The following is a 57,671-nucleotide window of genomic DNA, read 5'->3' as shown; positions in this document are numbered from 1 at the left end:
CCGGAAGGCACCAAGGGCATCTCGCTCTTCATCGTGCCGAAGTTCCTGCCCGACGGCGACGGCAACCCGGGTGCGCGCAACCCGGTCTCCTGCGGTTCGCTGGAGGAGAAGATGGGCATTCACGGCAACGCCACCTGCGTCATGAACTACGATGAGGCGACCGGCTGGCTGATCGGCGAGGAAAACCGCGGCCTCAACGCCATGTTCGTGATGATGAACGAGGCGCGGCTCGCCGTCGGCATCCAGGGCCTCGGCCAGTCCGAGGTCGCCTACCAGAACGCCCTGGCCTATGCGCGCGACCGGCTGCAGGGACGCTCCCTCACCGGCCCGAAAAACCCGGACGGCAAGGCCGACCCGATCATCGTCCATCCGGACGTGCGCCGCACGCTGCTGTCGATCCGCGCCTTCAACGAGGCGGCCCGCGCGCTGGTGCTGTGGACCGCGCTCCAGTCCGACATCTCGCACCGTTCCGACGACAAGGCCGCGGCCCAGGCGGCGGACGACCACATGGGCCTGATGACGCCGGTGATCAAGGGCGTGCTCACCGACAAGGGCTTCGACAACGCGGTCGCGGCCCAGCAGATGCTCGGCGGCCATGGCTATATCGAGGAATGGGGCATGTCGCAGTTCGTGCGCGATGCCCGCATCACCATGATCTACGAGGGCGCCAACGGCATCCAGGCGCTGGATCTCGTCGGCCGCAAACTGCCGCGCGACGGCGGCCGCGCGGTGATGGCCTTCTTCAACGAGGTCGGCGCCTTCCTCAAGGACAACGCCTCCGAGGAGGCCGTCGCTCCCCTGCTCGCGCCGCTGAAAGCCGGTCTCGACGACCTGCAGAAGGCAACCATGTGGTTCATGAACAACGCCATGGCCGAGCCCGACAATGCGGGCGCCGGCTCGACCGACTACATGCATCTCTTCGGCACGGTGGCGCTCGGCTACATGTGGGCGCGGATGGCGAAGGCCTCGGCGGCCGCACTCGCCTCCGGCTCAAGCGGCGATGACCGCTTCCACGAGACCAAGCTGACGCTCGCCCGCTACTTCATGGAACGGCACATGCCGGAGACCGGCCTGCGCCTTGCCCGCATCTCGGCCGGCGCCGAAACGATGATGGGCCTCGACGCGGACGCGTTCTGACCCCACGATCGACCGGCGGCCGGCAACCGGCCGCCGCCACGGCTGCCTGGACCGGCCACGAGCGAAGATCGAGGAGCCGCAACCGAACAGCGACACGCCGTTGAAGAGAGGTCGCCGCCCGGCGATCCCCGGCGCCACGGGAGGGAAACCGGATTGACTGCAAGCATCGCCGCCACACCGTCATGGATGTCCGAGGAACTGGGACTGCTCGACGACGCCTTCGCGCGTTTCCTGGAGCGCGAGATCGCCCCGGACTACGAGGACTGGGTGGAAGCCGGCCGTGTCACCCGCGAGGCCTGGAAAAAGACCGGAGCCGGCGGTTTCCTGTGCGCCGGCATGCCGGAGGAATACGGCGCGGCAGGCGGAAGCTTCGCCCATGAGGCCGTGATCATCCGAAGGCTCGGCGTCGCCGGCTTCGACCATTTCGGCATCGCCCTGCATTCGGCGATCGTCGCGCCCTACATTCTCCACTACGGGTCGCAGGAACAGCGGCAGCGCTGGCTGCCGGGTCTCACGTCGGGCGAGCTGATCGGCGCCATCGCCATGACCGAGCCGGGCGCCGGCTCGGACCTGCAGGCGATCCGCACGACGGCGGTGCGCGACGGCAACCACTACCGGATTTCCGGCGCCAAGACCTTCATCACCAACGGCCAGCTGGCCAACCTGATCATCGTCGTCGCCAAGACCGATCCCTCGGCCGGCTCGAAGGGTACCTCGCTGTTCGTCGTGGAGACGGACAAGGTCGAGGGCTTCCGGCGCGGCCGCAATCTCGACAAGCTCGGCTTCAAGGGCAACGACACGTCGGAGCTGTTCTTCGACGATGTCCGGGTGCCCGCCGACGCGCTGATCGGCGCCGAGGAAGGCCGCGGCTTCTACCAGCTGATGGAACAACTGCCGCAGGAGCGCCTGCTCGTCGCCGTGCAGGCGATGGCCGCGATCGAGCGGGGCCTTGCCCTGACGCTCGACTATGTCAAGGAACGCAAGGCCTTCGGCAAGTCGGTCATCGATTTCCAGAACACCCAGTTCAAGCTGGCCGAGCTGAAGACCGAGGCAACCATCGGCCAGGTCTTCGTCAACGAATGCATCGCCCGCCACGTTGCCGGCGAACTCGACAGCACCACCGCCTCGATGGCGAAATACTGGACCACCGACCTGCAGTCCAAGGTGATGGACGAGTGCCTGCAGTTCTTCGGCGGCTACGGCTACATGAACGAGTATCCGATCTCCCGTCTTTACGCGGACGCCCGCGTGCAGCGGATCTATGCCGGTACGAACGAAATCATGAAGGTCCTGATCGCCCGCAGCCTGTGAGGCGCGCCATGCGGCGTGTCTGGCGGCCTGCCGCCGGCGAACGGCAACGAGACGACAAGCCAAGGAGGCTCCAATGGCCGACGCATTGATATTCGACCATGTGCGCACCCCGCGCGGACGCGGCAAGAAGGACGGCGCGCTCTACGAGGTGCCGGCGGTGCGGCTGGCGGCAGAACCGCTGAAGGCGCTGAAGGAGCGCAACGACCTCGACACCAGCCAGGTCGACGACGTGCTGCTCGGCTGTGTCGACCCGGTCGGCGAGGCGGGCGGCGACATCGCCCGCGCCGCCGTCTTCGCCGCAGGCTACGACAATTCGGTGCCGGGCGTGCAGCTCAACCGGTTCTGTGCCTCGGGCCTCGACGCCGTGAACTTCGCCGCCGCCCAGGTGATGAGCGGCCAGCATGGCCTGGTGATTGCCGGTGGTGCGGAATCCATGAGCCGCATCGGCATCGGCGCCTCGGGCGGAGCCTGGCCGGTCGACCCGCAGGTGGCCCTGCCCTCCTATTTCATGCCGCAGGGCGTCTCCGCCGACCTGATCGCCAGCAAGTACGGCTTCAGCCGCGACGATGTCGACGCCTATGCGGTGGAGAGCCAGAAACGCGCCGCCAACGCCTGGAAGAAGGGCTATTTCGGCAAGTCCGTGGTGCCGGTGCGCGATGTCAACGGGCTGACCATTCTCGATCGCGACGAGCACATGCGGCCCGAGACGGACATGCAGTCGCTCGCCGCGCTCAACGCCTCCTTCGAGATGATGGGGCAGATGGGCGGCTTCGACGCGGTGGCGATCCAGGCGCATCCGGAGCTGGAGACGATCCGCCACGTGCATCATGCCGGCAATTCGTCCGGCATCGTCGACGGCGCGGCGGCCGTGTTGATCGGCAGCCGCAAGGCCGGACGCAGCGCCGGGCTGACGCCGCGCGCCAAGATCCGCGCCTTCGCCAATATCGGCTCCGAGCCGGCCCTGATGCTGACCGGACCGGTCGACGTCACCGAGAAGCTGCTGGCCAGCGCGAAGATGTCGCTGAAGGACATCGACCTGTTCGAGATCAACGAGGCTTTCGCCTCGGTGGTGTTGCGCTACCGGCAGGCCTTCGACCTCGACCCGGACGTGGTCAATGTCAATGGCGGGGCGATCGCCATGGGCCATCCGCTGGGCGCGACCGGCGCGATGATCCTGGGCACCGTGCTCGACGAACTGGAACGGCGCGACCTGAACATCGCGCTCGTGACGCTGTGCATCGGCGCCGGCATGGGCACCGCGACCATCATCGAGCGCGTCTAGGCGCGGACCCGGAACCGGAAGGACACGGGATGCCGAAGATCGACATTGCCGCCATCGCGCCGCGCACAAGCAGCATCTACCCGGACGCCTTTGCGGATCTCGTGCGGGGCCGCTCCAAGCAGGCGCTCGGGAACGCTGCCGGACTGACCCAGTTCGGCGTCAACCTGACGCGGCTGGCGCCGGGCGCCATCTCGGCGCTGAAGCACTGGCACGAGAACGAGGACGAGTTCGTCTTCATCCTGGAAGGCGAAGCGACGCTCGTCGAGGACCAGACCGAAACGCGGCTTTGCGCCGGCGAGGCGGCCGGCTTCAAGGCGGGCGAGCGCATCGCCCACCAGCTCGCCAACCGCACGGACGCGGACGTCGTCTATCTGGAGATCGGGACGCGGGCGCCGCGCGAGCAGGCGCATTATCCCGACGACGATCTCAGCTACCGGCGGGACGAGGCCGGCAACCACTTCCACCGCAAGGACGGCACGCCCTACTGACCTCAGGAGGCCGACATGGCTTACACGAATTTCTCCCTGACCATCGATGCCGGTATTGCCCACATCGTCTGGGACATGCCGGGCAAGAGCATGAATGTCATCGACATTTCGGTGATGGACGAACTCGACGAGCTGATCGACAAGGTTGCCGGCGACGCAACGCTGAAGGGCGCGGTGATCACCTCCGGCAAGCCGGCGTTTTCCGGCGGCGCGGACCTCACCATGCTGGAGGGCCTGCTGCGCGACTTCCACGCCAAGCGCGCGAAGGACCCGGAAGGCGCGGCGCAGCTGCTGTTCGACGGATCGAGGCGGCTGTCGCAGATCTTCCGCAAGCTGGAAACCTGCGGCAAGCCTTTCGTCGCCGCGCTGAACGGCACTTGCATGGGCGGGGCGACCGAACTGGCGCTGGCCTGCCACGCCCGCATCGCGGCGGAGGAGGACGTCTTCAAGATGGCGCTTCCCGAGGTCAAGGTCGGCCTCTTCCCGGGCGCCGGCGGCACCCAGCGGGTGATGCGCATGGCCGACGGACAGCAGGGCATGCAGTTCCTGCTGCAAGGCAAGACGCTAAACGCCAAGCAGGCGCTGGCGATGAAGCTCGTCGACGAGACCGCTCCGGCGAAAAAGCTGGTGGCGGCGGCCGTCAAGCTGCTCAAGGCCGGCGTCGATCCGGTCAAGCCCTGGGACAAGAAGGGCTTCAAGCTTCCCAACGGCCCGGTCTATTCGCCCGCCGGCTTCCAGTTCTGGCCGGCGGCCAACGCCATCTACCGGCGCGAGACGCATGACAACTATCCGGGCGCGCGCGGCATCATGCAGTCGGTCTACGAGGGCCTCTTGATGCCGATGGACCAGGCGCTGACGGTGGAAAGCCGGCACTTCGCCCATGTGCTGCAGACGCCGGAGGCGGCGAGCATGATCCGCTCGCTCTTCGTCTCCATGCAGGAGCTCAACAAGGGTGCGCGGCGGCCGGCGGACGTGAAGGCGAACCGCATCCGCAAGGTCGGCATTCTCGGCGCCGGCTTCATGGGCGCCGGCATTGCCTATGTCACGGCCAGGGCCGGCATCGACGTGGTGCTGATCGACCGCGACCAGGAAGCGGCCGACAAGGGCAAGGCGCATTCCGACGCGCTGGTCTCCAAGGCGATGAAGCGCGGCAGGGCCACCGAGGCCGACCGCGAGGCGCTGCTTTCGCGGATCACCGCGACGCCGGATTACGAGGCGCTCGCCGATTGCGACCTGGTCATCGAAGCCGTGTTCGAGGACCGCGAGATCAAGCGCGCCGTCACCGAGAAGGCGGAGGCGGTGCTGAAATCGCGGGCGATCTACGCCTCCAACACCTCGACCCTGCCGATCACCTCGCTGGCCGAAGCCTCGAAGCGGCCGAAGAACTTCATCGGCATCCACTTCTTCTCGCCCGTCGACAAGATGATGCTGGTCGAGGTGATCCTGGGCAAGAAGACCGGCGACAAGGCGCTCGCCATGGCGCTCGACTACATCAAGGCGATCAAGAAGACGCCGATCGTGGTCAACGATTCACGCGGCTTCTACACCTCGCGCGTGGTCATGACCTATATCCGCGAGGGGCTGATGATGCTCGCCGACGGGGTGCCGGCGGCGATGATCGAGAATTGCGGGCGCATGGCCGGCATGCCGGTCGGGCCGCTGTCGCTGGGCGACGAGGTGGCGCTCGACCTTGCCTGGAAAATCGTCTCGGCGACGCGCAAGGACCTCGGCGTGAAATATGTCGAGGGACCGCTCGACAACATCCTCGAGGAGATGGTGGTCAAGCGCGAGCGCTTCGGGCGCAAGAACGGCAAGGGCTTCTACGACTACGAGGGGCGCGAGAAGAAGCTGTGGCCGGGCATTCCGGACGTCGTCGGCAAGCCGAAGCCGGCGGAGGCCTTCAATGTCGAGGAGCTGAAGCAGCGTTTCCTTGTCATGCAGGCGCTGGAAACGGCCCGGATCTTCGAGGAGAAATGCCTGACGGATGTGCGCGAGGCGGATGTCGGCTCGATCCTCGGCTTCGGCTTCGCGCCGTTCACCGGCGGCACGATTTCCTATATCGACGGCATGGGAACGGCGGCCTTCGCGGACCTGTGCCGCAAGTTCACCAGGAAATGGGGACCGCGCTTCAAGGCCAACCGGCTGCTGAAGGAGATGGCCAAGACCGACCAGCGCTTCTACGAACGCTTCGCGCCGGACAAGGGCGAGGAGCGGGAAGCGGCCTGAGGCGCGAGGGCAGCGAAGTCCGAACACGAAGGGCGGCCGGTGGCCGCCCTTTTCATCCGCGCAGGTCCGGGCCGCAAGCGGCGTCCGGCTCGCCTACTTGCCGACGAGCAGCACCACGGCGGCGCCGGAGCGATCGCGCAGCAGGACGCGGTCGGGCATGCCGTCGACCCTGACGGCGGCCGGGAAGAAATGCATGAAGCGGCGTTCCAGGTCGCCGGCCGGCCCCTGGCAGGCCATCTTGGTCGCCATCACCTCTTCGGAGACGGCGAGATCCTGGCCGTCCTGCTCCAGCGTGCCGCGCAGGCGGTTGCAGCCGGCCGAGGCGAGCCACAATCCGTGCCGGTCGACGGTCACCTCCGTGCGGCCGGCAAGCGTGCCGTCGAGATCGACCAGCGCACCGCCCGGGGCCGCCAGCGCCGCGATGCGCCAGGTACCGGTGATCGAGGGCTCCTGCTGCGCGCCGGCGCTGCCGGTCGCGGCGGACAACGCGAGGGCAATGGCGGCGGCCAGGCATGCGAGGGGTTTGCGGGCAATCGTGGTCATGGCTGAACTGTCCTTGGCTTTGGCCCGCAGCAACCGTCTGTCGCGGTCGTTGGCGGGCCGGCTCGGTTCCGGCTTTCCTGCGCAAGGTGGTCACCTGGCAGGCGCTTGCGCGACACGATCCGCCGCCTCCCGGACCGCTGCCCGTCGCCAGGCAGGAACGCCCCCCTGCCGTCATCCGGACGCAGGCGAGGTTTCCCGTTCCATTGTGGCATCATCTTGACGTTTTTCCCAAGGATCCATGTCAATGCACCGAAACCGGGACGACGCCGGCCCGCGCCTGCATTTTCGGTTTGATCGCAAGGGGCCGCCCGCCTACATCTTCCGGATGACCGACCGGGCGGACAGCCGGGAACCGAGCCCGGGATTAGGGCCCAAGGACATTTCAGGAACCGCCAATGACCAACCGACCGCTCAGCCGCTTTCTCGGGGATTCGCCTGGCCGCGTGATCCTCAAGCTCGTGGTGCTCTCCTTCGTCGTCGGCGTGCTTCTTTCGGCGCTCGACCTGCATCCGCTCGACGTCTTTGACGGCGTCGTCAGCTTCATCCGCAGGCTTTGGAACCTGGGCTTCGAGGCTCTCGGCCAGCTCGGCGGCTATTTCGTGCTCGGCGCCCTCGTCGTGGTGCCGGTGTGGATCGTCATCCGCCTGATGAACCTGGGGCGCGGGGGCTGAGACCGTTGCTGCCTCGTCCCTTGCAGCCTCAGGCGAATTCCGCCGCCACCCGATGCAGGATCGCGTGGCGGCGCGCCAGCCGGTCGATATCCTCCAGATAGCCGCCGCCGATTACGCCCGCGAGCGGAATGCCTGCGCCTCGCACCGCCGCGATGACGAAGCGCTCGCGCGCCTCCAGTCCTTCGTCCGAAAGCGCGAGACGACCGAGCCGGTCCTCCTCGTGCGGGTCGACGCCGGCATTGTAGAAGACGATATCCGGTCGGAAGGATTGCAGGGCCTGCGGCAGGGCCCGGCGCAGTTCGTCCAGATAGGGAGCATCGCCAAGCCCGTCCTCCAGCGCGATGTCGAGGGTCGAGGCCACCTTGCGCACCGGATAGTTGCGCCTGGCATGCATGGAGAGCGTGAAGACCGAGGGTGCGTCGGCGAGGATCTCCGCCGTGCCGTCGCCCTGGTGCACGTCGAGATCGACCACCATCGCCCGGCGGATCGCGCCGTCGGCCATCAGGACGCGGATCGCAACGGCGACATCGTTGAAGACACAGAAACCCGCGCCATGGGCGCGGCGCGCATGGTGGCTGCCGCCCGCCGTGTTGCAGGCAATGCCGTGTTCCAGCGCCAGCGTCGCCGTCAACACCGTGCCGGCCGTGGCGCAGCGGGCCCTGAAGCCGACCGCCTCGCTCATCGGCAGGCCGATCTCGCGGGTGATCTTCGGCGGCACCGCGGCGGCGAAGACCTGGTCGACATAGGCGCGTTCATGAGCAAGCGCCACCCATTCGGCGGGCGCGGGAACCGGCTGGCGATACCCGCCCGGCGCAACAATCCCCTCCTCGGCCAGCACCTCGGCGAGGCGGCGGAACTTGTTCATCGGAAAGCGGTGACCCGCCGGGATCTCTGCGCAATAGGCGGGATGGTGAACGACGGCAAGGGGCATGAAGGATCCGGTGGGCGAACTGGTGGCAGGTGTCCTGGCAAGATTTATACGCGGGCAGCAGGGACAAGGACCAGCCCGGCTTGACCCGGCAGGGTCGGCCCGTTTTGATGACGCGAAGACAGTGACCCTCCTCGCATTCATTGCCGAAAGATCCCGATGCCAGAGTTTCGCGCACGACGCCGGTTCGCACGAGCCACGTTCCTCCCCTGTTTTTCGTTGCTATCCACTCTCGTGCTGCTTGCCGGCCTTGCCACCCCCTCCACTGCCGCGAGCGGATGGACGACGTTCAACCACAACGGCGCATTCGCCGGCGCTTCAGGTTGCGGGGCGGGCGACTGCCTGGCCCTTGCCTGCGTGCCAACGGCAGGCGGGACGACCTCCTGGCAACTGACCGTCGCCGACCCGGGCTATTCGGCGGAAACCGCCTCTGTCCGGTTCGAGATCAACGGCCGTGGCTACGGGCTCGAGATGCAAAAGGCCGGGCCGTCGGAAAACGGCCAGCAGACCTATGAGGCGAAATTCGATGCGCAGGCGCACGCCCCGTTCCTGGCGTTGCTGAAGGCTGGAAACCGGGTGAGTTTCCGTGCCGCCGAGTTCGGCGGCGGCAGGATTTCGCTGGCCGGCTCGTCTGCTGCACTGGACGCTGCCCTTCGCCTGTGCGCCGGCGCCTTGCCGGGAACGGAGAACGCGGACACGCCCGTGCGGGAGGAAACCGCCTTCAACGGACCGGCAGCCTCCGCCATCGCCCTGCTTCGCCGTCAGAACTGCGTGGCGAGCGAAAGCGAGATCTTTCAGGCGATCACCGGTGACGGGCATGGCGTATGGGACGCCAATCAGTTGATCGTCAGTTGGGCGGACAGCGGTTTTCTGACAGTCATCAGCCGTTCGCCCCATACCTATCGCCTCGACGATCCGTCCGCCTGCAAGCCGACGGCGACGCAGGACAGCAGCGGCAACGGATAGCCCCCGCGCTTTTTCCAAGGAAGCGCGGGGGATCGATCCAGGCTCGGCCCCTAGGATTGCGCCACGGCAAAGGGCCGTGCGCGGCTTGCCGGCGGACCGGCAAGGCCGCGATGGAGCTCGGCCAGCTGGCTCTCGCTGATCGTGGTGGCCGGCAGGCCCGCGACCACGTCGGCGACGATGGCATCGGCATCGGACACCAGGATCTCGCCGGCCCCGGTCAGGCAGGCCAGGCTCTGACGGGCATCGCGCTCACCCTTCTCGGTGGTGACATAGCCGATCTTCTCCAGCGGCTTCAGTGCGCGGGTCACGGCCGAGGGCGTCAGGCCGACAGCCTGGGCAAGCTCCACCCGCATTGCGCGCCCTTGCGGAAACTCCGAAAGGCTCTTCAGCAGGCGATACTCGCGGAAGCTGACGCCGCGCGCGCCGGCCAGCGGCCGGTCGAGACGCTTCTCGATCAGTGCGGCGATATCGAGCAGCGAGAACACGAGGGCATTCATGGTCGCATCCTTTCCTGATACGTGACTGTTGCAGTCTATATACGTGACTACTCACGTAATTCAAGAAGTGGAGTGCAAGGCCTCATCCGACAGGAAAATGCGGACGACCCGGGGGAGCGGCTCCCACCCCACCCGCAAGGTCGTCACCCCCGCCGGAGCGAAGCGAAGAGCGGGGGCCTATTCGTTCCCGGAGCGGCGGCGAGGGGGGCAAGGCGGTGGCGTGCCGGTCCGGCGCGCAAGCGACAGCCGCGTCCCCCACTGATCGCGCGGCTCTCCGCGCCTGCCGCCACAGGCGGTGCCGGCAACATCCGCCGGGGTTGCCAATGGGTCCCCGGTCAAGCCGGGGATGACGGCCGAGAGGGAGGAAAGGCCGGCGAGACATCGGCGGCGGGGATGGCGGTCGGGCGGATAGCAAGGGTGGCACCAGCACCATCTGACGGAGGGATTGGCCAGTGCAGCCCCCCCTCTGTCCTCTGTCGGGGACATCTCCCCCTCAAGGGGGAGAGGGGTGCGTGAGGCGATGCCCGCATTCCCGCATCACGCGGTGCAGTCGGCACTCTGCCGCCGCCCCGCCCTCAAGCCGTCACCCCCGCCGGAGCGAAGCGAAGAGCGGGGGCCCATTCGTTCCCAGAGCGGGCGTGGAGGAGGTCGCGGCGGCGTGCCGGTCCGGCGCGCAAGCGACAGCCGCTTCCCCCACTGATCGCGCGGCTCTCCACGCCTGCCGCAACCGGCGGTGCCGGCAACATCCGCCGGGGTTGCCAATGGATCCCCGGTCAAGCCGGGGATGACGGCCGAGAGGGAGGAAAGGCCGACGTGACATCGGCGGCACGGAGGGATGACGGCGGAGGGAAAGGCAAGAGTGGCGCCAGCACCATGCGACGACGGAATTGGTCGGTGCTGCCCCCCCTCTGTCCCCTGTCGGGAACATCTCCCCCTCAAGGGGGGAGAGGGGTGCAAGTGGCGATGCCCGCATTTCTGTCGTTCCGGACGGGTTGCGGCGCGACCGAGACTCGATCACCGCCCTGTCCTCGGAGCGCCAGTTCGCTCCTACCGACGGCACTCAACCGCCACCCCATCCCCGGCCGTCACCCCCGCCGGAGCGCAGCGCAGAGCGGGGGCCCATTCGTTCCCAGAGCGATAGCGACGGGGGCAAGGCGGTGCCGTTCCGGTCCGGTGCGCAAGCGACAGCCGCGTCCCCCACTGATCGCGCGGCTCTCCGCGCCTGCCGCCACAGGCGGTGCCGGCAACATCCGCCGGGGTTGCCAATGGGTCCCCGGTCAAGCCGGGGATGACAGCCGAGAGTTGGGCAAGGAAAGAGCAGCGCACCTTGCGCGCGCCGGTCAGCCCTCTTCCGTGACGACCGGACAACGGACGAGGTGCCAGTCCCTCGACAGGCATCGCTGATCGAGGGCGCGCTTCAACCGGTCGCTGATGAAGAAGTGGATGTAGATCGACTTGTCCCACCAGATGTCGGGCCCCTCGAGGACGCTTTCCGAGAAGAGCAGCCGCGGCGCCCGGGCGCGGACGACACGCACAAGCCATCGCCCCTGCGACATCGCATCGAGACCCTTGTCATCGGACCGCTCCCTCAGAAAGGCGTCCTTCTTGTTGCCCTGGCTGAGATAGAAGAACTCGCCCGGCATGGGCGTCTTGCCGTCCGGATGCCAGAGGCGCGCGGGATAGAGCGCACCCTCACCCATGTCGAAGCTTCGCACCACCTTGGCGCTTTCGCCCGCCAGGAAGATGAATCCGTTGGAAAAGATCTGCGGTGCCGGCTGTTCGTGCGCCGGGGGATAGTGGTTCGGGCGCGGATAGTTGTCTGTGGGGAACCGCTCTTGTGGCAGGAACCAGCCGACCGCGGTCTGCCTCATCGACTTCAGAACCGACTCGGGCTCAATGTCACCATTCTCGAAACTCTCGGCAGACCTCCACGCCCGACCATTTTCACTAAGATCATGACCTTGGACGAGCCAGATACAGGGCTCCGTTCCGATTGCCGCCTGCCCGCTCATCTCCCCGTCCTTTCGGCAATGGCAGTGCCGGCGGCCCAGCCGGACGACCACGCCCACTGGAAATTGTAGCCGCCGAGCCAGCCGGTGACGTCGACGACCTCGCCGATGAAATAGAGGCCGGGCACCGACTTCGCCTCCATCGTCCTTGAATCGAGGCCGGCCGTGTCGACGCCGCCCAGCGTCACCTCGGCCGTGCGGTAGCCTTCCGTGCCGATGGGGAAGAGGTCCCAGCCCTGCAGGGCGGCGGCAATGGCGGAAAGACGCCGGTCGCTGGCCTCGCCCATGGTTCCCGACCAGCCGTGAAGCGCTGAGAGATGGGCGGCGAGCCGCTTCGGCAGGATCTCGCCCAGCGCGTTGACGATGGTGCGGCGGCCGTTTTCCCGTTTCGAGGCCTTCAACTCGGCAAGCAGGTCGCAGTCCGGGAGGAAGGCGACGCGCACCGGCTGGCGTTCGCGCCAATAGGAGGAGATCTGCAGGATCGCCGGCCCCGACAGGCCGCGATGGGTGAAGAGCAGCGCCTCGTCGAAAGAGGTCTTGCCGCAGGAAACGCGCGCGTCGGCGGCGACGCCGGCAATCTCGCGGAAGCCGGCCAGAACGTCCTCGCCGAAGGTGAGCGGCACGAGGCCGGCGCGGGTCTCGGTCACCGCGAGGCCGAACTGTTCGGCGATCCGGTAGCCGAGGCCGGTGGCGCCCATCTTGGGGATCGACTTGCCGCCGCAGGCGACGACGAACCGGCGGCAGGCGACGGTTGCCGCCCCCTCGCCGCCAAGCGTTGCTGCAAAGCCGTCTTCCTTGCGCGCAATGCTTTCCAGCACCGTGCCGAGGCGCAGTTCGGCGCCGGCCTTGCGCATCTCACCGACCAGCATGGCGATGATGTCCTTGGCGGAATTGTCGCAGAAGAGCTGGCCGAGGGTCTTCTCGTGCCAGGGGATCCCATGCCGGTCGACCATGGCGATGAAGTCGCGCGGCGTGTAGCGGCCGAGCGCCGACTTGGCGAAATGCGGGTTTGCAGAGAGGAAGTTGCGCGCCGTCGCACCGGTGTTTGTGAAATTGCAGCGCCCGCCGCCGGAAATGCGGATCTTCTCGCCCGGCGCCCTGGCATGGTCGACGACAAGCACGCGGTCGCCGCGCGCGGCGGCATGGATCGCGCACATCATGCCGGCCGCCCCCGCGCCGAGGATCAGCGTGTCGACCGGCTCGTTGCGCACTGTCTCGCTACGCATGGCGGGGCTCCGGCATCGGGCGGTCCTTCAGAATTCCAGCAGGTCGAGCCGGTCGCCGAGCTCGCGCCGGGCGATGTCGACGACGCTCGCATGATGGGTGAAGAGGATCGGCTGGATCACCTGCGACTGGCCGGCGAGCGTGCGCAGGCCGGCGGCGGTGCGGGCGTCGTCGAAGCTCTGGAAGAGATCGTCGCCGATGAAGGGCGCGGCCTCGGCCCGCGCCGAATAGTCGGCGAGGAAGGCAAGGCGCAGGGCGAGATAGAGCTGGTCGCGGGTGCCCTCGCTGAGGCCGTCGAGGCCGACAAGCTCGCCACTGGCGCGACGGGCGAGTAGACGCGGCCGGTCGTCGTCGCCGAACTCGCGCCGCAGCCCCTCGAAGGCGCCCTGCGTCAGCGAGGCGAGCAACTGCCCCGCACTCTCCAGCAGCGGGTCGCCCTGGCGGGCGCGGTGATGCTCAAACGCGCCGGACAGCAGCAGCGAGGCAAGGCGGGTGACGAACCACTGTCGGCCGAGCTCGACCAGCTCGGCCTCCGCCGACAGACGCTCGAAGGCGGCGGTCTCCGCCCCTTGCCCGGTCTCCGCCGCTTGGCGGTCGGCAAGCGCCTGCTGGGCGCGGCCGTGCGCCTCCTTCAGCGCGCCGGTGCGGCGCTCGCTCTCGCTGTCGAGAAGGGCAAGCTCGGCGCGGGCCGCCTCCGGATCGAAGCCCTCCAGCTCGGCGGCAACATCCGCCCGCGCCTCGCCTTCCGCCGTCTCGTCGAAGAGCGCGAGGTTATCGGCAAGGGCGCGGCCAAGCTTGTCGCGCTCCGCGAGACGTCCGGCAAGGGCGGAAGGGTCGGCGCTCAGGGTCTCGGGCAGGCCGGAGAGCGCCCCGGCACAGGCGTTGTCGGCGGCGGTCAGCGCAGCCTGTGCCCGCGCCAGGACCTCGCCCGCACGCTGCAACGCCTCGTCGGCTGCTTCGGCACGCGTGAGCGAGACGCGTTCGCCCTCCAGCCGTTTCTGCAACTCGGCGACGAGCATGTCGGGCGCGGCGTCGGCAAGGCCTTGCCCGACGGGATCAGGGGTAAGGTCCGGGGCAAGGCGGGCGGCCAGCGCGCGCGCCTCGGCCGCAAAGGTCTCGTTGTCGCGCAGCATGCCGCGCACCCGGCCGGCGCGGTTGTCCCGCTCACGCAGGGTCGCGGGCAGTTCCCGCCAGACATCGAGCAGCGCCTGGGCGGCGTCCACCTCCATGCCGGCGGTACCGCCGACGGCGACAAGCGCCGCGTCGAACCCCTCGCGCCACCGGCCGAGCGCGGCATCAAGCACCGTCGCCCGCTCCTGCGCTTCCGCAAGGCGGGCACGCGCATCGCCGATCCGGCCGGCAAGGCTGCGCCCTTCATGGAATGCGGTGCCGCGTGCCTCCAACTCCCCGGCGACGCGGCGATAGAGGAGGGCGACATCCTCACCCTCGCCCGTCTCCAGGCCGAGCTCGCCGGCAAGGGCGGTGAGCGGCGGGCGGACACGGGAGGCGGTGGCCTCGAGCGTGGCGATCCGGGCGGCGACCACCCCGGCCTCCTCGCGCTCCTCGAGCAGCCGGTCGACGGCGCGGCGCCACTCGATCATCGCGGCGACGCCGGAAGGCTCGATGCCGAGTGGCGCGAAAAGCGCCTTCCAGGCGGCGATCGCCTGCGCCCGTTCACCGGCAAGACGGTCCGCCTCGCCCTGCGTCACGGCCTGCTGACGCAGGAGCGCCGCGCGGCGGGCAGTGTCGGCGGCATGGCGGGAAACGCGGTCGGCCTCGGCGATTGCCTGGTCGGCGAGGCTGTCGGCGGCGCGCAGCAGGGCCTCGACCTCGCCGCGCAGCGCGTCCCGGGCGGCGGCATCCGCCTCGACGTAGCGGGCAAGGGCCGCATCGCGCGCGGCACGGGCGGCACGGATCCTCTCGGGCGAAGGCATCTCCTCTCCGCGCCCGGTCTCGGCGATGGCGATGTCGAGGCGGGCGATCTCCTCGTCCTCGGCAAGGCGACGCTCGGCATTGCGGCGCAGATCCTCGGCGAGGTCCTCGAAGCGGGCGCGGTGTTCGCCCATCTCATCGACGCCCGGCAGGCGGGCGGCGGCGAGCGCGTCGGCATCGGCGACCGGGGCGGCGAGCGGCGGGGCCAGCCGGGCGGCCTGCTCGGCAACGCGGCGGCGCAACCGCTGGTGCTCGCCCGACAGGCGGTCACGCTCCTCCAGCTCGCGGATGTCGGGGGCAAGAGCCGCAAGCCGTGCCCGCAAGGGGGCCGGATCCCGCGCCGGCGCGCTGCCGGCCTGCCGCTCGAGTTCCTCGAGGGCTTTCGCCTCGCGGGCAAGCACGGCCGCCAGATCGGTTCGCTCGCGGCGCAGGTCGCGGCCCTCGGCAAGGCGCGCGGCAAGATCGGCAAGGACGGCATCGCCCGGCTGCAAGGCGCGCAGGGCCTCGCTCTCGGGCACCGAGGAACCGCCCTGGCCGAGGCGGTCGAGAAGCGCCAGCAGAGCCCGCTCGAACTCCTCCGCCTCCCCCTCGATACGGGGCAGCTGCTCGCGGCGCTGGCGATAAGCCTCAAGCCTTGCATGCAGGGTGGTGATCTCGCCGCCGGCGGCCAGCAGCGTCTCGTCTACCGTGATGGCGCCGCGCCGGGCGCGTGCCTCGTCGCGGGTCCGCGTCGCCTCCTCGAGGGCCTGCCGCGCGCCTTCGCAGGCGGCCATCGCGGCGCGAAGCTTCTCCGACAGGCCGGCCGGCAGTTCGGCCAGATCGGCGAAGGCGGCAAGCTCTGCCTCGGCGCGGCCGATGCGGCTGAGGAGCGGCAACAGGGCGAGCAGCTTGCGCAGCCTCGTGGCGCGCCGGCCGGTCTCGGTGAGCGCGGCTTCCGCCTCGGCGACGGCGGCCTCGGCGGCGTCGACCTCGGCATTGAGGCGCTTCCACTCCGCCGCGCGCAGGGCACGGTCGCGCTCGGCGCGGCGGGCGACATCGTGGCGGTCGAGAACCTGGTAGACCTTGCGGTCACGCGAGGCACGCGGGGCAAAGAGCCCGTCGGCCTCGGCCTCGAGCGCGTCGCGCAGGGCGTTGAGCCCGTGCAGGCCGGAGGCCGCCGCGAAGACCCGGCCGCCCTCCTCGCCCTCGCCGTCGATGAGGGCATCGCCGCCCTGCTTCAGCCGCGCGGAATCGAGGCCGAAGGAGAGCTCGAAGACCTCGCGCGAGAGCCCGCCGAGAAACGGCGCCAGCGCATCGTCGCGCAAGGGGCTTTCCGCCTCGTCATCGGCAAGCAGCGTGTTCTTGCGTCCCTTGCGGCGGCGGAAGGCGAGCTCGCGCCCGTCGGATGCAAGCAATGTTGCGGCGACGCGCAGGTCCTTCGCCTCATGCAGGAAATCGTAGCGCGGCGCGTCGCGCTTTTCGGAAAAGCCGAAGAGCAGATCGGAAATGGCGGCGAGCGCCGAGCTCTTGCCGGCCTCGTTGGGCCCGTAGAGAAGATGCAGGCCGGCGCCGGGGCGAAAGCGGAACTCCCGGTCGGTCAGGGCGCCGTAGCGGATGAGGTGAAGGCGCTCGAACCTCACGCCCGGCCCCCTTCCGCGATGCGTTCGGCAAGCAGCAGGCGCGCCTCGGCGAGAAGCGCGTCGAGATCCTCGCCGAAGGGCGCGGCCGGATCGACGAGCCCGCCGGGAAGCTTACCGGCCAGGAGGGCGAGCTGGCGCTGCGCCTCGGCGCGCAACTCCCCGTCCGAGGCGGCTTCCTCGATCAGGGCACCGAGGTCGAGCGCCGCGTCCCCGGCGACGAGCGGGGCGGCCTCCGCCTCCGCATGAAGGTCGAGCTGGAGCTTTTCCAGCCAGGCCTCGGCGGCGAGATGGCCGCAGAGATTGCCGATCTCGTCGGTGAGCGTTGCGCGGTTGGCAAGGGCCCAACCACGCAGGGAAGAGCGACCCGAAAGCCGGACGCGCAGGGCGAGCGGACGCCCCTCGCCCGCCTGCAACACCTCGCCAATGGCGGTTTCGGCTGCGCGCAGGAGCGCTGCGAGGTCATCGGCGCCAGTTGCATCCACCTCGACCCGGGCAAATCGCGCCTCGTCGACGATCAGCCGCTCGACCGTAGCGATTGCCCCGTCCTCGACATTGACAAGCACGGCGCCCTTGGCCCCCGTCTCGCGGATGCTGCGGCCCTGGATGTTGCCGGGAAAGACCACCGGCGGGTCGGGATGGACGATCTCGTGGGCATGGACATGGCCGAGCGCCCAGTAGTCGTAGCCCTTGGACAGCAGGTCGTTGAGAGAACAGGGCGCGTAGTCGGCATGCGGCGGGCGGCCGGTCAGCGAGGTGTGCAACACGCCGATATTGAGATGGCCGGCAAGGGCGGGCGGATAGGAAAGCGCAAGGTTTTCGGTCACCTGCCGGTCGGCGAAGCCCTGGCCGTGCAGGGCGACGCGAAGGTCCCCGATGACGTGGGTCTGCGGCTTGCGGGTGTCGAAGGTGGCGACATTGTCCGGCAGGGTGACGGATTTCGTCACCACGCTCTCCGCGTCATGATTGCCGCGCAGGACGAAGACGGGAATGCCGGCGCGGCCGAGACGGGCCATCTCGCGGTTGAAGAAGAGGCCGACGGAATTGTCCGGCCAGGGCCCGTCATAAACATCGCCGGCGATCACCAGGAACCGCGCGTCCAGCTCGATGGTGCGGGTGACAAGCGCGGAAACCGCCTGGCGGGTGGCATCGCCGAAGCGCGCGGCCATCGCCGGGTCGCGCGCGGCAAGACCGGCTAGCGGGCTGCCAAGGTGAAGATCGGCCGCGTGAACGAAGGAAAAGGACGCCAAGTGCCTGCCTGCCGGTTCGTCATGATCGCTGCCGCCGGCGAGGCCGGGGCGAAACGGGAATCGCCGCGTTCCGGCGGCCTCTCGTCTCCTGTCTATCGCGCGGGCGGGCAATCCTCAAACCCGCTGTTGCGCCTCGCCCTTGCCTCACCTGCGTCCCGGGGCACGGCGCGGCCGGCGGGCAAGGCCGTGCTCGGTCTTGCTCCAGTTGTGCGGCCGGCGGACGAGGTCGACCACCGCCGCGTAGAAGGCAAGGCTCTGGGCCAGCCAGTAGACCGGGATGAGCAGCAGGTCGTGCAGGGCCGGCAGGCGGTTGCGGGCCGCCGATCCGCCGATCGCAAGCAGCGTCATGCTGGCATAGCACAGCACCACGCTGACGCCGGCGAGCGTGAAGGTCACCCCGGTGAGCGCATCGGCATAGAACTGCAGATCGGCGAGACCCGAGCCGTAGAGCAGCAGGATGGCGACGAAGACCGGATGCGCGGCGAGCGTCACCACCATGCCGAGGAGATAGACCAGGAGCACGGCAAGACGGGTGCGGCGCATCTCGCCGGCAAGTGCGAAGGGATCGCGCAAGGTGACGAGAAGCGTCTGCAGCCAGCCCTTGAGCCAGCGGGTGCGCTGGCCGTGCCAGGCACGCCAGGTGAGCGGCGCCTCCTCGAACGTGGTGGAGGCGAGCATCTCGAGGCGGTGGCCGGCGCGGCAGAGGCGAATGGCGAGGTCGGCATCCTCCGTCACGTTGTAGGGGTCCCAGCCGCCGACCGCGACAAGGGCGGCCCGGCGAAAGTGATTGGACGTTCCGCCAAGCGGAAAGGGCCAGCCCCGCGCCGCCATCCAGGGCAGAAGGCAGTCGAAAAGACCGGAATATTCCAGCAGGAACTGACGGGGAAAGAACCGCACGCTGCGATGATCGATGGCCAGGTGCGCCTGCAACGCCGCGACGCCGACGGGCAGTTCCGCAAACAGCGAGGCGGCGAGACGGAGCTGGTCCGGCTCGGGCCTGTCCTCCCCGTCATAGACCGCGACGATCTCGCCGCGCGCCTGCTCGAGCCCGTGGGTCAGGGCGCGCGGCTTGGTGCGCGGACCGGCGCCGCGCACGGTGAGGATGCGCATATGCGGGAGGAGTTCGGGCGCCAGCGCGGCGGCCGTTTCCGCATCGTCCTCCTCAAGCAGGAAAAGAACCTCCAGTCGGCCCTGCGGATAGTCGAATGCCGCCAGATGGGTGACGAGGCTGCGTGCGACACGGGCCTCGCGGTAGAGCGGCACGAGCACCGTATAGGCAGGCAGCTCGACACCGGAAAGCAGCCTGGCGGGAGAGCGGGCCCTGGGGCGCGACACGCCAGCGAGCGCGCGCACCGCGCCGGGCAGCATGCCGAGCACCGTGACCGCAACGGAGAGGGCGACCCCCATCATCTTCAGCGACAGGAAGTGACCGGCCGCTAGCGCGGCAAGAAGCGCCGCACCGACGGCGACCTGCTGCGGCGTGAGCCGGTGACGGGCGCTCAGCCCGGGCTTGTCGAAGGCAAGACGCAAGGCCGGATCGGCCGTGCGGGCGGCACTGGCGATCGCGGCGGGAGTGGCGATGCGAAGACGGCGGGCAAGATCCGGCGCCCGCCGCAGCAGCGCGCGGATCGCCGGCACCGTCTCGGGAAGCGGGGCCAGCACCACGACGCGCTCGCCAAGGGCGTTGCGGCCGCAGAAGACGGGTCCGGCAACTCCCGGCGGCAACGGAAAGCGGGCCGAGAAATCGGCACGGAACGCGCCTTCGGGCAGAAACGGCAGGCCGAGGCTCTCGGCAAGCGCGCAATAATAGGCCTCGGCCGAGACCAGCCCGCGCTCGACGGCTAGCCGGGCAAGGCGCACGGGCGAGCCCCCGCCACGCCCCGCCAGCCCGTGCAACAGGGCCACCGGTGCGCCTCGCCGACCCAGCAGCACGATTTCCGGCGGCAGCATCATGCCATGCCGCGTGGCCCCCCGGACAGGTTGTGCGGGCGTTCCGCGCCGTGCGGTGACGGTTCGGCTGGACGAGCTCGCATGGGCATGTGATAGAATCGACCCGATATCCGGAACGGCTGCAGGTTCGGGACCGGGGCGCAGCGTCTCGACCATCAACCGGGCCGCCGGACCCGATGCGACGGACACCGCAGCCGGTGACGCGGCTGCAAGCAGGCACGCCTTGGCAGGACCTGCAGTGACAAAGGATGCCCCGGAAGACCGGACAGCAAAACAACCGGCGCCAGCGCCCCCATGCAGCCTGCCCCCCGACAAACGGCCAATATGCTGATGCGATTTGATAGCAGAACCCTCGCCTTTGCAACCCTTGCTTTCATTTCGGTTGCATTCAGCCCGCTTTCCGCCATCCGCCCGGCGGCGGCGCAGGATCTCGGGCCGCTCGCCCCGCAGGCCGATGCGATGCCGGTAACGGTGCCCAACTTCTGGGACCCGCGCGGTATCGGCGACCGCCCGCTGATCGAGCCGGAAACGATCCGCTTCCTGGCGAGCGATGATTTCCCCCCCTTCTCGTTTCGCGACGGAACGGGCCGGCTGACCGGCTTCAACATCGATCTGGCACGGGCGATCTGCGAGGAGCTGAACGCGGCCTGCTCGCTGCGCATCAAATCCTTCGACGCGCTGGTGCCCGCGCTGGTGCGCGAGGAGGGCGACGCGATCATTGCCGGGCTTGCCCTGACCGAGGCGAACGTGAAGACGCTGCGCTTCTCCGACCGCTATCTTGGCCTGCCGGCGCGCTTTGCAGTGCTGAAGGGCAAGGAGGTGGACCCAACACCGGAAGGGCTTGCCGGCAAGCGGATCTCGGTGGTCGGGGGAACCGTCCACGAGGCGTTCCTGAAGGCGTATTTCGCCGATGCGGAGATCGTCACCTACGAGGGGGCGACGGAGGCGCGCGCCGCACTCGGCACCGAAGAGGCGGCCGCCCATTTCGGCGACGGGCTGTCGCTGTCCTTCTGGCTCAACGGAACGACCTCGGGCAACTGCTGCACATTTGTCGGAGGGCCGTGGATCGAGCCGGGCTATTTCGACAAGGGCATGGCCATCGCCTTCCGCGCCGACGACAGCGTGCGCCAGGCGGCCGTCGACCACGCGCTCTACCGGCTGCAGATCGACGGCGTCTATTCCGAGCTTTATCTACGCTACTTTCCCGTCGGGTTTTACTGAGGCCGGAGCCTCCGGAGGCGGCGCGTCCGTCGTGGCTTCCGGCCGGCGGAACGGCAGTGCCAGCGACCAGAGGATGCCGTTCGGCCCCTCGTGCTGATACTCCGCCAGGCCGATCACCATGCCCTCGTGCCCTTCGCGGGGCTGGTCGGTATAGGTGCCGAAGATCCGGTCCCAGACGGCGAGGTTGAAGCCGTAGTTGCTGTCCGTCTCCGAACGGATGACGGAATGGTGCACCCGGTGCATGTCCGGCGTGACAAGGAAGAGCCGCAGCCGGCGGTCGAGGGCAAGCGGCAGACGGAAATTGGCGTGGTTGAACATGGCCGCGCCGTTGAGCACCACCTCGAAGACGAGAACGGCGACAGCCGGAATGCCGAAGGCGAGCACGATGACCGCCTTCCAGAGCATGGAGATGACGATCTCCAGCGGATGAAAGCGCAGCGCCGTGGTCAGGTCGATGTCGCGGTCGGCATGGTGCATCTTGTGAATGCGCCAGAGCAGCGGGATCTTGTGCGAGGCCCAATGCTCGGCCCAGACGGCGAAATCGAGCAGCACGAAACCGAGCAATCCGGCAAGCCAGAGTGGAAGGCCGGCGAGCGCGAAGAGGCCGTAGCCGCCCGCTTGCGCCCACAGGGCGACGCCGACGGCTGCCATCGGGAAGACGATCCTGAGAACGGCCGTGTCGGCGGCGACGATGGCCAGGTTGGTGGTCCAACGGCGGGCGCGCGAGAAGATCAACTCGCGGCGCGGCAGGACAAGCTCGAACAGCGCCATCGCCGCGAAGATGCCGAGAAACAGCAGGAGCCTGACCGTCGCTTCGCTCATTCCTTGCTCCCGCCTTCGTTGCCCACGGACCCTGCCCGCCCGACAACGCGTGTCCTTGCGCCGGCTGTCAGGGGCGGATTTTCACCCCGTGGGAAAGAGCCGTGCTTGCACCTTACCCCATCCCGTGAGATAGGCGGTCGCAACGAATTTCAACAGATCGCGACCAAAGGCCACGGACAGGTTCGCCTGCGCATCGGCCAGCTCTATTGTTTTAGATCGCGAGACATTCGGCACAGGGCGCCGGCGACGCATTCCCTCGTCTTCTCCGAGAAGACCGGAGATTGCAACGGGTCGCCGGCGGGGATCGGGACTCCTTCCGCGAGAAGCCATTTGACGCTGAGCGCGGCCGTAAGACCGGCCGGAAACCGGGGGATCCGCTTGACTATTTTGTAGGATCCGTCGCTGATAACCTTCACCCTACCTTCCCGCGAAAGCTGCAGAAGGCCAGCAAGACTCGGCAGTACCTCATATGCCGCAACCTCCACCGGCGAGACGACTGCCCTGGGATCGATCTGGCGCAGGCCACCGGGATAGAACCGCTTGAACTGTGTTTCGGTGAGATTGCCAGACGGACTACCTGCATTAGCGCGCCGCCCCGCTTCGTGACGCCCGGAGGGCACGTGGACGGTTACCAGTTGCCGGACACCGATGAATATCGGCACCTGCCCCTTGAAGCGAGTCGAGAGGGCCTCCTGAAACGGCGCCCTCAATGTGTTCTCGGGAAGCCAGTGGTCGCCAGACAGATGTGGGCAATTCCGCCAGGACACCTTGTCTGCGGGCAAGCCGGTAAGTCCTGCGTGTCCATCAGGGGCGATGCCGACAAAACGGCTGATGCGCCCGACACTGCCCTCAATGGTCCAGATCATCCCGGCCGCCGAAGCAGCAACCACATAGAGCGACGCCGCTCCATCCTCGACAATGAGGCGCCCTGCCCCCGTAATCCGATCCTGTCCGACAACTGTGACAGTTGACAGGGCTTCGGCGTAGCGCGTTCCAACGAAGACGACCTGCGCTCCTTCGGGAACCTCCGGAAGGCTACAGGAATGGAGGGGGTTGTAAGTTCCTATGCGCCGGGAACCGCTGACTTCAGACGACTCCGACGTGACGCTGCGCCGCGGGCCCACCTGCTCTCCCGTTGCCTCACCCGGCGCAGAGCGAACCGGAACGGGGAGGAGCGCTGCAAACAGCAATGCAAGAAGAAGCTCTCTCACAATCGCTCCATTCAACGGTGAACCTGACGCACGAACAAACGGGCGAAATACGGCGTCGGAAGGGCCGCGTGTGTCGTCTGGGGAGACATTGCAACCTGATACCGCTCCTGTCGCGATTGTCCTGGATCCAGCCTGCACATCGTGGGGCACTGAAGTCCGATACGGTCGAGGAACCGGGCGCTCAGTCCATGCATGCGTGCTTGCACCTTACCCCATCCCGTGAGATAGGCGGTCGCAACGAATTTCAACAGATCGCGACCAAAGGCCACGCATGACCGAGCTTCTCTGGACCCGCCCCGAAGGCGACACGCCGGCCGCGGCGACACTGCTGCTCGCCCATGGCGCCGGGGCGGCGATGGATTCCGGCTTCATGAACCGTTTCGCCGGCCACGCGGCGGCGGCGGGGCTGGCGGTCGCCCGGTTCGAGTTCGCCTACATGGCCGGGCGGCGCAATGGCGGGCCGAAAAAGCCCCCGCCCAAGGCGGAACTGCTCGTCAGCGAATACCAGGCGGCGCTGCAGGCGGTGCTGGCGCAGACGAGCGGGCCGGTGCTGATCGGCGGCAAGTCGATGGGCGGACGGGTCGCCGCAATCCTGACGGCCGGCGGATCGCTGCCCAAGCGCGTCGCGGGCGTTGTCTGCCTCGGCTATCCGTTCCACCCGCAGGGCAAGCCCGACGACTGGCGCATGGCCCCGCTGGAAGGCGCCCGGCGGCCTGTGCTGATCGCCCAGGGCGACCGCGACGGGTTCGGCAGCGCCGCCGACCTGGCGGACAAGACCCTGCCGGAGCATGTACGGATCGACTGGCTGGAAGACGGCAATCACGACCTTGCCCCGCGCGGAGCGTCGCCGGCAACCTGGGACGGGAACCTCGCCCGGGCGGCGTCCATGGCGGCGGAGTTCGCCAGGCAATTGTCAGCCGCGTAGTCGCCGGCAACGCAGGCTTTCCGCCGCATTTTCACGACGCGCGGCGCTGCGCGCCCGCTGGAAAATGGCTTTCCTGACGCATTTTCACGACGCGTGACGCTGCGCGCCCGCTGGAAAATGCGAGGCCGGCGACCTGGGACGGGAACCTCGCCCGGGCGGCGACCATGGCGGCGGAGTTCGCAAGGCAATTGTCGGCCGCGTAGTCGCCGGCAACGCAGGCTTTCCTGACGCATTTTCACGACGCGTGACGCTGCGCGCCCGCTGGAAAATGCGAACCCTACTCCGCCGGAACGCCGCCGCTGCCGGACATGCGGGCGGGCGGGCCGGAGACGCCGTCGCCGGGGCCCGGACGCGGCGCGCGCGAAGTCGACAGGAGCCGGGCGATATCGTCGCCGATCCCCATCAGGGCGGGCACGAGGACGAGCACCAGCACGGTCGCCGTAGACAGTCCGAAGACGATGGTGATCGTCATCGGCATCAGGAACTTCGCCTGCAGGCTGGTCTCGAACAGCAGCGGCGCGAGACCGCCAATGGTGGTCAGCGAGGTGAGCAGCACCGCGCGCAGGCGGTCCTGCGCCGAGGACACCGCCGCATCGGCGACCGACTGGCCCTCCTTGATGCGGTCCTCGAAGCGGTCGACCAGAATGATCGAGTTGTTGACCAGGATGCCGGAGAGGCCAAGCAGGCCGATGAAGCTGAGGATGGTCAGGTCGTAGCCCATCATGTAGTGGCCGAAGACCGCGCCGACGGCCCCGAACGGAATGATCGACATCACCGCCAGGGGCTTGAAGTAGCTGGCGAAGATCGCCGCCAGGATGATGTAGATCATCGCCATTGCCGCGACCGTGCCGAGCTGCAGGTCCGAGAAGGCGGCGCGCCGCTCCTCCTCGCGTCCCGAATAACGGTAGTCGGCGCCGTACTTGCCGGCGATCTCCTGCATCTTGCCGGTCTCCAGGTCCTGGACGATCTGGATATTGGACGTGACGTCGGCGTCGACATCGGCCGAGACGGAGATGGTGATGCGGCCGTCGCGGCGCTGGATGACCGAGAAGCCCTGCCGGTCGGAGAGGGTGATCACCTCGGTCAGGGGCACGAAGGTGCCGCCCGGCGCCTTCAGCGCAAGATCGCGCAGCGCGCCACCGCCGCCAAGCTCCAGCTCCTGCTGGACGCGGATGGTGATCTCTTCCTCGCCGCGGGCGAAGCGGCGCGGGATGGTGCCTTCCAGCGCCGAGCGGATCTGGCGCGCGGCGCTTTCCACGGTGAAGCCGAGAGCCCGGCCGCGCGGGCTGAGCTCGATCACCAGTTCCGGCTTGCCATAGGGCAGGTCGTCGGCGACGCCGTCGACACCGGGATAGGCGGTCAGAAGTTCCTGCAGCTCGAGCGAGGCCTGCTTCAGGGCGTTGATGTCATCGCCCATCAGGCGGATGTCGAGATCGCGTCCGGGAGGGCCGCCGCGCCGCTCGAACACGGCGACGCGCTTGGTACCGGGAATATCCGGCAGCGCCCGGCGCCAGGCCTGGACGACTTCCGGCGTACGGATGGTGCGCTCTTCCGAGGCGGTGAGCTGGACGTCGATGCTGGCGACATTGTTGCCGCGATTGTAGCCGGACTGGCCGAGCGTCGCATAGGAGGCGACGACGAGCTTCTCGCCGTTTTCCGCCGTCAGCCGCTCCTCCGCCTGGCGCAGGGCCGCATCGACCCGAAGCAGGGCGGCCTCGGCATCCTCGATGGAGATGCCGGCGACGAAATCGACCGAGGCGCGGATGTTCTCCGCCTCCGGCGAAGGGAAGAAGCGGAAGCCCACATGATTGCCGCGCATCAACCCGGCGGTGAGCAGCAGGGTGGCGACCGCGATGGCGACGGTGACATAACGCCAGTCGTAGGCAATGCGCACAAGGCCGCGGAAGGGAACGTCCCGCGTCCAGCCGAAACCGGCGTCGAAACCGCGCCGGAACCAGCCGGGGCGCTCGTCATAGGGGCTGCGGGCGCGCAGGCGGCGCAGGACGAGGAGCAGGAACTCCAGTGCCGCGGCGAGGAGGAAGAAGAGACCGAGCACGACGGTGTCGAAGGCGATCTCGCCAAGGCCTTCGCGGGCGGAGCGGGCGGGCACAGCCAGCCAGTCGAGCCAGGGCGGCACGGCGATGTCCGGGCGTCCGGCAAGGCCGATGACGAACAGCGCCGGCGCTCCGGCCAGAAGCACCACCCGCCACCAGCTCCACGACGGTACGCGCGACAGCGAGTGGGCAAGGTGCCCCGGCAGCACGAAGAAGCACTCGACGATGCTGGCTATGACGACGGCGATGACGACCAGCGGCAAGGCGCCCATGATCTGGCCGATCGTGTCGCCCATCAGCATGATCGGCAGGAAGGCGGCGATGGTCGTTGTCGAGGCGGCGACGATGGGCCACAGCATGCGGCCCGCTCCCTCCTCCGCCGCCGCGTAGGGACTGTCGCCCATGGCGACGCGCGTCGCGGTGTGCTCGCCGACGACGATGGCGTCGTCGACGATGATGCCGAGCGTCATGATCAGCGCGAAAAGCGAGATCATGTTGATGGTCTGGCCCGAGATCCACATGATGCCGATGGTCGCCAGGATGGCGACGGGAATGCCGGCCGCCACCCACAGCGCGATGCGCGCGTTGAGGAAGGCAAAGAGCACGATGACGACGAGGAAGAGACCGGAAATGCCGTTCTCGACCAGGATCATGATGCGCTGGCTAAGACCTTCCGCGCGCACCTCGTACTTGACCAGTTCCAGCGACTGCGGCAGGCGCGGCCCGATCTCGGCGAGATAGCGGTCGAGAATGGCGTTGACCTTGAGCTGGTCCGCCTGGGCGGAGCGCTCGACCGTCAGCTCGACGGCGCGCATGCCGTCGGAATAGCCGATCACCTGGTCCTTGTCGTAGGACCGCGAGACCTCGGCGACATCGCGCAGCTCCACCTTCTCGCCACTGGGGAACGACTTCACGACGATGCGGCTGATCGCCTCCGGCGAGGTGGTGTCGGCGACCGCCCTCACCTGCCGCTCCACGCCGCCCTGGAGATTGCCGGAGGGCAGGTCGCGGGTGTTGGCCGCGACGCGTTCGGAAATGTCTGCCAGCGTCATGTCGAGGCGGCGCAGCTCGCGCTCGGGAACCTTGACGACGAACTCGGTGTCGCGGAAGCCGTTGAAGGTGACCTTGTCGATGCCGCGCGCGATCAGGTCGTCGCGGATCTGGCGGGCATAGCTCTTCAGCGCGTCCTCGCTGAAGGGACCGCGCAGGGCAACACGCGCCACCCGGTCGAACCAGTTGGCGAGCGAGATGCGCGGGGTCTCCGCGTCCTCCGGCAGCGTCGTCACCCCGGCGATCGCCTGCTCCACGTCCGAGAGCGCCTTCTGCATGTCGGCGCCTTCGAGGAACTCCAGCCGCACCGAGGCCGAACCCTCCCGGGCGTAGGAGATCATCTCGTCGACATTGTCGATGAAACGCAGCTCCGGCTCGATCGCCTGGAGGATGTTCTTCTCCACGTCCTCCGCGCTGGCACCGGGCCAGGAAACGGAGACCGAAATGCGATCGATGACGATCTGCGGGAAGAATTCCGCATTGAGCCGGGCCAGGCCGAAGGCGCCGAACAGGATCATCAGCACCATGACCAGGTTGGCCGCGTTGTGGTGCCGCAGGAAATGGCCGATGACGCTCTTGGGAACGTAGCCGGTGTCGCGCATTGTCACTGGTTCCCGCCGGACCGGGTCCCGCCGTCAGGCGCCGGCTTGCCGCCACCCGGCGCACGGTTCGACGGCTCGGCGATGAGGATGCCCTCGCCGGCCTGGTCGAGACGGGTGGCGACCAGCTGGTCGCCGCCCCGAAGGTCGCCGCGAACGATCAGCTCGGTTCCGTCGAAGGCAACGACCTCCACGTCACGCCGCACGGTGCGGCCGTCGACGGCGACGAAAACGTGGTCGGTCCCGTAGAGGGCGCCTTCGGGAATGCGCGCGGTGCCGGGATAGGTGCGGTCATCAAGGCGGACCTCGACGAAGGCGCCGGGGCGCAGCACGGTCTGGCCCTCCGCCACAGTGACGTGGGCGTAGACATCGATACCGCCGCGCTGGAGCGCCACATCGGCGCCGATGCGCCGGATCTCGCCGGAATAGGTGACGGGCGTGCCACCGATATACCACAACACCTCGACCGGGCGGCCGACGACGGTGCCGCTGTCGGCCAGGATGCGGCCATACTGGTTGTCGGACAGCGTCAGGCGCACCTCGAGCGCATCGCGGTCATAGAGGGTCGCCACGACGTCGTTGACGCCGACGAGCCGGCCAATGGCGGCATTCTCGGATCGCACCACGGCGGAGAACGGCGCTTTCAGGACCGTGTCCGAAAGGTTCTTCTCGGCCTCTTCAAGGCGCCACTCGAGCCGCTCGATCGCCGCTTCCTGCTGGGTGACCCGGGCGGTTTCGACGGTCAGCGCATTGCGCCGCTGCTCGAGCGCCTGGGCACGCTGGGAGACGAGCAGCCGGCGCTCGTCGAGGGTGCGTTCGGTGACTGAGCCGCTGTCGCGCAACTGGGCAGCCCGCTCCAGGTCGCGTTCGGCAAAGGCAAGCTGCTCGCGAGCGCGCTCGACATTGCCTTCCTCCGTGGCGACCCGGCCCCGCGCCTCGACAAGCACGGCGCGGGCCTCGGCCAGGTTGGCACGCGCCTCGGTGACCGCGCCCTCGTACTGGAAGCGGTCGATGGCGACGAGCTCCTCGCCGGCGGTGATCACCGAACCGGTCTCGAGCAGCGGATTGACACGGATGATCTCGCCGGCAACGAGAGTGCGCAGCTCCGCCGTGCGCGCCGCCAGAACTTCACCATAGAGAGACAGGAGCGGTGCGTGATCGCGGATCTCGACCGGCTGCAGCTCGACGATATAGGTGGTCTCGCGCGCCTGGCGGACGGGGACGGGGTCCTTGGCGAGGATCAGCCGGGACATGCCCTGATAGGCGAGACCAAGGACGGCAAGCGCGATCAGCGCCTGAAGCAGGGCCTTCATTGCCAGGACGCCGATGCGCCTGCGGGAGCGCGCACGGGGCTGCGGCCGCTCGAAGGCGACATCGCCCTTCGACGACTGCGAGACATCCTCGACGGATTTCAGCATGACACTCTTTTCCACTCGCCCTTGTCCACTCGCCGGCTTTCTGCACGCGCCCGGCCCTTTATAGGGAGACGGTCACGGACTGGATTGCTACGCGCATGCACACTGCGCCGTTCGAGACTATCGAAGCGGCCATCACGGCTTGCAAGTTCAAGAGTGTATCAAAATGTGGCCACGCGGTACGCTGACGCTTTCCGCGACAAACTTCCCGGCGCCCGTGGCGGCAAAGCCGTCACAGGCCGGGCTCAGAACTCGCCGGCCTCGTAGTCGTAACGGGTGTTGCAGAAGCGGCAAGTCACCTCGATGCGACCGTCGACCGTCATGTCGGTGCGCTCCTCCTCGGTGAAGCCCTTCAGCATGGCGCGGATGCGCTCGTCGGAACAGCGGCAACGGTCGGCGAGTGGTTGCGGAGCGAAAACACGAACGCCGCGTTCGTGGAACAGCCGGAACAGCAGGCTCTCGGCGCTCATCTCCGGATCGCCGAGTTCGGAATCCCGCAGTGTTTCGACAAGGGCGCGGGCCTCGCGCCAGGCGTCGTCTTCCTCGACAAAGTGCTCCCCGGCACCTTCCGGCGCATCGCCCGGCGGCAGATCGGCCTGACGCATGCGCTCCGGTGCGTCGGGCAGGAACTGCGCGAGCACACCGCCAGCAAGCCAGGAGTGGCGCGGCGCGGCGCCCGGCTGCCGGTCGAGCACCTCGCCGACGGCAATGCGCACCACGGTCGGGATCTGCTCCGACTGGGCGAAATACTGGTGCGCCACCTCTTCCATGGTGGTGCCATCCAGCGCCACGATACCCTGGTAGCGGTTCATCGCCGCGCCCTGGTCGACCGTCATCGCAAGATGGCCGCGACCGAGCAGCGCCGGGGTGTCCGTGACGCCGCGCGCTTCCGCCTCGGCAACGGCCTCGGCGTCGAACTGGGCGCAGGCGCGCAAGCCGTCCGGGGTCTGGAAATCGACCACCAGCATGGAAACGGGCCCGTCCGTCGTCGTCTGCAGGGTGAAGCGCCCCTCGAACTTGAGCGAGGTGCCAAGCAGGGCGACGAGCGTCGTCGCCTCTGCCAGAAGCCGCGAGACAGACGCGGGATAGGCGTGCCGGTCGAGGATGCGATCGAGGATCGGGCCAAGCATGACCGCACGGCCGCGCACGTCGAGCGGCTCGACGGCAAAAGGCAGCACGGCATCGCGCCCGGCCGGAGCGACGCCGAGCCGTTCAAGTTCGTCCTGCATACTCATTTCATGCGCCCTGCAATGCTCCGAAGCACCAGGCAAGAATGCCCTTTTGCGCGTGCATCCGGTTCTCCGCCTCATCGAAGACGACCGACTGGGGCCCGTCCATCACCTCGGAGGTCACCTCCTCGCCGCGATGCGCGGGCAGGCAATGCATGAAGATCGCGTCGCGGTCCGCCTCGCCCATCAGGCGCGAGTTGACCTGATAGGGCTTCAGCAGATTGTGGCGGTCGCCGTCGTCGTCGCCCATCGACACCCAGCAATCGGTGACGACGCAGTCAACGCCCTTCACGGCCTCGAACGGATCGTCGGTGACGCGGATCTCGGCGCCCGCGCGGCGCGCGGAGGCGATCAGTTCCTCGGGCGGCGCCAGCTCGCCTGGCGTCGCGATGCGCAGCTCGAAATCGAACTTGGCGGCCGCATGGACCCAGGAGGCGAGCACGTTGTTGCTGTCGCCGGTCCAGGCAACCGAGCGGCCGGCAATGCCGCCCTTCTTCTCCTCGAAGGTGAGCACGTCGGCCATGATCTGGCACGGATGGGTGCGCTTGGTCAGGCCGTTGATCACCGGCACGGTGGCGTGTTCGGCCAGTTCGCGCAGGGCGTCATGGTCGAGGATGCGGATCATGATGGCATCGACATAGCGCGACAGCACGCGGGCCGTGTCGGCGATGGTCTCGCCGCGGCCGAGCTGCATTTCGGCGCCGGTGAGCATCAGGGTCTCGCCGCCGAGTTCGCGCATGCCGACATCGAAAGAGATGCGGGTTCGTGTCGAGGGCTGCTCGAAGACCATGGCGAGCACGCGGCCGGCCAGAGGACCGTCGCCGGAAACGCGCACGGGACCACGCGCCTGCTTGATGCGGCGGCTGCCGTCGAGAATGAAACGAAGGTCCTCGTCCGCGACATCCGTGAGGTCGAGGAAATGGCGTGGCTGAATGGTCATTACTCGGCAGCTCCCCGCTCAAGTCCGCTTTCCATGGCGGTGGCCGCCTGTTCGATCCGCGACACGGCCTCCTCGATCTCCGCCTCGGTGATCGTCAGCGGCGGCATGATGCGCAGCACGTTGTCGCCGGCGCCCACGGCCAGCACGCCCGCCTCGCGGAAGCGGGCGAGAAGATCGGTGTTGGTGACCCGGCATTTCAGACCGAGCATCAGCCCCTTGCCGCGAAGGTCCTCGAAAACGGCCGGATGACCGTCGACGACGCCGGCCAGCTTCTGCTTGAGCAGCAGCCCCTTTTTCTGGACCTCCTCGAGGAAGCCGTCGGCAAGAACCACGTCGAGCACCGCATTGCCAACCGCCATGGCCAGCGGATTGCCGCCATAGGTCGTGCCGTGAGTGCCAGGCTTCATGCCCGATGCCGCGTCCTCGGTGGCAAGGCAGGCCCCGAGCGGGAAGCCGCCGCCAATGCCCTTGGCGACCGCCATGATGTCCGGTGTGATGCCGGCCCATTCGTGGGCGAAGAGCTTGCCGGTGCGGCCGACGCCGGTCTGCACCTCGTCGAGAAGGAGCAGGATGCCGTTGTCATCGCACAGCTTGCGCAGTTCGCGCAGATATTCCGTCGCCACCGGCCGGATGCCACCCTCGCCCTGGATCGGCTCGATCAGGATGCCTGCGGTGGTGTCGCCAATGGCGGCAAGCAGCGCCTCGTGATCGCCGAAGGGCACCTGGACGAAGCCGGGCGCCTTGGGGCCGAAGCCCTCGAGATACTTCTCCTGCCCGCCGGCCGCGATGGTCGCCAGCGTACGGCCGTGGAAGGCACCCTCAAAGGTGATGATGTCGATCCGCTCCGGCTCGCCCTTGGCATAGAAGTAGCGCCGTGCGGTCTTGATCGCGCATTCCAGCGCCTCCGCGCCCGAATTGGTGCAGAAGACGCGGTCGGCGAAGGTCGCCTGGGTCAGCTTGCGGGCGAACTCCTCCTGGCCGTCGATGCCGTAGACATTGGAGACATGCCAGAGCTTGCCCGCCTGCGCCTCGAGCGCGGCGACCAGCGCAGGATGGCAGTGGCCGAGGGAATTCACCGCGATGCCGGCGGCGCAATCGAGAAAGCGTCGGCCATCAGCGGTCTCCAGCCACACACCCTCGCCACGCGCAAACGACAGGTTCGCACGGCTGTAGGTCTGATAGAGAGATGACGCTTCCATGTCCGTCCAGCTCCTCGTTGCGGGCCTTTCGCCCGGATCCGCGCCGGAACCCCCGGTCCGCGGTCGATACATACATGCCGGCAATGCCCGACCGGGCACGCCTCCCCTGCTGCCATGGCCAGCCTTGAAAGGACGGCCTGAAAGCAATATGCCGCCCACGAGAGGCGGCACGACCAGGAAGCCCCGTTATACACCGCGCAGGCGCGAGGAAGTCAATGGAATTGGCGCGCCCCACGGATGCCCGAACAGGCCGGGGCCGGCTTCTTTCCTGGGGAAAAGCGGATCAATCCCCAGGTGAATCGGCTCCGCGCCTTGCACTCAAAACGCGGCATATTGTAGTTTTCAGATTAAGAAATACGACATCTCGTGTAACTGACTCACAATAGCCTCAAAATCTGGCGATGAGCGGGGCACCCCTACGGTGTGCCGATAACCTTTTATTAACCAGATGTCGGAGCCCGATCCAACACGGAGTCATGCGCATGTCCTGGACAAGCGAACGCGTCGACCTTCTCGCCAAGCTCTGGAGCGATGGCCTGAGCGCCAGCCAGATCGCAGCCGAGCTCGGCGGCGTGACCCGCAATGCGGTGATCGGCAAGGTGCACCGGCTGGGACTTTCGGGCCGCGCCAAGTCCCCCTCCAACAACCAGAAGGCCCGCAGCAAGCCGGTGAAGACCACGGGCGGCCAGGCCGAGGCGACGCAGAGCGAGACGCAACCGCAGGCCGGACCGCAGACGATCGGCGCAACGGCGCTGAAGATGGAGACCGCTCCGCAGGCCGCTCCCGCACCGCAGGCAAAGCCGGTCGCCGAGCTGGTTCCGATCGCCAAGCGGGCTACGATCCTGACGCTGACCGAGCGGACCTGCAAATGGCCGATCGGCGACCCGACCAAGGACGACTTCTACTTCTGCGGCCACCAGTCGACCCCGGGCGTGCCCTATTGCGCGTATCACTGCCGCATCGCCTACCAGCCGGCAAGCGACCGCCGCCGCGACCGCAGCGCCCCGACCGCCGCAATCGGCTGACCGCCACCCCGGAGCGATCCGGGACGGTCCAGGCCAAGCACCTGAAAAAGCCCGCCAGCGGTCAACGCGGCGGGCTTTTTCGTATGCGGGATGCGGACGGACGATCCAGGGACAGGACCAAGACGGCCGTGCTACGACGCCCCTCAGGAGGCGGCGGCAAACTGGTCGTTGAAGGCGTAGCCGGCACCACGGACGGTGCGGATCGGGTCCGGCGACTTGCCACGGTTGATCGCCTTGCGCAGCCGGCCGACATGGACGTCGACGGTGCGCTCGTCGACATAGACATCATGTCCCCAGACACCGTCGAGAAGCTGTTCGCGGGAGAAGACCCGCCCCGGCGAGGTCATCAGGAACTCCAGCAGGCGGAATTCGGTCGGGCCGAGATGGATCTCGCGGCCCGCGCGGCGCACCCGGTGGGTCTCGCGATCAAGTTCAAGATCGCCGGCGCGAAGCTGCGAGGAGACGACCTCGGGCTTGGCCCGGCGCAGCATGGCCCGCACCCGGGCCATCAACTCGGGGATCGAGAACGGCTTGACCACGTAATCGTCGGCGCCGGTGGCGAGCCCGCGGATGCGCTCGGACTCCTCCCCGCGTGCGGTCAGCATGATCACCGGCAGGCGTTCGGTCTCGGCGCGCGAGCGCAACCGGCGGCAGAGCTCGATCCCGGACAGGCCCGGCAGCATCCAGTCGAGGAGCAGGAGATCCGGCTGGCTTTCGCGCAAGCGGATGTCGGCCTCGTCGCCGCGCATGCAGGTCTCGACCGTGTATCCCTCGGCCTCGAGATTGTAGCGCAGCATCATGATCAGAGGTTCTTCGTCCTCGACAATCAGAACCTTCGGCATTCCCTGTAACCTCGTCCACTCGACCTGCCCGGTTGGCCGACGACACGCGCCGAGACCTCCGGACATTGTTTTCACGCCATGCACCGGCACCGGAAGGCTCGACCGCCGGTGCCGCTTGCCTGCATCAGGAGGCGGCGTCCGCCTCGACGCCGGTCTCGTCGACCTTCTGGCGCTCGTCGGTCGGCAGCACGCCGGTCGACATGTAGATGACGTTTTCCGCGATGTTGGTCGCGTGGTCGCCGATGCGTTCGATGTTCTTGGCGCAGAACAGGAGGTGGGCGCAGATCGAGATCTGGCGCGGATCCTCCATCATGTAGGTGAGCAGCTCGCGGAAGATCGAGGTGTAAAGCGCGTCGACCTCGTCGTCGCGATCACGCACCGAGGCGGCGGCGACCGCATCGCGGCTGCCATAGGCGTCCAGCACGTCCTTGAGCTGAACCTGGGTGAGCTCGACCATGTGCTCGACGCCCAGCGCGAACTTCTTGGAATCGAAGCTGCCCTCGATGGCGATGACGCGCTTGGCGATGTTCTTGGCGAGATCGCCGACGCGCTCCAGGTCGTTGGAGATGCGCATGGCGGAAATCACGTCGCGCAGGTCGCTGGCGACCGGCTGGCGGCGGGCGATGATCAGGATCGCCTGTTCCTCGACCTCGAACTGGAGCGCGTCGACGCGCTTGTCCTGGGCGATGACGCGGCGGGCCTGCTCCTTGTCCATGCGCACCAGCGCGGAAATCGCATCGTTCAGCATCACCTCGGCAAGCCCGCCCATTTCCGACACGCGGCCGGCGATCTCCTTCAGTTCCTCGTCAAAGGAGGACACGGTATGTTCGCTCATGTCTCTTCTCCATCGGGCGTTCCCGCCCTGTCTGCGCCGGGGGGCGCACAGCCTGCGCCACGCCCCGCCTGGAAAATCGCGACCTTTCGGATCCTATCCGAAGCGGCCGGTGATGTAGTCCTGGGTGCGCTTGTCCCGGGGGTTGGTGAAGATGTCCTTGGTGTCACCCTCCTCGACAAGGTTGCCGAGGTGGAAGAAGGCGGTGCGCTGCGACACGCGGGCGGCCTGCTGCATCGAGTGGGTGACGATGACGATGGTGAAGTTCTCACGCAATTCATCGATCAGTTCCTCCACCTTGGCGGTGGCGATGGGATCGAGCGCCGAGCAGGGTTCGTCCATCAGGATCACTTCCGGATTGACCGCGATGGCGCGGGCAATGCAGAGGCGCTGCTGCTGGCCGCCCGAAAGCCCGGTACCGGACTCGTCCAGCCGGTCCTTGACCTCCTCCCACAGGCCTGCCTTCTGCAGGCTCGAGGCGACGATCTCGTCCAGTGCCGCCTTGCCGCGGGCGAGCCCGTGGATGCGCGGTCCGTAGGAGACGTTGTCATAGATCGACTTGGGAAACGGGTTCGGCTTCTGGAACACCATGCCGACCTTCGCGCGCAACTGCACCGGATCGACCTTGGGGTCGTAGATGTCCTCGCCGTCGATGAGGATGTCGCCCTTCACCCGGCACACGTCGATCGTGTCGTTCATGCGGTTGAGGCAGCGCAGGAAGGTCGACTTGCCGCAGCCGGACGGACCGATGAAGGCGGTCACGGTCTGCTCGGCTATCTCAAGGTCGACGTCCTTGATGGCATGGGTTTCGCCATAAAAGACCTGGACCTTCTTGGCGGAAATCTTGGCGTCGGTCATGGTGACGACCTTCTCGGCATCGGGTTCGGTTTTGGGCATTTGGTTCATGGTTCCAGGTCTCCCTACCAGCGACGCTCGAACCGGCGACGAAGGATGATCGCGACGATATTCATCGTCATCAGGAACAGGAGCAGGACAATGATGCCGCCCCACGCCCTTTCGTAAAACGCCGGATCGGCACGCTTGGCCCATTCGTAGATCTGAGCAGGCATGGCCGAATTCGGATCGAGGAAGCCGGAGGCGAGGCCACCGGGGTAGTTGGAGGCGATGAAGCCGACCATGCCGATAAGCAGCAGCGGCGCGGTTTCGCCAAGCGCCTGCGCAAGGCCGATGATCGTGCCCGTCAGGATGCCGGGCATGGCCAGCGGCAGCACATGATGGAACACCGACTGCATCTTGGAGGCGCCGACGCCCAGGGCCGCATCGCGGATCGACGGCGGCACCGCCTTCAGCGACGCCCGCGTCGAGATGATGATCGTCGGCAGGGTCATCAGCGTCAGCACCAAGCCGCCGACGATGGGTGCCGATTGCGGCAGATGCGCGAACTGAATGAACGCGGCCAGACCAAGGATACCGAAGACGATCGACGGCACCGCCGCCAGGTTGGAGATGTTCACCTCGATCATGTCGGTGAAGCGGTTCTGCGGCGCGAATTCCTCCAGATAGATGGAGGCCGCCACGCCGATGGGCAGCGACAGCAGCAGCACCACCAGCATCATGTAGAACGAACCGATCATCGATACGCCGATGCCTGCCTGCTCGGGACGAGAATCCGAGGCATCCGCGCCAGTGATGAAGGCCAGGTTGAAGCGCTTCACGGCGATGCCGGCATCTCCCATCGCGTCGATGAGATCGAGATGGCCCGCATCGAGGTTCTTGTCGTTGACCAGTGCCGCACGGGTGACGCGCCCTTTCAGGTAGCCGTCAACCCGCGAGGAGGCGAGCAGGTCGAAGGTCACCGTCTCGCCGACACGTCCCGGATTTTCCAGAACGAACTCGCGAACCTGGGAAGCGGCGCCGGACGACAGCATCTTGCGAAGGTCCGTCGGCTTCATCTGCGTCGCGATGCCGGCCTCCGCCAAACGGGCCGCCAGCGCCTTGTCGATCATCGCATTGTATTTCGACGTCTTGACCAAAGAGGCTTCCGCATCCTCCACGGCGGCCCGATCGAGCGTGACCGGCACGCTCACAAAGGTCTGGTTGAAGGCGGTCAGGCCGTTCGAGAGGATCGCGTAGAGGAGCGCTGCGAGGAAGAACAGGCCGATCAGGATCGCGACGATGCCGTAGATCTTGAAGCGGGTCTCCGCCGCGTTGCGCTTGCGGGTCAGGGCATCGACCTCAAGCAGGGACGTCTTGCGGCGCACGGGATCGGACGCGGTGTCCGGACGGTAGCTCACGGCCGTATCGGTCATTCGTACTGCTCCCGGTATTTGCGCACGATGTAGAGGGCGAAGATGTTGAGGGCGAGCGTCACGACGAAGAGGGTCATGCCGAGGGAAAAGGCGACAAGCGCTTCCGGCGAGGCAAAGTCGGCATCGCCGGTCAGCTGGCTGACAATCTTGGCGGTGACCGTGGTCATCGCCTCGAACGGGTTGAGGCTGAGCTTGGCGGCCGCACCCGCGCCGAGAACCACGATCATGGTCTCGCCGATCGCCCGGGAGGCCGCCAGCAGGATGGCACCGACAATACCCGGCAGGGCCGCCGGCATGATCACCTGCTTGACCGTCTCCGAGTGGGTGGCGCCAAGCCCCAGCGATCCGTCGCGCATCGCCTGCGGAACCGCGTTGATGATGTCGTCGGAGAGCGAGGAGACGAAGGGGATCAGCATGATCCCCATGACGAGGCCCGCCGTCATCACCGCCGTGCCGCCCGACATCCAGTTGACGCCGAGTAACCCGTCATTGCCGAAGACATCGACCAGCATCGGACCCACGGTCAGCAGCGCGAAGAGGCCGTAGACGATGGTCGGGATGCCGGCCAGCACCTCCAGCATCGGCTTGGCCACGGCACGCACCGTCGGCGTGGCATATTCCGACAGGTAGATTGCGGCGAACAGGCCGACGGGAACCGCGACGGCAAGCGCTATGAGCGAGATGTAGAGCGTCGCCCAGATCAGCGGCAGGATGCCGAGTTCGGACCCTCCGCCGAAGCTCGGGCTCCAGGTCAGGCCGAAATAGAAGTCCGCAGCCGGATAGAGCCGGAAGAACTCCACCGTGTTGAAGATCAGCGACAACACGATGCCGAGCGTTGTCAGAACGGCGATCGAGGCGGCCGTGATCAGGATCCAGCGCACCACGGCCTCGACGGCGTTGCGGGCACGAAAGTCCTTGCCTGAACGACGCCACGCGAAAACCAGCCCGACAAGGGCGAGCCCGATCACGGCGGCGGCGCGCATCAGGCTGCCGGTCCATGACAGTTCACGGTAGCGCTGGGCGGCGCGCAACGTCTCGGAAGTCACGTCGGACCCGAGCGCAACTCCGACTTCGCCAAGGCGATCGCGGACATCGGTGAATTCGGTGCGGATCGACCCTGCCTGCTCGGCGGTCAGACCGCCGGCGGCGACAGCGGCGTCAAGACCATCGGCGACGCGGCGCACATCGCTCATCACCAAGTCGAGCGAACTTTCGTCGACCGATGCCTGCGAGATCATCGAGGAGACCTGGCCGTGGATGACGAAAGGCTGGACCGCCAGCCATGCCAGCAGCAGGAAAAAGGCCGGAAGCATAACGGCAAGCGCGACGTTCCAGCCGTAATAGCCTGGCAGCGAATGGAGAAGCCGGGGATCGCCGTTGGCGCTGGCGAGCGCCTTGCTGCGTCCCAGCAGGAAGCCGACCGCCGCAAGGGCGAGGACGACAAGCACAATCATGGGCAATGACATGGGGGCGCAATCCGGAATTCGGGATGGGAAGAAGGGGCGGCGACGTACGCCGCCCCTTCGCTATTCCGATTGGCTCAGTGCGTCAGCGTGGTTTCGGAAGCAACCGCTTCCTGCACCTTGGCCAGCTCCGGATCGGAGACGAGGCCGTACTGGGCAAGCGGACCGTCCGGGCCGGCCAGCTCGTCGGAAACGAAGAACTGGGCGAATTCCTTGAGGCCCGGAACCACGCCGATATGCGCCTTCTTGACGTAGAAGAAGAGCGGACGCGACACCGGGTACTCGCCCGAGGCGATCGTCTCGGTGGACGGCGTCACGCCGGCCATCGTCGCAACCTGGAGCTTGTCGGTGTTGTTCTCGTAGAAGGCGAGACCAAACACGCCGATGCCGTTCTTGTTGGCATCGAGACGGGCGAGCGTCTCGGTGTAGTCGCCGTCGATGTCAACCGAACGGCCGTCGGTGCGAAGCGACATGCACTTCTTCTCGGCGTCCTTCTCGGAGGCGCCGGCGTCGACCATGGCCTTCAGCGCGCCGCTGTCTTCGCAGCCCTGAAGGATGACCTTCTCCTCGAACACTTCGCGGGTGCCGTGCTTGGTGCCGGGAATGAAAGCCTGGATTTCCTGGTCCGGCAGGGCCTCGTTGACCTGCTTCCAGGAGGTCGCCTCGTTGGCGACGAGCTTGCCGTCGACGACGACCTCGGCGGCCAGCGCCTTGTACCAGTCGGTCGGCGTGAAGGTGAAGCCGTTGCCGTTGATGTCGGAGGCGAAGACGATGCCGTCATAGCCGATGCGGACTTCGATGATGTCCGTAACGCCGGCTTCCGCACAGGCCTTGATTTCCTTCTCGCGGATCGCGCGCGAGGCGTTGGCGATGTCGATCGTGTTCTCGCCCACGCCCGTGCAGAACTTCTTCAGGCCGGCGGAGGAACCACCCGACTCGACCACCGGGGTCGGGAACTCGGTGTTCTCGCCAAAGGCCTCGGCAACGATGGAGGCGTAGGGAAGGACCGTCGAGGAGCCGGCGATCTGGATCTGGTCGCGGGCAACGGCGGCGCCGGCGAAGGCGACCGAGGCGACTGCGGTCGCGCTGAGAAGAGCTTTGATGTTCACCTGATCTCTCCCTGGATTTCAGGATTAATAATTCGACCCCCCGCAGACTTATTCCTGCAAGGTCACGGGCACCCTAGTCCCGCCCCGTGATGCTTATATGAACGTTGAGTATCAGTTTTGTGACAGGCCAATAGACTGATCTGAAATGTTTTTTTCGCCGTCGACCGGCTCCTTGGCGAGAGCCGCCGCCGGGATTTTGACACTGAAGCAAGCCCCTTCGCCCGGTGTGCTCTCGATCTCCAGCCGCGCCTTGTGACGGGTCAGGATGTGCTTGACGATGGCAAGGCCGAGGCCCGTCCCCTTCATCTCGCGGCTGGTGGAGACATCCACGCGGTAGAAGCGCTCGGTCAGGCGCGGCAGGTGCTGCGGCGCAATACCGGGACCGAAATCGCGAACGGCCAGGACCCAGACGCCCGGCGCGTCGGCGCGCGTGGTCTCGCCGGCGGACAGCTCGATCTCCACCCGCTTGCCGGAGGCGCCGTACTTGATGCTGTTCTCGACGAGATTCTCGATCACCTCGATCAGTTCGTCGCGATCACCACGCACCATGCAGGGCGCTTGCGGCGTCGTCACCTCGACGGCGACCCCGGCCTCGTCGGCGACCGGTTTCAGGGCGTCGCAGGTGTGGCGCAGGAGCGGCGCAAGGTCGAGCACCGTCTCCGGCTGCACATGGGCCTTCAGCTCGATGCGCGACAGGGACAACAGGTCGTCAATGAGCCGGCGCATGCGGTCGCCCTGCTGCAGCATGATCGCGAGGAAGCGCTCGCGCGCCACCGGGTCGTCGCGGGCCGGCCCCTGCAGCGTCTCGACAAAGCCGGTCAGCGAGGCGAGCGGGGTGCGCAACTCGTGGCTGGCATTGGCGACGAAATCCGCGCGCATGCGCTCAAGCCGGCGCTGCTCGGTCAGGTCCTGGACTGTGACGAGAATGAAGCGAAGGGGCGCGGCGCTTGCCTCGGCCCCCTCCCCGCCCTGCGCCAGCGGGGCGACGAAAGCCTCCAGCCAGCTTTCCATCGGCACCCGCTCGCTCCATTCGATACGCTGCGCCGGACCGCCGGCGCCGACCTTGTCGAGCGCCTCCAGCAGGGCGGGAATGCGCAGCCGCATGGACAGCGGATCGCCGGGATGGGGATCGCCGAAACGGATGCGGGCGGCGCGGTTGACATAGCGGGTGATGCCGCGCCGGTCGACAATGAAACAGGGATTGGGGAGCGCATCGGAAAGATGCTTCATGCCGGTGTCCGGCCAGGGGGAGGTCTGGAGGGCCTGGCGCTGGCGGCGGGCAACGAGAAGCCGGCGGCGGGGCGCGAAGAGCGCGGCAAGAGCCATGAGAGCAATGCCGGCAAGCGCGGCCTGCAGCGTCACCGCAGCCTGCCACCAGGCCGCCGCGCCCAGAACGACGGCGACGCCAAGCACCCAGCGCTGCGCCACGAGGCGTGCGCGCAATTCGCCGACAAGGTTTCCGGCGGCCGGTGCCGGGCGGTCCGTGCTCTGATCGTTCATCTCAGCCTGTCGCCGCACATCGCTGCCGGGCTCCGCGTGTCGTTGTGGCCCACCCCCCTTGCATCACACTGGCGGCGGCGGTGCGCGACACGGATGCGGCAAAGGGGCGGAAACGGGCGCCCTGAATAGCACGGCGCGCATGACAGTCCCAAGACGGAAACGTTTCCGCGCGGGGTCTGCCCGCGCGGCGCCTTCCCCGGCCGGCCCGGCGATGCTATCGGGTGAGAAGGGCGAACGATCGGCGCCACGGCCCGTGATGGAGGTATTTTCCCGATGAAGGCAGTCACCGGATGACGCCCGCACAGGCTGCCGAAACGCTGCCGCGCGCGCTTGCCGCGCAGGACTGGCCAGGCGCGCGAAAGGCCCTTTCCCGGCTGCTGCGCGCCGATCCGGGAAACGCGTCCCTGCACTACAACCTGGGCCTCGTGCTACGCCGGCTGGAGCGCCCCGAGGAAGCGCTTGTCGCGTTCGACACGGCGCTGAAGCATGCGTCCGGCCACCTCAACGCGCTGTTCGAGAAGGCATCGATCCAGATGGAACTCGGACATATCAAGGAGGCGGAGGCGGGTTTTTCCGCCTATGCGGCGCAGGTCACCGACGATGCGGACGCCTGGCTCAACCTTGGCCGCCTGCGCCTGCGGATGGACCTGGCCGAGGCCGCGGCGGAGGCCTTCACCCGGGCGCGGACCTTGCGCAAGGACGACATGGAGGCTCGGATCGGGCTGGCGGAGGCCGGCCTCCGACTTGGGCAGGAGAGCGGTCTTGCCGACTTGCGCACGCTCCATGCCGAACAGCAGAGCCTGCGGCCGCGCCTGCTGAAGGCGATGAGCCAGGGCCCCAGAGGCCGCATTCCCCTGTCGAGCCGCCGGCTCACGGGCGCAGCGCCCTCCGGCGAAGCCTGCTGACCGCCCTCACTTTTCGCGCGGGGCGCGGAAGCTCTTGCGATATAGACCCGGATCGTCCTGCAATCCGTCCTGCACCTTGCCGTGGCGGGCAAGCTCGCCCGCATTCATCGCGCCGATGTCCAGTTCCAGCGCCTCGCGGCGGACCGGAAAACCCTGCGCCACCGGCGTGCCGGCGGGAAGCCGGCCGGAAAACCCCATATCGCGCCAGATTGCCGGAAAATGGACGAAGCCGTCGCGGTAGCGGTCGCAATCAACGAGACCGGCCAGCGTGCGGAACGGCAGGTCCTCGCGGTTGAGCGGATGGGTGAAGAGCAGCGAGATGCCCTCGGGCGCCGCCACCGTCCAGAAATTGGTGAACTTGATCACGAACTGCCCTTCCGGCAGCCCGAAGGGAACGCCGGTCGCCTGCTCGGGCACATGCAGGCCGATCGGCGAGCGGGTCTGGCGGGCGTGAGGCGCGGGCGGCGGCGACCAGTCCCAGGACAGTTCGCCATTGTCCACCATGACATCGGCGGCAAGGCGGAACATCACCCCTTGCGCCAGCGCGTCGATCAGCGGCGGGCAGTGCTTCAGCGTCCTCACTTCGGCGCCGCCCAGGGTCTCGCTGGCGACGAGCGAGGGAACCGCCTTGAGCCAGTCGGGCAGACTGGCGCGCGCGGCAACGGGCTCGGGTACATGGCCCAGCAGTTCCGGCAGGCAACGGAAGGAGAGCTTCATCGCGGCAAGGGTTTGCGCGCAGCCGCGGCGGCCAGCGCGTCAAGGCAGAAGGGCCAGCCCTGAGGCGAGGCCATCGCCGCGCGGTAGCCTTCCCCCGCCTCGCCATGGCGCAGGAAATCGCCGTGGGTCAGTTCCACCAGCGTACCGTCGGCCATGGCGCGGAACTCGACCATCACGCGGCTGGCGGCGGAAGGGTCGGCGATCAGCTGCCTGTCTGGCGAGATCTGCCAGGCAAGGCGCAGGAACAGCGGCGGCTCGATCGAAAGCACCGTCCCCCAGACGAGGCGGGCACCGCCCGGCACCTGCTCGGAACAGGCCCCGCCCAGGAAAGGCTCGATGGAAAGGTCGGCGGCGGGGTCGCGCGAGAAAGTGTAGTCGCGCGGCCACCATTCGCCGATCCGCTCGACGAAAAGATCGAAAGCGGCCTCGCGCGAAAGCGGCAGCGACCGGGTTACAACGATTGGGGTGTCCGCGTCGGACATGACAGCTCCCGGTGGACAGGTTGCAGGCGGCGGCCGGTGCGCGGCATGCCACCTGAAAAGGCAGCGAAAGGGTCGCAGGCATTGCCGTGCGGCGTCAACCGCCGCACGGAGGCAAGATCATGCGGGACGGGCCCGGCGCTTGGCCAGAACCCAGCTCGTCGCGGCGACGATGGTGATCAGCACGAAGATGACACCGATCACGTTGATCACCGGCGACAGGCCGAACCGCATGCGCGCGCCGATCTCGGTGACCAGCGTCCATTGCGGGCCGATTGCGAAAAAGGTCGTGTTGTAGTTCTCGATCGACTGCAGGAAGGCAATGACCGAGGCGGTGAGGACGGTGGGCATCAGGAAAGGCAGCGTGATGCGGCGAAAGACGAGGATCGAGGAGGCGCCGAGATCCAGCGCCGCCTCCTCCAGCGCCCGGTCCTGCCGTTGCAACCGGGCCATGAACATCAGCATGCAATAGGAGGCGATGAAGGCGGCCTGGGCGATCGTCGCGGTGAGCAGGCCCGCCTCGATGCCGAAGGCATCGCGCCAGAAGATCATGGTCGTCGCGCCGAGCACGATGCCCGGCGTCAGGATCGGCGAGACAAGCACCGTGTAAAGCAGGGTCGAGGCTCCGGAACTCAGCCGCGTCAGCACCAGCGCCCCGGCAAGGCCGAGCGGAATGGCGATGACGATGACCCCGGCGGCGATCTGCAGTGAATAGAGCAGGCCGGTGACGAAACGGGTGTCTCCCGGGAGCCCGGCGAACCATTTCAGCGTGAAGCCCTGCCAGTCGGTGACCGACGGCGTCGGGTTGGCGTTGAAGGCGGCCGCCACCATGAACAGCAGCGGCAGGAACATGTAGGCGAAGAAGACGAGCAGATAGAGCGACAGGATCGCGTCCGACCAGTCCCGTGCCTTGCGACGCGGGCCGGCGGTTGCATGCGGAGGGCTCTCGAGGGTCGCGACACTCATTTGGCGATATCCCTGATGCCGACCTTGAAGACGGCCATGTTGACGAGGACGAAGGCGATGCAGGCGACCAGCAGCGCCAGCGAATAGGCGGCGCCCTCGTTCCAGGAATCGGCCTCGAAGAAGCGACGGTAGATGACCTGCGCGAACCAGTCGGGATGCAGGCCGCGGCCGACGATCTCCGGCACGGCGATGGAGCCGGCGGACAGCATGAAGGTCATGATCGCCCCGACCGCGATGCCCGGCTTGGCATGCGGCAGGACGATGCGCCAGTGGATGCGCCAGGTGGCGCTGCCTAGATCGCGCGCCGCCTCGATCTGGTTGCGGTCGAGCGTCTCGATCGTGTTGTAGATCGGGAACACCATGAACAGCACATAGGCATAGACCATCACGGTGAAGACGGCGCCGTTGGAGGCGACAAAGCGAATGCCCTCCCCGGCCTGCATGTCGATGATCCCGAGGAAATCTAGCACGCCGTTGAGGATGCCGTTCTTCTCCAGGATCATCACCCAGGAGAAGATGCGCAGCAATTCGTTGATCGCATAGGGGATGACGAGGCCGAGCATCAGCAACGCAAGCTTGTTGGCGCTTCTCGCCGTCGCCGCGGCATAGGCGACCGGATAACACACGACGAAGGCCAGAACCGTCACGCAGAGCGCATAGAACAGGGTCGAGACGAAGATCCGGAAATGGATGTCGCTCATGTTGGTGAAGTTCTGGAGCGAGTAGGACTCGTTGATGCCGACGGCCGAATTGTTCGAGGATTCCTGCTCCTCAAGCCCGGCGAGGCGCGTCTGCAGATCGGCCTTCTCGGCCTCCAGCTCGGCGATGCGCGCCTCGATCTGCGCCGGCGGCAGGGTCGGGCTTGCGGACGGCGCGAACGGACTGGGCGCAACGCCCGGCGTCGGTGTCGGGGACGGACTCGGCGCAAGTGACGGGCTCGGGGTCAGCGACGGCGCAGCGGGAAGCGAGGGCGATGGCAGCGACGGCGTCAGCGACGGAGACGGCACGAGCCCGCCCGCCGCCCCGCCGGCGGGCGCGGAGGCGCCTTCCAGATCGCGACGCAGGTCGCGCAGGTCGGTGTCGATCTCGAAGACGCGCGTATAGGCACGGTCGATCTCCAACGACAGGGTCGCCGCCTCGCCGGCACGGTCGGTATATGTGAAGGCACGCTCGATCAGGCGCGCCTGCGGCAGCACGATGAGCAGCGCGATCCATGCCGCGGTGAGCAGCAGGAAAACGGCGGTCAGGCCCTTGCCATAGCTCCTGATCAGCGAGGCCATGGCGTCAGGCCCGCTCGGCAAGGGCGGACAAGGGCCGCATCACCAGCGTGTCCTCGGTGGAAAAGAGCAAGGTCTGCTCCTCGTCGGAACCAAGCCCGGCATCGCCGGTGTTGTGCAGGTTGACCTGGATCGCCTGGCCGGCGGCATCGAGATGCAGGTTGATGAGCGGGCCTTCCAGGTCGCGCCGCTGCAGGCGGGCGACAAGGCGGTTGTGGGCTCCGCCGCCAGCGGGCGCAACACCGTCCGCGCGGTTGCCGAGCCAGACCCGCTCGGGGCGCACCATGGCAAGCGCCTCCTCGCCGACCGCCAGCCCGTGCCGGTCGAGCCCCCGGAACGTGCCCAGCGCCGTTTCCACCTCGACCTGGCCGTCGGAGGTCGCGGTGACGCGCCCGGGAAAGACGTTCTGCTCGCCGACGAAACTGGCAACGAAAGGGGTCGCGGGACGGTTGTAGATGTCGTCCGAGGAGGCGACCTGCTCCACCACGCCGCGATTCATCACGGCGACCCGGTCGGACATGGTCAGCGCCTCGCCCTGGTCGTGGGTGATGTAGATGAAGGTGACGCCGGTCTTGCGCTGCAGGTCCTTGAGCTCGCTGCGCATGTGCTGGCGCAGCTTCAGGTCGAGCGCCGAGAGCGGCTCGTCGAGCAGCAGAACGGACGGTTCCACGGCAAGGGCGCGAGCGATCGCGACGCGCTGGCGCTGTCCGCCGGACAATTCGGTCGGCCTCTTCTCGCCCTGGCCGGTCAGCGCGACCATGGCAAGCAGTTCCTCGGCGCGCTGGCGCCGGTCCTTCTTCGACACACCGCGGGCCTCGAGGCCGAAAGCGACATTTTCCCACACGCTCATCAAGGGAAAAAGCGCCAGGTTCTGGAAGATCAGTGCGGTCGGGCGCGCATTGGGGCGGATGCCGGTCATGCTCTTGCCGCCGATGCGCACGTCGCCGGCGCTGGGGTCGAGAAAGCCGGAGACCATGCGCAGGATGGTCGTCTTGCCGCAGCCGGAGGGACCGAGAATGGAGAAGAACTCCCCGGCATTGACAGTCAGGTCGGTCGGCTGGACGGCGGTAAAGTCACCGAACCGCATCGACACGCCATCGAGAACGACGTCTTGTCCGTGCATAAGCCCCTCATTTTGCACGCGGGCGGGAGCGGCGCTCCCGCAACAGGATGCGGATCGCAGCTGGGTGCCGCGATCCGCCGGATCAGGTCACGCCTCAGGCGTTGGTGATCTTGTCGACATATTCCTGACGCAGCGTGGCGAACCACGGCGTGTCGGCCTGCCACCACCAGAGATTGGCGAGGTTGTCGGCATTGTAGACGTCGGCGAACTGGGCCTTGTAGTTGTCGCCGGCATATTCGGCAGCCCCGGCAACGGCCGAGTTGTAGCCGGTGTTCATGGCCAGCAGGCCCGCCATCGCCGGGTCGAGCATGGCGTTCAGGAACGCGTAGCCCTGGTCGACATTCTCGGCGCCGGACGGCACGCCCATGGAGTCCATCCAGGTGATGCCGCCTTCCTTGGGCATGCGGTACTTCCACTTGGCGTCTTCCCGGTTCAGCAGGAGACCCGTGGTGTCCCAGGTCTGGCCGATCGTGGCGCCGGCCTGCTTGAAGGCGTTGGTCGCCTCGGTGGCGTTGTTCCAGAACGCGGCGATGTTGGCCTTGCGCTCGATGACGAACTTGGCGCAGGCATCCCACACGCGGCGGGCATCATCCTCGGTCTTGTAGACGTCGAGCATGCGGTTCGACTTCACCTCGCCGATGGCGTCGAGGTAAAGGCCGACGCCCATGATCACCGACTTCTGGCGGAACGCGGCCTTGCCGGCGGCCTCCGGCGACCACATCGTGCCGTAGGAGACGTCATCGGCATTGAAGGCCGTGCTGTCGAGCGTGATTGCCTCGGTGCCCCAGTTGAACGGCAGCAGCATGCGCTTGCCGCGATAGGTGCCGCCAAGCTGGACACTGTCGCGCAGCATGGAGGGGATCAGCGCGTCGAGCTTCAGCTTGCTCTCGTCGAGCGGCGCCAGCAGGCCTTCGGGATAGTAGTTGTTGCCGTTGGTGATCGAGGGGAAGATCACGTCGAAGCCCTTGCCGCCGGCGGCCTTGAGCTTCTGCTCGGCCTCGTCGTTGGAGCCGTAGGTCGACAGGTTCACCTTGACGCCGGTGTCGCCTTCGAACTTGTCGATCATGTTCTGCTGGATGTAGTCGCCCCAGGCGAAAACATTGACCTGACCCGAGGACGCGAGCGCGTCGCCGGCCTTGAGGATGGCGGGTGCGGCAAGCAGTGTCGAAGCGGCTGCGGAGCCCTTGAGCACCGAACGGCGGGAAATGGACATGTCGGACCTCTCCGTTTCATTGGTTCTGTGAGCGGCAACGGTGTGGCGGTTCTCCTCCCGCGTCGCTCGCTCGGCCTTAGGTCAAATTGACAACGATAGTATGACATGGAGGGCACGCCGCCGACCGACAGGCCACGACGACGTGGAAAGGCGTGTCGCCCGGCCGCCACGTCGGCCTGCGCATGGCCGCCCCTTCATGCAGTCCCGACGTTATTTCCGCAGAAAAAAGGATGCAACCCAAAGATTAGCCGGCTGTGGAGCATTTTCCTGCCAGTCTGCGCGCTTGCCGGGAGCGCCCTTTTTCGTATAGGCAAAAGCGAAAATCAGACACGGATCGTCGAACGCCATGGTTTCCCTGCGACATGACCGCGATTTCGCCCCCCGATACGGCACTGCGGTGGAGATTTCGCAAGCGGTGCGCCGCCTGACCGCGCACAATCCGGGTCCGTTCACATGGCACGGCACCAACAGCTACCTGATCGGCCGCGACGAGGTGGCAGTACTCGATCCGGGTCCGGCCGACGCGGCGCACATGGAGCGGCTGGTGACGGCGGCCGGCGAGGGCCGCATCGCCGCGATCCTCGTGTCGCACACCCATATGGATCATTCCCCCGGCGCGCGGATGCTGAAGCAGATGACCGGCGCGCCGATCGTCGGCTGCGGCGCGCATCGGGCGGCACGGCCGCTGAACGCAGGCGAACGCAATCCGCTCGATGCCAGCGCCGACGGCGAGCACCGGCCCGACCGCGAGTTGGCGGAGGGCGACACGCTCGGCATCGACGGGCTGTCGCTGACCGCCGTCGAAACGCCGGGGCATACCGCGAACCATCTCGCCTTCGCGCTCGACGAGGGCGACATCCTCTTCTCCGCAGACCATGTGATGGCCTGGTCGACCTCGATCGTCGCGCCGCCGGACGGTTCCATGAGCGCCTACATGGCCTCGCTCGCCAAGCTGGCCGAGCGCGGCGACACGCGCTACCTGCCCGGCCATGGCGGCCCGGTCGAGGATCCCGCCACCTATCTCGCGGGGCTCGCGGCCCATCGAAAGGCACGCGAACAGGCAATCCTCGATCGCCTGACCATCGGCGCTCAGACGATCCCCGAGATGGTCACCACGATCTATGCCGATGTCGATCCCGCCTTGCACGGCGCTGCCGCGCTGTCCGTGCTGGCGCAGGTCGAATGGCTGATCGAACGCGGTCTCGTGCGCGCGGACGGGGAACATCCCGACACGCCAGTGTCACTGGCGAGCCTGCTTGTCACCTGCTGACGCCTTGCGGCTTTGACGAAAGGCCGGGAACGTGGCATTCCAATTTTTTGCTGCAGTTTCCCGAATGTCCGTGCCCGGCCGCAACCGGCGGGCGGACACAGCCTGACCTCCCTTCCGACGGACCGACCCCCATGCGCATCAAGGCCGTACTCTTCGACCGCGACGGCACGCTGACCGACTTCGACCGCACCTGGGGACCGGCGATCTCGCACGTGCTGCGCGATCTCGCCGGCGGCGACCCGGAAATCCTGCGCGTGCTGCAGGATCTCGCGATGTTCGACGTTGAACGCGCCTGTTTCACCGGCCCGTCCGTCCTCAAGGTGCAGTCGCCGGCCGACTATTCCGCCGGATGGGCGCAGGTGATCGGCGAGAGCGATCCGAAGGCGATGCTGGAGCGGATCGAAACGACGCTGCTGGAACATTGCGCCCGCACCGTCACCCCCTTTGACGGCGTTGTCGACACGCTCAAGGCGATCCATGCCGACGGCCTGCCGATGGGTATCGCCACCAACGGAACAGAAGCCTCGGCCCGCAAGCAGATGCACGCGCTCGGCCTTGGCGAGGCCTTCGGTTTCCTCGCCGGTTACGACAGCGGCCACGGCTCCAAGCCGGAACCCGGCCAGTTGCTCGCCTTCGCCCGCCACACCGGGCTGGCGCCGCAGGAAATCGCCATGATCGGCGACAGCCTGCACGACATGCATGCGGCCAAGGCCGCCGGCATGTTTCGCATCGCCGTCACCACGGGCGCCATCGAGCGGCCGGTGCTGGAAGCGGAGGCGGATGTCGTCATCGACACGATGGCGGAGCTGCTGCCGCTGGCGCTCGGACGGGCGGCATGACGATGGCGGCGATAGAAGCGGTTCTCTTCGACAAGGACGGCACGCTGATCGACTTCCAGGGCACCTGGGGGCCGACCTTCCACGTCTTGATGAGCGAATTGTCGGGCGGCGACATGGCGATCGCCGAGCGGCTGGCGGAGGCCGCGGGTTTCGACCTGCCGGCCCGGCGCTTTGCCCCCGATTCGGTGCTCGTCGCGGGCTCCAATGACGATATCGTCGACGCCTTCGCCGAGATCCTCGGGTTGCCAGACCCCCGGGCGCTTGCCGATGACATCAACGCCCGCATCGGCGACATGAGCCTGCCCTACCTGTCGCCTTTCGACGACCTGATACCGATGCTCGACCGGCTTGCCGTGCACGGGCTGGTGCTTGGCGTGGCGACCAACGATTCGGAAGCCTCGGCCCGCGCCCAGCTCGCGGCAATGGGCGTCAGCGACCGCTTTTCGGCGATCATCGGCTTCGACAGCGGCCACGGCGCCAAGCCCGGACCCGGCATGGTCACCGGCTTTTGCGAGGCGCTCGCCCTCGACCCCGCCTCGGTCGTCATGGTCGGCGACAGCGTGCATGACATGCATGCCGGGCGGGCCGCGGGCGCGCGCACGCTGGCGGTCACGACCGGAACCGTCGGCGCCGAGGTGCTGGCCCCGCACGCGGACCATGTGGCGACGTCGCTGAGCGAAGCGCTCGCCTGGATCGAAGCCCAGCGCGCCGGATAGGCCCTGGTCCCTTCCCCTGAGCCCCGAGCCCCGCGCATGACGCGCGCGCTGGACAGTGCCCCGGTTGCCGGTGCTATGCTCCTCCTCACAAGAAAAGCCTCGCCACAAGAGGCACTTGCCGGAGGAACACATGCAACAGCCCGTCATGCCAGGCCTGATGCAGGACTGGTCGCTGACCTGCACCCGGATTCTGGACCACGCCGCGCGCAACCACCCGGGCCGGGAAATCGTCTCGCGTTCCGTCGAGGGACCGATCCACCGCACCACCTATGCCGAGATGCATGCGCGCGCACTGCAACTGGCGAAACGGCTGCAGGCCGACGGTATCCGCGAGGGCGACCGGGTGGCGACGCTGGCCTGGAACACCTGGCGGCACATGGAGGTCTGGTACGGCTTGCTCGGCATCGGCGCCGTCTATCACACCGTCAATCCGCGCCTCTTCCCCGACCAGATCGCCTGGATCATCAATCACGCCGAGGACCGCTTCCTTTTCATCGACCTCACCTTCCTCCCGATCGTCGAAAAGATCCGGCCGCAACTTGCGAGCATCGAGAAGATCATCGTCCTGAGCGATGCGGCGCATCTGCCGGAGAGTTCCCTCGATCTCGTGCCCTATGAGGAATGGCTTGCCGAGAGCGACGGCGACTTCGCGTGGGTGGAGCTCGACGAGAACGCCGCCGCCGGCATGTGCTACACGTCCGGCACCACCGGAAACCCGAAGGGTGTCGTCTATTCGCACCGCTCCAACGTGCTGCACGCGATGGCCGCGTCGGTACCGGACATGCTCGGGCTCTCGGCACGCGACCGGGTGATGCCGGTGGTGCCCTTCTTCCACGCCAACGGATGGTCGCTCGCCTTCTCCTCGCCGCTGAGCGGCTCCGCGATGGTGATGCCGGGGCCGCGCATGGACGGCGAGGCGATCTGGGAACTGCTCGACAGCGAACGCGTGTCGCTGACCGCCGCGGTGCCGACCGTCTGGCTGATGTTGCTGCAATACCTGGAAAAGAGCGGCAAGGCGCTGCCCCATCTGGACCGCGTGGTGATCGGCGGATCGGCCTGTCCGCGTGCCATCACCAAGGCCTTCGAGGAGGTCTATGACGTTCGCGTCAAGCATGCCTGGGGCATGACCGAGATGAGCCCGCTCGGCACCGTCTGCGCGATCAAGGAGGAGGTCGCGGAGCTTGCCGGCGAGGCGATGCTCGACCTGCAGGAAAAACAGGGCATCGCGCCCTTCACCGTCGAGATGAAGGTGACCGGCGACGACGATGACGAACGCCCCTGGGACGGGCGCACCTTCGGACGACTGAAGGTGCGCGGACCGGCGGTCTCGCGCGCCTATTTCAAGGAGGAGGATGCCGCTGTCCTCGACGGCGAGGGGTTCTTCGAGACCGGCGACGTCGCCCATATCGATGCCCAGGGTTACATGCAGATCACCGACCGGGCCAAGGACGTCATCAAGTCCGGCGGCGAGTGGATCTCGACCATCGACCTGGAAAACCTGGCCCTCCTGCATCCGGACGTCGCCGAGGCGGCGGTGATCGGCATCGCCCATCCGCAGTGGGACGAGCGCCCCCTTCTGGTGATCGTTCCCAAGGATGGAACGCAGCCGGACAAGGCCTCGATCATGGCAGTGTTCGAGGGACGGGTCGCCAAGTGGTGGATGCCGAACGACGTGGAATTCGTCGACGAGATCCCGCATACCGCGACCGGAAAGATCAAGAAGACGGCGCTGCGCGAGCAGTTCTCGGGCTACGCCTTCGACGCGTAGCCAGGCGAACCGCCCCGCACAAGGCGGTTCGCAATTCCGTTCGCTCATGGTAAGCGGTTGGAGGCAAACGCGTTCGCCCGCACGTTGTGCGAAAGTTTGCATCCGTGTCCGTCGCCACAGGGATCTCCGCCCGCCGCATGCGCAAGGTTCTGCCCATCTTCCGGTCGCGGCTCGCGGCGGCAAGCGCCAAGAGCGGACGACTGGCGGTGCCGGTCCTGGTGATCGCAGCACTGGCGCATCGCGCCCAGTTCGTCACCACGCCGCAATTCCTCGTCCTGCTCGCCCTTGGCGTCCTGCTTGCCGCCTTTGCCTGCACCGCCGCGACGCTGGCAGCGCTCGCCCTGTGGCGGAAGGGCGGCACCGGCTGGGCGCAGGCGATCCGGGGTTTCGTCTACGGCGCACTGGCGCTCGCGCCCGTCGCCTTCTCGCTGCACGCCTTCGCCACCCATCCCCGGCTTGCAGACGTCAGCACCGACACGGCCAACCCGCCGGCACTGGCCGGCGGACGCGCGTTTTCCGGCGCCGCGCTGCAGGAGCGGGCCTATCCGGATCTCGTCACCCGCCGCTTCCGCATCGCGCCCGGCGACCTGCACCGGGCAGCGCTCCAGGTGGCCGACAGCAGCGGTTGGACCGTCACGGCCGAACTGCCGCCCGGCATGCCGGACGAGCCGACCCGGTTCCAGGCCGTGGCAACCTCGCTGATCTTCGCCTTTCGCGACGACATTTCGGTGAGGATCATGCCCGACCCGGTCGGCGCCCGCTTCGACATCCGTTCTGCCTCCCGCTTCGGCGAACACGATCTTGGCGCCAATGCCACCCGCATTCGCCATTTCCTGGAGGATCTCGACGCGGTCCTGATCGCCGCCTATGGCGCGATCGAGCCCGTCGAGGACGACACCGAATTGCCGGACCTGCCGCTGGCCGATCCGGACGCGCCGCCGCGCGAGGACGGTCCGCCGCCGCTTCCAGGCGCCAAACCGGAGGCGCAGAGCGCACCGGAAGAGGAGGACGGGGAGCAGACCGGGCTGCCGCAACTGGAGGAACTGCCGCCGGAGCTTTCGGAAATCTACGAGGGAGATCCGCTTCCGGCTCCCGCCACCGATGCCAGGCAATAGTGTTGTACACCGGCAACGCCACCCGTTGCAGCCGTGACACGCTCTCGATAACCCTTTGAAAACAAAAACTCGATGTCATTTTCTCGCGATTTCGCGGATAGGGGAAAACCCGCAAGCCGGCGTCCGGAAATCGCGAAAGGTTACAAGGCGATAAGAAGAGTTACTGGCGCCAACATGTTTCCTTGCGTCATCCTTAGTTTTGTCCAAATCGGAATGGATTTGTGCGCAATGCCAAAGGGAATGATCCCCGGCGCCACGAGTACCTGGACCCAGTGATGACCGCTAAAGTGACCCAAGCCGCCCCGACCGCCCCGCGCCCGAGCCTCGACGCGCTCTACAAGCCGGTGGGCATCAATGCCGTGACGGCGGCCAATATCTGCAAGACGGGCAAGGTCAAGGCGTCCGCGCCCAAGGCCAAGTAAGCACCGTCACACCTTTGACCGGACGGGCGGGGTCTCCGCCCGACACGGCTTTTTGCGGTAAATCCGACATGAATTCAGGCTAGATTTCCGGAACAGCCAACGCGACGTTCCGGGAGCTTTTCCTCATGATCACCGCCTATACGCTCGACGCCGGCAAGATTGTCGAGGTGCGCTGCTCGACCGCGGCACGCATTCCCGAACACGCCTTGTGGGTCGACCTTGCGACACCCACGCCCGACGAGCGGGCGCTGGCGGAGACGTGGATCGGCACCGAAATTCCCACTCGCGAGGAAATGGCGGCGATCGAGACCTCGGAGCGCCTCTACGAGGCGGACGGAGCGTTGATCATGACGGCGGTGATGCCGCTGATCGCCCGCAATCCCGACCCGAAGACCGCCTCGATGACGCTGGTCGCCACCAAGGGACTGCTGGTCTCGCTGCGCCACGGGGAGCCGGTGTCGGTCTCCGTCGCCGTACGCCGCATCCAGAGCGAATCGATCCCCATTCGCGGCGCGACGGATATTCTCTTCGTGCTCCTTGACGCCATCGCCGACCGGGCCGCGGACGTGGTCGAGGACTGCTCCAGCGCCTTCGATGCCACCGCCAGCGACGTGTTCGAGCGCGGGATCGACAGCCGCAAGAGTGCGCAATACAAGGCAACCATCCAGAAGATCGGCCTGATCGGCCTGAAGATCGCGCGGATGCATGATTCCTGCGCCAGCCTGGAACGGCTGTTCCTGTTCCTGTCGGTGCACGCCAAGACCATCGGCCTCACCGGCCAGCAGAAGACCGCGGCAAAGGCGCTGGGACGGGATATCCGCTCGATCCGCGAACATGCCTCCGGGCTCGACACGCGGCTCAACTTCCTGCTCGACGCAACGGTCGGCCTGGTCAACCTGGAGCAGAACCAGATCATCAAGATCTTCTCGGTGCTGGCCGTGGTGTTCCTGCCGCCGACCCTGATCGCCTCGATCTACGGCATGAATTTCGGCGATATGCCGGAACTCAAATGGGCCTGGGGCTACCCGTTCTCGATCGGCATCATGCTGGTCTCCGTGGCCCTCACCTTCCTTTACTTCCGCTGGAAGAAGCTGCTTTGACGCCGGTGGGCAATCCATTCACGCGGCTGCTGCGCCGGCTGCGCGACGCCAACATCCTGCCGCTGATCCACAAGCGCCGTCCCAGCCGGGGTCCGTGGTCGCGCACGGCGGTGAGGGAGAGGGGCGAGCGCCTGCCCTTGCGCGACAGGTTCGCGCCCGAATTCGTCCCTGGCTGCTACCGCGCCTTTTATCCCGCTCTCGCCTTGCGCAGCGATGCTGCGCTTGCCCGGCACTATGAGCGGCGCGGCCGGGCACAAGGGCGCGTCGGCGCGCCGCAGGCCCTGCGCCTCCAGTTCATCGACGCGTTGCAGACCCATGAGCCGGCGCTGGAGATCGGCGCTTTCCACCGGCCGATGCTGAAGGGAGCCAATACAAAACATTTCGACATCCGCACGCATGACCAGCTCGTCGCCTATGCAGCACAGATCGGCGAGGATCCCTCCGGCGTTCCACAGATCGACTTCGTCTCCCCGCTCGGCGACCTCTCGATCGTCGGCGAGCGCTTCGCCCTTGTCGCCTCCTCGCATGTGATCGAACACCAACCGGACCTCGTCGCGCATCTGGCACAAGTCGAGCGACTGCTGGAGCCCGGCGGCCTCTACGCGCTGATCGTCCCCGACTGCCGCTACTGTTTCGATCATTTCATCGCGCCCTCGACAATCGCCGATGCGGTCGCCGCCTGCATGGAAGGCCGACGGGTGCACGGGCTCGGCAAGATCATCGAGATGCGCGCGCTCACCACCCACAACGACGCTGTGCGGCACTGGCATGGCGACCACGGCGCGCCGGACAATGTGGCCGCCATGACCCGCGCGGCGATCGACGAGTGGGAGGCAAGCGCCGGCGGCTATGTGGACGTGCATGGCTGGCGTTTCACGCCGGAAAGCTTCCGCACCATCGTCACCGGGTTGAGCGATCTTGCCCTGACCGGACTTTCGGTTCACCGGGTCTACCCGACGCCCTACCGCGCCGGCGAGTTCTGCGCCGTGCTGGAAAAGCGCGGCGGCTGACTTCACGTGTCGGACGCCGCCCTCAAGCGCCTTCGATAGAGCGTGACCGGCGCGCCGCGATAGGTGGCCTCGGCATAGGAACGGAACCCGGCCCGCCGGGCGACCGCGATCGAAGGGGCGTTGTCGGGCGCGATCATGCAAGTCGCCAGTTCGCGGGGGATGTTGGCCGCCCCCCATGCGAGCATCGCGGCAACGGCCTCCCCGGCATACCCGAGCCCCTGACGCTCGGCGATCACCATCCAGCCGGCCTCCGCCGTGCCGTCAAGCGAGGGTTGCACGTCGCGCCGGAAGTCGATGAACCCCGCCTCCCCGACGAAACGGCCGCTGGCGCGCTCCGTCAGCGCCCAGTAGCCGAAGCCGAGAACGGCCCAGTGACCACGGGCCCGCAGCAGCCGGGACCAGGCCTCCTCACGGGTTTCAACGACACCGCCGACGGCAAGCCGCGGGTCGCTGCGCATGGCGAAGAAGACGTCGAAATCCTCCACCCGCAAGGCGCGCAGGCAGAGGCGTTCGGTCATGACTTCCGGAGCGCGGTCGAATGCTTGCATGGATATGCGCGGCCTTCCGATTCGTTTCGACCGGCCGGGCGCTTTGCCACCGGTGCGTGCAAGCTGCTGCCATAGCAGCCAAAACGGAAACGCTGAATCACTCCAGTTACAGTTTGTTAATCGGTTTCTCCGATCCTGTTGCAATGGCGCAACATCCTCACTCGCGAGGCAGTGCGCGGAAAGCCCCCAGGAGCCATCGCCATGACATCCCGGCACGGCATTGCGACATCCTTCGGACGACACGAGGCCAAGGTCGGCCTTCGCCGATGCGGCACCGCGCTTGCCCTTGGCCTGACGCTGTTCGCCGGAGCATGCGGCAGCGTGTCGATGCCGATGGGCAGCGCCGACCCGGAAACCCCGCTCGACCTGACAGGCTCCATCGACGGGCAGCAAAATCCCGCCGACCTGGATATCAGCGCGCAGGACCGCGCCATCATCGCCAAGGCGATCGCGACGGCGCGCGAGGA

Annotated in this window: 49 protein-coding genes (2 of these 49 running past the window's edge); 20 read left to right on the top strand and 29 right to left on the bottom strand. The window is 67.3% G+C overall.

Annotated elements, in window-relative coordinates; all coding sequences use genetic code 11:
• The 5 genes from RBB46_RS02395 to RBB46_RS02375 all read left to right on the top strand — a co-directional run.
• Positions 1-1,137, top strand: the 3' portion of a protein-coding gene (locus RBB46_RS02395) for an acyl-CoA dehydrogenase C-terminal domain-containing protein (RefSeq protein ID WP_306027244.1). 660 nt of this gene lie to the left of the window's left edge; 1,137 of the gene's 1,797 nt are visible here — the last part of the coding sequence; its start codon lies beyond the left edge, outside the window; the stop codon is at positions 1,135-1,137.
• A gap of 186 nt (positions 1,138-1,323) precedes the next feature.
• Positions 1,324-2,448 (top strand): acyl-CoA dehydrogenase family protein, encoded by a 1,125-nt coding sequence (locus RBB46_RS02390; protein WP_306027348.1) that lies wholly within the window; start codon positions 1,324-1,326, stop codon positions 2,446-2,448.
• Positions 2,449-2,521: 73 nt separating this feature from the next.
• Complete coding sequence (locus RBB46_RS02385) at positions 2,522-3,730, top strand: acetyl-CoA C-acetyltransferase (RefSeq protein WP_306027243.1); 1,209 nt, start codon at positions 2,522-2,524, stop codon at positions 3,728-3,730.
• A 29-nt stretch (positions 3,731-3,759) separates the two neighbouring features.
• Positions 3,760-4,218: a cupin domain-containing protein gene (locus RBB46_RS02380; RefSeq protein WP_306027242.1), complete on the top strand. Its 459-nt coding sequence runs from the start codon at positions 3,760-3,762 to the stop codon at positions 4,216-4,218.
• Between the two features lie 15 nt (positions 4,219-4,233).
• Entirely contained in the window at positions 4,234-6,444 is a 2,211-nt protein-coding gene (locus RBB46_RS02375) for an FAD-dependent oxidoreductase (RefSeq protein ID WP_306027241.1), read from the top strand.
• Positions 6,445-6,537: 93 nt separating this feature from the next.
• On the opposite strand, the gene RBB46_RS02370 is transcribed toward RBB46_RS02375, so the two are convergent.
• The gene (locus RBB46_RS02370) at positions 6,538-6,987 is read right to left on the bottom strand and encodes an META domain-containing protein (RefSeq protein WP_306027240.1); all 450 of its coding nucleotides are present in this window, start codon (positions 6,985-6,987) and stop codon (positions 6,538-6,540) included.
• A 395-nt stretch (positions 6,988-7,382) separates the two neighbouring features.
• Here RBB46_RS02370 and RBB46_RS02365 point away from each other — a divergent pair, with 395 nt between their 5' ends.
• On the top strand, positions 7,383-7,658 hold the full coding sequence (locus RBB46_RS02365; RefSeq protein ID WP_306027239.1) for a DUF6460 domain-containing protein: 276 nt from the start codon (positions 7,383-7,385) through the stop codon (positions 7,656-7,658).
• A gap of 28 nt (positions 7,659-7,686) precedes the next feature.
• Here RBB46_RS02365 and RBB46_RS02360 read toward each other — a convergent pair whose 3' ends face one another.
• Complete coding sequence (locus RBB46_RS02360; RefSeq protein ID WP_306027238.1) at positions 7,687-8,589, bottom strand: histone deacetylase; 903 nt, start codon at positions 8,587-8,589, stop codon at positions 7,687-7,689.
• Positions 8,590-8,805: 216 nt separating this feature from the next.
• On the opposite strand from RBB46_RS02360, the gene RBB46_RS02355 reads away from it, so the two are divergent.
• Entirely contained in the window at positions 8,806-9,552 is a 747-nt protein-coding gene (locus tag RBB46_RS02355; RefSeq protein WP_306027237.1) for a hypothetical protein, read from the top strand.
• 50 nt (positions 9,553-9,602) lie between these two features.
• Here the strand turns inward: RBB46_RS02355 and RBB46_RS02350 are convergent, their stop codons facing one another.
• From RBB46_RS02350 to RBB46_RS02325, 6 genes are all read right to left on the bottom strand, one after another.
• Complete coding sequence (locus RBB46_RS02350; protein WP_306027236.1) at positions 9,603-10,049, bottom strand: MarR family winged helix-turn-helix transcriptional regulator; 447 nt, start codon at positions 10,047-10,049, stop codon at positions 9,603-9,605.
• A gap of 1,340 nt (positions 10,050-11,389) precedes the next feature.
• Positions 11,390-11,920, bottom strand: a complete 531-nt coding sequence (locus RBB46_RS02345; RefSeq protein ID WP_306027235.1) for a hypothetical protein — start codon at positions 11,918-11,920, stop codon at positions 11,390-11,392.
• A 137-nt stretch (positions 11,921-12,057) separates the two neighbouring features.
• Entirely contained in the window at positions 12,058-13,284 is a 1,227-nt protein-coding gene (locus RBB46_RS02340) for an NAD(P)/FAD-dependent oxidoreductase (RefSeq protein ID WP_306027234.1), read from the bottom strand.
• A 27-nt stretch (positions 13,285-13,311) separates the two neighbouring features.
• A complete protein-coding gene (locus RBB46_RS02335; RefSeq protein WP_306027233.1) occupies positions 13,312-16,833 on the bottom strand; it encodes a YhaN family protein in 3,522 nt (1,173 codons plus the stop codon).
• Positions 16,830-18,080 (bottom strand): DNA repair exonuclease, encoded by a 1,251-nt coding sequence (locus tag RBB46_RS02330; protein ID WP_306027232.1) that lies wholly within the window; start codon positions 18,078-18,080, stop codon positions 16,830-16,832. The genes RBB46_RS02335 and RBB46_RS02330 overlap by 4 nt, the downstream gene beginning before the upstream one ends.
• Positions 18,081-18,224: 144 nt before the next feature.
• Positions 18,225-20,033, bottom strand: coding sequence for a glycosyltransferase (locus RBB46_RS02325; RefSeq protein WP_306027231.1), 1,809 nt, complete (start codon positions 20,031-20,033; stop codon positions 18,225-18,227).
• Between the two features lie 327 nt (positions 20,034-20,360).
• Here RBB46_RS02325 and RBB46_RS02320 point away from each other — a divergent pair, with 327 nt between their 5' ends.
• Positions 20,361-21,251 (top strand): transporter substrate-binding domain-containing protein, encoded by an 891-nt coding sequence (locus tag RBB46_RS02320; RefSeq protein ID WP_306027230.1) that lies wholly within the window; start codon positions 20,361-20,363, stop codon positions 21,249-21,251.
• Here the strand turns inward: RBB46_RS02320 and RBB46_RS02315 are convergent.
• Both RBB46_RS02315 and RBB46_RS02310 read right to left on the bottom strand, forming a co-directional pair.
• On the bottom strand, positions 21,222-22,073 hold the full coding sequence (locus RBB46_RS02315; protein WP_306027229.1) for a sterol desaturase family protein: 852 nt from the start codon (positions 22,071-22,073) through the stop codon (positions 21,222-21,224). The genes RBB46_RS02320 and RBB46_RS02315 overlap by 30 nt on opposite strands.
• 203 nt (positions 22,074-22,276) lie before the next feature.
• Positions 22,277-22,939, bottom strand: a complete 663-nt coding sequence (locus RBB46_RS02310; RefSeq protein ID WP_306027228.1) for a hypothetical protein — start codon at positions 22,937-22,939, stop codon at positions 22,277-22,279.
• 616 nt (positions 22,940-23,555) lie between these two features.
• Between RBB46_RS02310 and RBB46_RS02305 the strand changes: the two genes are divergently transcribed.
• A complete protein-coding gene (locus tag RBB46_RS02305; RefSeq protein ID WP_306027227.1) occupies positions 23,556-24,209 on the top strand; it encodes an alpha/beta family hydrolase in 654 nt (217 codons plus the stop codon).
• Positions 24,210-24,486: 277 nt separating this feature from the next.
• Here RBB46_RS02305 and RBB46_RS02300 read toward each other — a convergent pair whose 3' ends face one another.
• The 5 genes from RBB46_RS02300 to RBB46_RS02280 all read right to left on the bottom strand — a co-directional run bounded on the left by RBB46_RS02300 (position 24,487) and on the right by RBB46_RS02280 (position 32,695).
• Positions 24,487-27,915, bottom strand: coding sequence for an efflux RND transporter permease subunit (locus RBB46_RS02300; protein WP_306027226.1), 3,429 nt, complete (start codon positions 27,913-27,915; stop codon positions 24,487-24,489).
• A gap of 2 nt (positions 27,916-27,917) precedes the next feature.
• Positions 27,918-29,345, bottom strand: coding sequence for an efflux RND transporter periplasmic adaptor subunit (locus RBB46_RS02295; protein ID WP_306027225.1), 1,428 nt, complete (start codon positions 29,343-29,345; stop codon positions 27,918-27,920).
• A gap of 227 nt (positions 29,346-29,572) precedes the next feature.
• Positions 29,573-30,556, bottom strand: a complete 984-nt coding sequence (locus RBB46_RS02290) for an Hsp33 family molecular chaperone (protein WP_306027347.1) — start codon at positions 30,554-30,556, stop codon at positions 29,573-29,575.
• A 7-nt stretch (positions 30,557-30,563) separates the two neighbouring features.
• A complete protein-coding gene (argF, locus tag RBB46_RS02285; protein WP_306027224.1) occupies positions 30,564-31,496 on the bottom strand; it encodes an ornithine carbamoyltransferase in 933 nt (310 codons plus the stop codon).
• Positions 31,496-32,695 (bottom strand): aspartate aminotransferase family protein, encoded by a 1,200-nt coding sequence (locus tag RBB46_RS02280; protein WP_306027223.1) that lies wholly within the window; start codon positions 32,693-32,695, stop codon positions 31,496-31,498. Before RBB46_RS02280 ends, argF begins: the two co-directional genes overlap by 1 nt.
• Before the next feature lie 482 nt (positions 32,696-33,177).
• Between RBB46_RS02280 and RBB46_RS02275 the strand changes: the two genes are divergently transcribed.
• The gene (locus RBB46_RS02275) at positions 33,178-33,720 is read left to right on the top strand and encodes a GcrA family cell cycle regulator (protein WP_306027222.1); all 543 of its coding nucleotides are present in this window, start codon (positions 33,178-33,180) and stop codon (positions 33,718-33,720) included.
• 143 nt (positions 33,721-33,863) lie between these two features.
• Here the strand turns inward: RBB46_RS02275 and phoB are convergent, their stop codons facing one another.
• From phoB to RBB46_RS02240, 7 genes are all read right to left on the bottom strand, one after another.
• Positions 33,864-34,562 (bottom strand): phosphate regulon transcriptional regulator PhoB, encoded by a 699-nt coding sequence (gene phoB, locus RBB46_RS02270; RefSeq protein WP_306027221.1) that lies wholly within the window; start codon positions 34,560-34,562, stop codon positions 33,864-33,866.
• A 124-nt stretch (positions 34,563-34,686) separates the two neighbouring features.
• Positions 34,687-35,397, bottom strand: coding sequence for a phosphate signaling complex protein PhoU (phoU, locus tag RBB46_RS02265; protein ID WP_306027220.1), 711 nt, complete (start codon positions 35,395-35,397; stop codon positions 34,687-34,689).
• 93 nt (positions 35,398-35,490) lie between these two features.
• Entirely contained in the window at positions 35,491-36,252 is a 762-nt protein-coding gene (gene pstB, locus RBB46_RS02260) for a phosphate ABC transporter ATP-binding protein PstB (protein WP_336623129.1), read from the bottom strand.
• 62 nt (positions 36,253-36,314) lie between these two features.
• Positions 36,315-37,664 (bottom strand): phosphate ABC transporter permease PstA, encoded by a 1,350-nt coding sequence (gene pstA, locus RBB46_RS02255; protein ID WP_306027218.1) that lies wholly within the window; start codon positions 37,662-37,664, stop codon positions 36,315-36,317.
• Positions 37,661-39,130, bottom strand: a complete 1,470-nt coding sequence (gene pstC, locus RBB46_RS02250) for a phosphate ABC transporter permease subunit PstC (RefSeq protein ID WP_306027217.1) — start codon at positions 39,128-39,130, stop codon at positions 37,661-37,663. The genes pstA and pstC overlap by 4 nt, the downstream gene beginning before the upstream one ends.
• 74 nt (positions 39,131-39,204) lie before the next feature.
• Positions 39,205-40,236: a substrate-binding domain-containing protein gene (locus RBB46_RS02245; protein ID WP_306027216.1), complete on the bottom strand. Its 1,032-nt coding sequence runs from the start codon at positions 40,234-40,236 to the stop codon at positions 39,205-39,207.
• A 111-nt stretch (positions 40,237-40,347) separates the two neighbouring features.
• The gene (locus RBB46_RS02240) at positions 40,348-41,736 is read right to left on the bottom strand and encodes an ATP-binding protein (RefSeq protein ID WP_306027215.1); all 1,389 of its coding nucleotides are present in this window, start codon (positions 41,734-41,736) and stop codon (positions 40,348-40,350) included.
• Positions 41,737-42,026: 290 nt separating this feature from the next.
• Here RBB46_RS02240 and RBB46_RS02235 point away from each other — a divergent pair, with 290 nt between their 5' ends.
• The gene (locus tag RBB46_RS02235; protein ID WP_306027214.1) at positions 42,027-42,641 is read left to right on the top strand and encodes a tetratricopeptide repeat protein; all 615 of its coding nucleotides are present in this window, start codon (positions 42,027-42,029) and stop codon (positions 42,639-42,641) included.
• Positions 42,642-42,647: 6 nt separating this feature from the next.
• Here the strand turns inward: RBB46_RS02235 and RBB46_RS02230 are convergent, their stop codons facing one another.
• The 6 genes from RBB46_RS02230 to RBB46_RS02205 all read right to left on the bottom strand — a co-directional run bounded on the left by RBB46_RS02230 (position 42,648) and on the right by RBB46_RS02205 (position 48,416).
• Entirely contained in the window at positions 42,648-43,358 is a 711-nt protein-coding gene (locus tag RBB46_RS02230; protein ID WP_306027212.1) for a hypothetical protein, read from the bottom strand.
• The gene (locus RBB46_RS02225; protein ID WP_306027210.1) at positions 43,355-43,840 is read right to left on the bottom strand and encodes an SRPBCC family protein; all 486 of its coding nucleotides are present in this window, start codon (positions 43,838-43,840) and stop codon (positions 43,355-43,357) included. The genes RBB46_RS02230 and RBB46_RS02225 overlap by 4 nt, the downstream gene beginning before the upstream one ends.
• A gap of 117 nt (positions 43,841-43,957) precedes the next feature.
• Entirely contained in the window at positions 43,958-44,803 is an 846-nt protein-coding gene (locus tag RBB46_RS02220) for an ABC transporter permease (protein WP_306027209.1), read from the bottom strand.
• The gene (locus tag RBB46_RS02215; RefSeq protein WP_306027208.1) at positions 44,800-46,083 is read right to left on the bottom strand and encodes an ABC transporter permease subunit; all 1,284 of its coding nucleotides are present in this window, start codon (positions 46,081-46,083) and stop codon (positions 44,800-44,802) included. The genes RBB46_RS02220 and RBB46_RS02215 overlap by 4 nt, the downstream gene beginning before the upstream one ends.
• A 4-nt stretch (positions 46,084-46,087) precedes the next feature.
• The gene (locus RBB46_RS02210; protein ID WP_306027207.1) at positions 46,088-47,203 is read right to left on the bottom strand and encodes an ABC transporter ATP-binding protein; all 1,116 of its coding nucleotides are present in this window, start codon (positions 47,201-47,203) and stop codon (positions 46,088-46,090) included.
• A 94-nt stretch (positions 47,204-47,297) separates the two neighbouring features.
• Entirely contained in the window at positions 47,298-48,416 is a 1,119-nt protein-coding gene (locus RBB46_RS02205) for an extracellular solute-binding protein (RefSeq protein ID WP_306027206.1), read from the bottom strand.
• Between the two features lie 346 nt (positions 48,417-48,762).
• Between RBB46_RS02205 and RBB46_RS02200 the strand changes: the two genes are divergently transcribed.
• The 8 genes from RBB46_RS02200 to RBB46_RS02165 all read left to right on the top strand — a co-directional run bounded on the left by RBB46_RS02200 (position 48,763) and on the right by RBB46_RS02165 (position 56,656).
• The gene (locus RBB46_RS02200; RefSeq protein WP_306027205.1) at positions 48,763-49,686 is read left to right on the top strand and encodes an MBL fold metallo-hydrolase; all 924 of its coding nucleotides are present in this window, start codon (positions 48,763-48,765) and stop codon (positions 49,684-49,686) included.
• Between the two features lie 131 nt (positions 49,687-49,817).
• Positions 49,818-50,525, top strand: coding sequence for an HAD family hydrolase (locus tag RBB46_RS02195; protein WP_306027204.1), 708 nt, complete (start codon positions 49,818-49,820; stop codon positions 50,523-50,525).
• Positions 50,522-51,241: an HAD family hydrolase gene (locus RBB46_RS02190; protein ID WP_306027203.1), complete on the top strand. Its 720-nt coding sequence runs from the start codon at positions 50,522-50,524 to the stop codon at positions 51,239-51,241. The genes RBB46_RS02195 and RBB46_RS02190 overlap by 4 nt, the downstream gene beginning before the upstream one ends.
• A gap of 145 nt (positions 51,242-51,386) precedes the next feature.
• Positions 51,387-53,009, top strand: coding sequence for a long-chain-fatty-acid--CoA ligase (locus RBB46_RS02185; protein WP_306027346.1), 1,623 nt, complete (start codon positions 51,387-51,389; stop codon positions 53,007-53,009).
• Positions 53,010-53,113: 104 nt separating this feature from the next.
• Positions 53,114-54,124: a DUF1499 domain-containing protein gene (locus RBB46_RS02180; RefSeq protein ID WP_306027202.1), complete on the top strand. Its 1,011-nt coding sequence runs from the start codon at positions 53,114-53,116 to the stop codon at positions 54,122-54,124.
• Between the two features lie 275 nt (positions 54,125-54,399).
• A complete protein-coding gene (locus tag RBB46_RS02175; RefSeq protein WP_306027201.1) occupies positions 54,400-54,546 on the top strand; it encodes a hypothetical protein in 147 nt (48 codons plus the stop codon).
• Between the two features lie 125 nt (positions 54,547-54,671).
• Positions 54,672-55,646, top strand: coding sequence for a magnesium transporter CorA family protein (locus RBB46_RS02170; RefSeq protein ID WP_306027200.1), 975 nt, complete (start codon positions 54,672-54,674; stop codon positions 55,644-55,646).
• Between the two features lie 5 nt (positions 55,647-55,651).
• On the top strand, positions 55,652-56,656 hold the full coding sequence (locus RBB46_RS02165) for a methyltransferase domain-containing protein (RefSeq protein WP_306027199.1): 1,005 nt from the start codon (positions 55,652-55,654) through the stop codon (positions 56,654-56,656).
• Between the two features lie 2 nt (positions 56,657-56,658).
• Here the strand turns inward: RBB46_RS02165 and RBB46_RS02160 are convergent, their stop codons facing one another.
• Positions 56,659-57,204, bottom strand: a complete 546-nt coding sequence (locus tag RBB46_RS02160) for a GNAT family N-acetyltransferase (protein ID WP_306027197.1) — start codon at positions 57,202-57,204, stop codon at positions 56,659-56,661.
• Positions 57,205-57,405: 201 nt separating this feature from the next.
• Between RBB46_RS02160 and RBB46_RS02155 the strand changes: the two genes are divergently transcribed.
• On the top strand, positions 57,406-57,671 hold the 5' portion of the coding sequence (locus tag RBB46_RS02155) for an RT0821/Lpp0805 family surface protein (RefSeq protein ID WP_306027196.1). 238 nt of this gene lie beyond the right edge of the window; the window shows 266 of its 504 coding nt (coding positions 1-266); the start codon lies at positions 57,406-57,408; its stop codon lies off the right edge, out of view.

The organism is Stappia sp. MMSF_3263 (assembly GCF_030733745.1).
Classification (GTDB): domain Bacteria; phylum Pseudomonadota; class Alphaproteobacteria; order Rhizobiales; family Stappiaceae; genus Stappia.
The sequence above is the reverse complement of the archived record's forward strand: the minus strand, read 5'-3'. Positions and strand labels throughout refer to the sequence as shown.

Coding starts and splice junctions, on each gene's coding strand:
- RBB46_RS02215 (WP_306027208.1), bottom strand. CDS start 46,083: ATGGCCTCGCTGATCAGGAGCTATGGCAAGGGCCTGACCGCCGTTTTC.
- pstA (WP_306027218.1), bottom strand. CDS start 37,664: ATGACCGATACGGCCGTGAGCTACCGTCCGGACACCGCGTCCGATCCC.
- pstB (WP_336623129.1), bottom strand. CDS start 36,252: ATGACCGACGCCAAGATTTCCGCCAAGAAGGTCCAGGTCTTTTATGGC.
- RBB46_RS02350 (WP_306027236.1), bottom strand. CDS start 10,049: ATGAATGCCCTCGTGTTCTCGCTGCTCGATATCGCCGCACTGATCGAG.
- RBB46_RS02325 (WP_306027231.1), bottom strand. CDS start 20,033: ATGATGCTGCCGCCGGAAATCGTGCTGCTGGGTCGGCGAGGCGCACCG.
- RBB46_RS02170 (WP_306027200.1), top strand. CDS start 54,672: ATGATCACCGCCTATACGCTCGACGCCGGCAAGATTGTCGAGGTGCGC.
- RBB46_RS02340 (WP_306027234.1), bottom strand. CDS start 13,284: ATGCGTAGCGAGACAGTGCGCAACGAGCCGGTCGACACGCTGATCCTC.
- RBB46_RS02220 (WP_306027209.1), bottom strand. CDS start 44,803: ATGAGTGTCGCGACCCTCGAGAGCCCTCCGCATGCAACCGCCGGCCCG.
- RBB46_RS02320 (WP_306027230.1), top strand. CDS start 20,361: ATGCGATTTGATAGCAGAACCCTCGCCTTTGCAACCCTTGCTTTCATT.
- RBB46_RS02315 (WP_306027229.1), bottom strand. CDS start 22,073: ATGAGCGAAGCGACGGTCAGGCTCCTGCTGTTTCTCGGCATCTTCGCG.
- pstC (WP_306027217.1), bottom strand. CDS start 39,130: ATGTCATTGCCCATGATTGTGCTTGTCGTCCTCGCCCTTGCGGCGGTC.
- RBB46_RS02205 (WP_306027206.1), bottom strand. CDS start 48,416: ATGTCCATTTCCCGCCGTTCGGTGCTCAAGGGCTCCGCAGCCGCTTCG.
- RBB46_RS02345 (WP_306027235.1), bottom strand. CDS start 11,920: ATGAGGCAGACCGCGGTCGGCTGGTTCCTGCCACAAGAGCGGTTCCCC.
- RBB46_RS02365 (WP_306027239.1), top strand. CDS start 7,383: ATGACCAACCGACCGCTCAGCCGCTTTCTCGGGGATTCGCCTGGCCGC.
- RBB46_RS02370 (WP_306027240.1), bottom strand. CDS start 6,987: ATGACCACGATTGCCCGCAAACCCCTCGCATGCCTGGCCGCCGCCATT.
- RBB46_RS02385 (WP_306027243.1), top strand. CDS start 2,522: ATGGCCGACGCATTGATATTCGACCATGTGCGCACCCCGCGCGGACGC.
- RBB46_RS02310 (WP_306027228.1), bottom strand. CDS start 22,939: ATGATCTGGACCATTGAGGGCAGTGTCGGGCGCATCAGCCGTTTTGTC.
- RBB46_RS02200 (WP_306027205.1), top strand. CDS start 48,763: ATGGTTTCCCTGCGACATGACCGCGATTTCGCCCCCCGATACGGCACT.
- RBB46_RS02280 (WP_306027223.1), bottom strand. CDS start 32,695: ATGGAAGCGTCATCTCTCTATCAGACCTACAGCCGTGCGAACCTGTCG.
- RBB46_RS02275 (WP_306027222.1), top strand. CDS start 33,178: ATGTCCTGGACAAGCGAACGCGTCGACCTTCTCGCCAAGCTCTGGAGC.
- RBB46_RS02175 (WP_306027201.1), top strand. CDS start 54,400: ATGACCGCTAAAGTGACCCAAGCCGCCCCGACCGCCCCGCGCCCGAGC.
- phoU (WP_306027220.1), bottom strand. CDS start 35,397: ATGAGCGAACATACCGTGTCCTCCTTTGACGAGGAACTGAAGGAGATC.
- RBB46_RS02300 (WP_306027226.1), bottom strand. CDS start 27,915: ATGCGCGACACCGGCTACGTTCCCAAGAGCGTCATCGGCCATTTCCTG.
- RBB46_RS02235 (WP_306027214.1), top strand. CDS start 42,027: ATGACGCCCGCACAGGCTGCCGAAACGCTGCCGCGCGCGCTTGCCGCG.
- RBB46_RS02185 (WP_306027346.1), top strand. CDS start 51,387: ATGCCAGGCCTGATGCAGGACTGGTCGCTGACCTGCACCCGGATTCTG.
- RBB46_RS02390 (WP_306027348.1), top strand. CDS start 1,324: ATGTCCGAGGAACTGGGACTGCTCGACGACGCCTTCGCGCGTTTCCTG.
- RBB46_RS02240 (WP_306027215.1), bottom strand. CDS start 41,736: ATGAACGATCAGAGCACGGACCGCCCGGCACCGGCCGCCGGAAACCTT.
- RBB46_RS02290 (WP_306027347.1), bottom strand. CDS start 30,556: ATGCAGGACGAACTTGAACGGCTCGGCGTCGCTCCGGCCGGGCGCGAT.
- RBB46_RS02230 (WP_306027212.1), bottom strand. CDS start 43,358: ATGAAGCTCTCCTTCCGTTGCCTGCCGGAACTGCTGGGCCATGTACCC.
- phoB (WP_306027221.1), bottom strand. CDS start 34,562: ATGCCGAAGGTTCTGATTGTCGAGGACGAAGAACCTCTGATCATGATG.
- RBB46_RS02380 (WP_306027242.1), top strand. CDS start 3,760: ATGCCGAAGATCGACATTGCCGCCATCGCGCCGCGCACAAGCAGCATC.
- argF (WP_306027224.1), bottom strand. CDS start 31,496: ATGACCATTCAGCCACGCCATTTCCTCGACCTCACGGATGTCGCGGAC.
- RBB46_RS02160 (WP_306027197.1), bottom strand. CDS start 57,204: ATGCAAGCATTCGACCGCGCTCCGGAAGTCATGACCGAACGCCTCTGC.
- RBB46_RS02210 (WP_306027207.1), bottom strand. CDS start 47,203: ATGCACGGACAAGACGTCGTTCTCGATGGCGTGTCGATGCGGTTCGGT.
- RBB46_RS02195 (WP_306027204.1), top strand. CDS start 49,818: ATGCGCATCAAGGCCGTACTCTTCGACCGCGACGGCACGCTGACCGAC.
- RBB46_RS02225 (WP_306027210.1), bottom strand. CDS start 43,840: ATGTCCGACGCGGACACCCCAATCGTTGTAACCCGGTCGCTGCCGCTT.
- RBB46_RS02305 (WP_306027227.1), top strand. CDS start 23,556: ATGACCGAGCTTCTCTGGACCCGCCCCGAAGGCGACACGCCGGCCGCG.
- RBB46_RS02190 (WP_306027203.1), top strand. CDS start 50,522: ATGACGATGGCGGCGATAGAAGCGGTTCTCTTCGACAAGGACGGCACG.
- RBB46_RS02360 (WP_306027238.1), bottom strand. CDS start 8,589: ATGCCCCTTGCCGTCGTTCACCATCCCGCCTATTGCGCAGAGATCCCG.
- RBB46_RS02375 (WP_306027241.1), top strand. CDS start 4,234: ATGGCTTACACGAATTTCTCCCTGACCATCGATGCCGGTATTGCCCAC.